This is a genomic window from Mycobacterium sp. SMC-14 (assembly GCF_046250075.1).
In the GTDB taxonomy this organism is placed as follows: Bacteria; Actinomycetota; Actinomycetes; order Mycobacteriales; family Mycobacteriaceae; genus Mycobacterium.
In genome coordinates this window covers 4,032,527-4,089,068 of sequence record NZ_CP176429.1, presented here as the reverse complement: position 1 = coordinate 4,089,068, position 56,542 = coordinate 4,032,527, and the positions used below count along the sequence as shown (strand labels likewise).

Here is a 56,542-nt window from a genome sequence, read left to right as displayed (position 1 = left end):
GGCGTCATCGAGAGTTGTTACCTTGCTCATTTCTTAGCGCCCTTCTCGGTACCGGCGAACTCGTCGCGGTGCTCGTCGGCGACACCGGAGAGGTTGAGCTCGAAGGTGAAACCCTGCTCCATCCGGTAGCTGGAGTTGACCTTCTGCACATCGATCAGGTTCAGGGCTTCCTTGGCGGCCCGGATCACCCGGGTGTCCTTCGACGCGATGTCACGGGCCACCCGCAGCGCTGCCTCGTCGAGCTCGGCGCGCGGCACCACCTCGTGCACCGAGCCGTAGTTGGCCAGGACCGAGGCGGGGACGGTGGCTGCGGTGTAGAACAGCCGGCGCATCATGTGCTGCGGCACCAGCCGGGACAGGTGGGTGGCCGCGCCCAATGCGCCGCGTTCCACCTCCGGCAGACCGAACTTGGCGTCGTCAGAGGCGACGATCACGTCGGCGTTGCCGACCAGGCCGATGCCGCCGCCGACGCAGAAGCCGTTGACCGCGGCGATCACCGGGACTGCGCACTCGTAGACGGCCTTGAACGCCGCGAAGCAGCCGCGGTTGGCGTCGATCAGGGCGGTGAAGCCCTCGGTGGCCTGCATCTCCTTGATGTCCACACCGGCGTTGAAGCCACGACCCTCGGCGCGCAGGATCACTGCGTGGGTCGACATGTCGTTCCCGGCGGCAGTGATGACCTCGCCGAGCTCGAACCAGGCCCGCGACGGCAGAGCGTTGACCGGGGGGTAGTCGACGGTGACCGCGACGATCCCCGGTTCGACGGTTTTGGATGTGATCGGCATGGGCGGACTTCCCTGTCGTATTGGGGTCTTGGATACCTAAGCAAGCACTTGCTTGGTACGCTAGCACAGTGTCTGACTCTGCGGCTGCCGCTATCAACCTCGGATTGACCGGCAAGGTGGTGCTGGTGACCGGTGGCGTCCGGGGGGTCGGTGCAGGCATCAGCGCCGTGTTCGCCGATCAGGGCGCAACGGTGGTGACCTGCGCCCGACGCCCGGTGGACGGTTCGCCGTATGAGTTCCATTCCTGCGACGTCCGCGACGACGACGCGGTGCGGGGCCTGATCGAGGCGATCGTTGCCAGGCACGGCCGGATCGACGCCGTGGTCAACAACGCCGGTGGGTCCCCGTTCGCGTTGGCCGCCGACGCGTCGGCCAACTTCAGCCGCAAGATCATCGAGCTGAACCTGCTCAGCGCCCTGTACGTGTCCACCCACGCCAACGCGGTCATGCAGAACCAAGACGGTGGGGGCGTGATCGTCAACATCACCAGCGTCAGTGGCCGCCGGCCGTCTCCGGGGACCGCCGCCTACGGCGCGGCCAAGGCTGGGGTGGATAGCTTGACCACGTCGCTGGCCGTCGAATGGGCGCCGAAGGTGCGGGTGAACTCGATCGTGGTGGGCATGGTCGAGACCGAGCAGTCCGAACTGTTCTACGGCGACGCCGAATCGGTGGCTGCCGTCGGCGCCACCGTGCCGCTGGGCCGGCTGGCCAAGCCATCCGAAATCGGTTGGACGGCCGCATTTTTGAGTTCCGAACTGGCGTCCTATGTCAGCGGTGCCAGCCTGACCGTGCACGGTGGCGGCGAGAACCCCGCTTACCTCGACGCTTCCAGCGCTAACAAATAAGGAGAGAGCACTCATGGGACTTCTTGACGGCCGCGTGGTCATCGTCACCGGAGCGGGCGGTGGAATCGGGCGGGCGCACGCGCTGGCCTTTGCCGCCGAGGGCGCCCGGGTCGTGGTCAACGACATCGGCGTCGGCCTGGACGGTTCGCCGGCCGGCGGCGGCAGCGCCGCCCAGAACGTGGTCGACGAGATCGTCGCCGCCGGTGGCGAGGCCGTCGCCAACGGCTCGAACGTCGCCGACTGGGGCCAGGCCGAGGCTCTGATCAAGCAGGCTGTCGACACTTACGGCACGCTCGACGTGCTGGTCAACAACGCCGGCATCGTCCGCGACCGGATGTTCGCCAACGCCACCGAAGAGGAATTCGACGCCGTCACCGCGGTGCACCTCAAGGGTCACTTCGCCACGATGAAGCACGCTGCCGCGTACTGGCGGGCCAAGGTCAAGGGCGGCGAGACCGTCGACGCCCGGATCATCAACACCAGCTCGGGCGCGGGCCTGCAGGGCAGCGTCGGGCAGGCCACCTACAGCGCCTCCAAGGCCGGCATCGCCGCACTGACCCTGGTCGCGGCCGCCGAGATGGGCCGCTATGGCGTCACCGCCAACGCCATCGCCCCGTCGGCACGGACCCGAATGACTGAGACGGTCTTCGCCGACATGATGGCCACCCAGGGCGACGCCTTCGACGCAATGGCGCCGGAGAACGTGAGCCCGCTGGTGGTCTGGCTTGGCAGTGTCGAGTCGCGCGACGTGACCGGCAAGGTCTTCGAGGTCGAAGGCGGCAAGATCCGGGTCGCCGAGGGTTGGGCGCACGGGCCGCAGGCTGACAAGGGCTCGCGCTGGGATCCCGCCGAGCTGGGGCCGGTCGTCACCGAGCTGCTGGGCCAGTCGCGGCCGCCGGTGCCGGTGTATGGGGCGTAGCGCCTCAAGGAGACGGAAGTCTCGATGCGCGGACCTGCGCTGTTATACGCGGGCGTCAATATTGTGATACTTACTTAGCCGGACAAGTATGCGTTGTGGCCCGGCCCTCATCGGGAAGCGACGTAACCTTTCACCTGCTCTTAGGTGACGCGCTCGTTGTTCATGTCCAGCTGCTGGAGGTCACGTGTCGGTGCTCGAGGTGGAAGACCACCGACCCGCGGCAGTACGGCGTCGGCGCCACCCACACCCCGGCGAAGGCGTACCGACTTTCTCGTGGCCCACATTCGGGCTCGGGGTGGCCGGCGTCACCGTATTCGTGCTGGTGGCCATCGGCGCGGCCCGCGGATCACTTTCGGCCTGGGTCGTCATACCGGTGAGCACCCTGGTGACGTATGTGTTGTTCTCGGTGGCGCACGAAGCCCTGCACCGTTCGTTTTGCTCGGTGCGCTGGGTCAACGCCGTGGTCGGCAGGGTGGCTTGGCTGTTGGTGGTGCTGCCGTTCTCGTTACCGGCTTTCGGTTACGTCCACGGCGAGCATCACCGCCACACCAATGATCCTGAGCGTGATCCCGACATGTTCGCCACCCACGCGCCCACCTGGCAGCTGCCGTTCCGCTGGGCGCTGATGGACCTGTTCAACGCGACCTGGTACGTCCGCAAGCTGTGGCCGCGGATACGCCATTCCTGGCGGCGTCCGGTTGCCGAGCTCGCCGAAACCTCGGTGCTGTTCACGCTGACGATCGTCATGACCGTCGCGGCGATCCTCACCGACCACTTCTGGCTGCTCGCGGAGGTGGTGTTGATCCCGCAGCGCCTCGGTCTCTTCATCATCGGCTGGGCGTTCGACTGGCTGCCGCACCACGGCATCGACGTCACCCAGCGTGAGGATCGTTATCGGGCCAGCCGACTTCGGGTGGGGATGGAATGGCTGATGGCTCCGCTGAGCCTGTCCCAGAATTACCACCTGATCCATCATCTGCACCCGTGGTTGCCGTTCTACCGCTACCTGCCGGCGTGGCGACGTAACCAGGAGCTCTACCTGGAGCACGACGCCGCCGTCACCACCTTGCTCGGCCGGGAACTGACCGCCGAGGAATACCGGCACTGGAAGCAGTGGGCGTACGTGGAGCCCGAGTCCCGCATCGCCTGATAGGTCGGGGCAACGCTGCCGGGTCAGGTATGTTGCGCCGCCACTTGGGCGAGTTGCAAGCGGGACGAGATGTTGAGCTTGGTGTAGATCCGGTTCAGATGCGAATGCACCGTTCGTGGTGAAACGCTCAGTTCGGCGGCGATGTCTTTGTCGCGGAGACCGGCACTGATGAGCCGGACGACATTGCGTTCGGCCGGCGTCAGCGATGCCCAACCGCTGGAAGGGCGTTTGGATTCGCCCTTGGCCTTTTCGTCGCCGCGGCATGCGTAGGCGATGGCCTCAGTCGTCGACATCGCCTCGCCCTGAGCCCAACGACGCTCAAAATCATTCTGCTGCATCGCTTCTCGCAACGTGTCCGCAGCGGTTTCGTAGTCCGCGTCGTAGACCTTGGCGCGGACCGCGCCGGTGCGACTACGGGCACCGGCTGCTGAGCCGAACATGCGTGCTGCGTCGTGGTGTCGCCCTGCGGTAGTGGCCAATGCTGCCAGCAATTCGATCAGATCCGGGGCGCCCAGAAATGCCTCGGTGTGCGCCGCGATCGCCAGCGCGTCGCGTGCGTCCCGCTCGGCCTGCTCGAACTCGCCTTCGGCCATGGCCACCCGGCCGCGTATCTCCAGCAGCAGTATTCGGTGGATTCCCGAACCCACGGACAGTGCCTCGTCAGCCCAACGGCGCGCCGCGACCAAGTCGCCGGATGCCAGTGCGACCCGGGCGACCGGATTGCCGTTGATGGCCAGCAGTTGGGGCAGCTCGCACGCGTCACATGCCGCCTCAGCTGCACGGATTGCGCCGGGCACATCGCCGGCGGCCAACAGCGTGTCCGCGACCGCGCCGAATCCGAACGCGCGGTGGAAGTCGATGAGTTCGGCCGCGGCCTCGACACATGCGCCCGCTGCCGCGTGCGCCCCGCGGATATCGCCTTGGCACGCAAGGGCTTCGGCCAGGACTGTCAGACTCTGGGAGCTGAACAGTGGATCGTGTGCGGCCTCGGCCTCCATGGCTACCTGTCGGGCCTGCTCGGCGGCCAATGGGAGCTCTGCGCGGTGCAGGTGCGCCAGTCCCAGGCAAAGGCGGCACAGTCGCGCAACCGACCAGTCACCGACCGCGTCGCCGAGGGTTGCTCCTTTCTCCGCGGCTTGGCGCATCGTGTCCAGATCCCCGGCCACGAACGCCGAATACGCCTGTACGCCATACAACTGGCTCAACCGCCAGTCGTCGTTCATTGCCGGGGAAAGCGCGATGGCCTGCTCAAAGTAGGGCAGCGCGAGCTCGGGGTTGTAGCTACAGGTGAAGCCGCAGGCGGCCAGCGCCCACGCGAGCAGTCCCGGTTCATCGAGATTCTGTGCTATCGAGACTGCTTCCTCTGCTCGTTCGACCTGCCCGTAGTTCCCGATCAACGCGTCGAAGATGGCCTTGTCCGCAAGCGCGCGGGCGCGCGCGCCAGGCGCCATCGCGTCGCCGACGACGAGCACGGCGTTGAACCATGCCAGCCCTTCTAAGGTCCGGCTATGGATCCACAGCGGGAGTAGTGATGAGGCGAGACGCGCGGCAAGTTCCAGCTCGCCATGCTGGCGGCTCCAGGTGAAGGCGGCCCTGAGGTTGTCGATCTCGAGTTCCGCCTGCGCGATGTGCCAGCCGTATCCGGCGGTCACCTCGGAGCCGAACAGGGCCGTGTAGTGATCACGGTGGCGCGCCCGGATGGCCTTTGATTCCCCGGCCTGTTCAAGCTTTTCCAGGGCGTACTGCTGCACGGTCTGCAACATCCGGAAGCGCGTCGACTCTCCGGTGCTGTCGGCTATCACCAGCGATTTGTCGACCAGCTGCGTGAGTTTGTCGATGATCTGTCCGCGCGGCAGGTCAGTGCCGCCGGCGACGGCGTGGGCGGCATCGATGTCGAAACCGCCACGAAATGGCGCCAAACGGCGAAACACCACGCGCTCGGGTTCGCTCAACAAGTCGTGCGACCAGTCCTCGGAAGCCCGCAGTGTCTGCTGGCGTGGGACCACCGTGCGCGCACCGCCGGTCAACAGTTGGAACCGCTCGTCCAGTCCGTCGGCGATCTCGGCCAGCGACAACGCCCGAACCCGCGTCGCGGCGAGCTCGATGGCCAATGGCACCCCGTCCAGGCGCCGACAGATCTCGGCTACTAAGGCGGCATCTCCGTCGGTGTCGGTGAATCCGGGCCGGACCAGCCGAGCGCGCTGCCGGAACAACTCGACAGCCTCGTCGACGAGCGAGAGTGAAGGGGTCTTCCAGGTCACTTCGCCGGCTACCCCGATGGGCTCGCGACTCGTCGCCAGGATGGTCAGCTCTGCACCGGCGGCCAACAGCGTCGCGGTCAACTGCGCGCACGCGTCCAGTAGATGCTCACAATTGTCGAGCACCAGCAGCAATTGGCGGTCCGCGATGAAGCGGACGAGGGTGTCGACCGGGGGGCGGTCCGGTCGGTCCGGCAGGCCCAGCATGTGCGTCACTCGCTCGGGAACCAGCTCCGGATCGGTGATGGGCGCCAGGTCCACGCACCATGCTCCATCGCGGAACCGGTCGACAAACTCCTCGGCCAGTTGCAGCGCGAGCCGTGTCTTGCCGACACCGCCGGAGCCGGTCAGCGTCACAAGGCGGTTGCCGTCAACCAGCCGCCGCAGCTCGGTCAACTCCGTATCGCGCCCGACGAAACTCGTCAGCGGCGTCGGAAAGTAGGGCTCGTGCACCGCATTTCCGGTTCGAAGCGGCGGAAAGTCGATGACAAGCTCGCGGTGGCAGAGCTGCGCCACCCGCTCCGGATACGGTATGCCGCGCAGTCGAAACACGCCCAGATCGATCAGCCAAGCCTCTGGTGGGAGTCGGTCAGCCAGCAACCGCTGGGCCGTCTCCGACAACAACGTCTGACCGCTATGGGCGAGATCGCAGAGCCGTGCGGCGCGATTCACCAGCGAATGCGGGTGCGCCCACGGCTCGGTCACCGAGATCTTGTCGGCGTGCACGGCGATCCGCGGACGGATCGGTGCCGAGGGGGCGTGCTGCAATGCAATGGCACAAGCGGCTGCGTCGCCGGCGTCGGCGAACCCGACGGCGAACTTGCCCTTGTGGTCTTGGTCCATCAGACGTTCACCACGATGGGCGGCAACAACTTCGGCGAGCGTGCTTTCCAGCCACGAGAGCCCGGTGGTCAAGGACTCTGTCGGAGGCTGCCATTGCGGCCGCGAGTCTCCGGGGCTGACCACGAGGACCGTGCGAGGTGGGGAAGGCGACGAAAGCGCCACATTCGCATTCGACATCATTTACCGTCTCTCAGAGGCAAGGACGCCCGCGCACGCGGGCAAGCCCTCCATTCCCCCCGGATGGATCAGCTGTGCATCCATGCAGTTGTGCAGTCGTAAGGCTTGCTTCCTGTCGTCTAGGTACTTTTACCGCTAAGTTACCGCCCAGTCTCGGCGCCACGATACCAGCGCGATTTCGGCAATTTTGCCGATGCTCTTGGGGGCGCACTGCCGCACAGTGACAGTGGCAGAGCTGCGCTTGCCCAGTCCGACAACGCGACTATGGCCGGCGGCGCCACCAACGGCACGACCGGCGCGAGCGGCAAGACGCCTTAAGCGTCTCGACAACGAGAGCCCCGCACACCGGGTGTGCGGGGCTCTCGTTGTCGGCTGGTCTGATTCGCAGCCCGCGCGAGGTCGCTGCTAGGGCTCGCAGATGACGATCGGGATCTCCCGATCGGTCCAGGCCCGGTAGTTGACGAAGTCCGGGTACATCTTGTCGAGCTTGGGCCAGTAGGCGGCCCGCTCGGCCTCGCTGGCGTCGCGGGCACGCAGGATGAGCACCTCGCTGCGGATCCGGAAGGACACCTGCGGATTGGTCTTCAGGTTCAGGTACCACATCGGATTGGTGGCACGCCCGCCCTGGGAGGCCACCAGGATCACTCGGTCACCTTCGCGCAGGAACAACAGTGGGGACTCGCGCGGCTGACCGGACTTGCGTCCGGTGGTGGTGAGGATGCCGACCTCGGGAACCTCACCGAAATGCTTGGTGCCCAACCGCCATTTACCGCCGACCCGGCCACCGGTCGCCTTGTAGGCCCAGGTGTTGGCTCGCGACATCCACTTGATCACCGTTCCGGTGACTGGCGAATCCAGCGACTTCGGCTTTTCTGGTGTGTCTGGGTTGCTCACGGGCTCACTCTAACGGTGGATGAACGGACGAATCCCCGCGCGGATGTGGTGGATCACGGCCGTGCCGTCCGCGCTGTCAGCAGGGATCCGGAAAACCTCGTCGACATGCGAGCAGACCCGGACCCCGAACAGCGACGGCTTGGTGATGATGTCGTAGACCGCCCGCACGTCGTCGCCGTCGATGCTGTACTTGGGCAGCGTGGCCGCCGAGATCAACCGGAACTGCGGACCGCGGTTGAGGCTGCGCCGCAAATGATTTCCGGAGAAACCGGTCTTGAGTCCGACCTCGATCCGGACACAGTCCGGGCTGAACCGAACCGCCGAGGCGTCGTGACTGACCAGGGCGTCGATGTAGGCCTGGGCCGCCGCGATGCGGTCAGCCTCCGGAACCGAGGCCACTAGATGCGCTCGATGATGGTGCCGGTGGACAGCGCTCCGCCGGCACACATGGTGATCAGCGCGGTCGACTTGTCGGTGCGCTCGAGCTCGTGCAGCGCCGTGGTGATCAGCCGGCTGCCGGTGGAACCCACCGGGTGGCCCAGCGCGATCGCCCCGCCGTTGACGTTGACCCGATCCATGTCCGGCTTGTGCACCGCGGCCCAGGACAGCACCACCGAGGCGAACGCCTCGTTGATCTCGACCAGGTCGATATCGCCGATCTTCATCCCGGCCTTCTCCAGCACCCGAGCGGTGGACTGCACCGGGCCGTCCAGGTGGTAGTAGGTCTCGGCGCCGACGTTGGCCTGGCTGATGATCCGGGCCCGCGGCCGCAGGCCCAACGCCTTGGCCTTGTCCTCGTCCATCCACAGCACCGCGGCGGCGCCGTCGGAGATCTGAGACGAGGTACCGGCGGTGTGTGAGCCGCCCTCCATGACGGGGTTGAGCGCCGCGAGGCCCTCGGCCGTGGTGTCACGCAGGCCCTGGTCGCGGCTGACGATGTTCAGCTCGGCGGTGGGTTGCTTGTTCTCGTCGATCACCGGGGCCTCGATCGGGGAGATCTCCCGGTCGAACCGGCCCTCGGCCCAGGCCTGCTTGGCCAGCTGCTGGGACCGCAGCCCCAGGGCGTCCAGGTCGGCGCGGGTGATGCCCCGGCGCTTGGCGATGCGCTCGGCCGCCTCGAACTGGTTGGGCAGGTCGATGTCCCAGGACGCCGCTCGCGCACCGCCGCCGTTCGCGCCCAGCGGGACGCGGCTCATGGCCTCGATGCCGCAGGCGATGCCGATGTCGATGGCGCCGGTGGCGATGAGGCCGGCGATCAGGTGGTTGGCCTGCTGCGCGCTGCCGCACTGGCAGTCGATGCTGGTGGCGCCGACGTGCTCGGGCAGCCCGGCCACCAGCCACGACTGCCGGGTGACGTTGTTGCCCTGCTCGCCGAACTGCGTGACGCAGCCGCCGATGACCTGCTCGACGCTTCCCGCGTCGATCCCGGCCTTCGCGACCAATGCCTTCTGGACCGCCCCGAGAAGTTCGGTGGCGTGCAGGCCGGACAACCAGCCATTACGTTTACCGATGGGGCTGCGGGTGGCTTCGACGATGACAGGATTACCCATGCGGCCAGGCTAGAACACGTTTCATTAGTCTGACAAGCGACGATGCAGCACCGCCTTTGATCTGCGGTCGGGCCGTGTTTCAATGGTCGCAATCAGGCACTAGACGGCGTTGTTCCTGCGTCGTCGAACCTACTAACAGATCACTCTAGGAGTAGACACATGGGCTGCCCCGCCATCCCCAGCGACTTCGACTTCCTCGATTCCGAGATGAGCCTGCAGGGCCTCCCGGTCAAGGAACTCGCCGAGCTGCGTAAGTCCGAACCGGTGCGTTGGGTCGACGTTCCCGGCGGAACCGGAGGCTTCGGCGACAAGGGTTACTGGCTGGTGACCAAGCACAAGGACGTCAAGGACGTCTCGCTGCGCAGCGACGTCTTCTCCAGCGCCATGAACGGCGCGATCCCGGTTTGGCCGCAGGAGATGACCCGCGAGGCGGTTGACCTGCAGCGGGCGGTCCTGCTGAACATGGACGCGCCGCACCACACCCGGCTGCGCAAGATCATCTCCCGGGGCTTCACCCCCCGGGCCCTCTCGCGGCTCGAGGACGAGCTGAAGGCGCGGGCGCAGAAGATCGCCCAGACTGCCGCGGCGTCCAACACCGGCGACTTCGTCGAGCAGGTGTCCTGCGAACTGCCGCTGCAGGCCATCGCCGAACTGCTCGGTGTGCCCCAGGACGACCGGGACAAGTTGTTCCGCTGGTCCAACGAGATGACCGCCGGCGAGGACCCGGAGTACGCCGACGTCGACCCGGCGATGTCATCGTTCGAGGTCATCACCTACGCCATGAAGATGGCCGAGGAGCGGGGCAAGAACCCCACCGACGACATCGTGACCAAGCTGATCCAGGCCGACATCGACGGCGAGAAGCTCAGCGATGACGAGTTCGGCTTCTTCGTCATCATGCTGGCGGTTGCCGGCAACGAGACCAGCCGCAACTCGATCACGCACGGCATGGTCGCGTTCTCGCAGAACCCCGACCAGTGGGAGCTGTTCAAGCGGGAACGGCCGCAGACCGCCGTGGACGAGATCATCCGTTGGGCCACCCCGGTTTCGGCATTCCAGCGCACCGCGAGCCAAGACACCGAGATCGACGGCGTCAAGATCAAGGCCGGCGACCGTGTGGTGATGTCCTACCGTTCGGCCAACTTCGACGAGGAGGTGTTCGACGACCCGTTCACCTTCAACATCCTTCGTGACCCGAACCCGCACGTCGGCTTCGGCGGCACCGGGGCGCACTACTGCATCGGTGCCAACCTGGCCCGCCTGACCATCAACCTGATCTTCAACGCGGTCGCCGACCACATGCCCGACCTGAAGCCGATGGGCGACCCCGAGCGGTTGAAGTCCGGCTGGCTCAACGGCATCAAGCACTGGCCTGTCGACTACTCGGGTGCGTGCCCGGTCGCGCACTGACCTGACTGACGGCCCAACGAATCAAGGAGGATTCGGGTGGACTTCACACCGAACCCGGAGCAGCAGGCTGTCGCCGATGTGGTGACGTCGGTGCTCGACCGAGACAACAGCTGGGATGCGCTGGTAGCCGGCGGGGTCGCAGCGCTGGGTGTGCCAGAGCGACTCGGTGGCGACGGTCTGGGCCTGTCGGAGCTGGCCACCGCGCTGACCGAGATCGGCCGTCATGGCACCATCGGTCCTGCACTGGCAACGTTGGGCCTGGGGTTGATTCCACTGCTGGAGCTGGCGTCCGATGCCCAGCAGGACCGGTATCTGTCCGGTGTGCCCGCCGGCGCGGTGCTGTCGGCCGCGCTGAACGAACCTGGCCGACAGTTGCCGGAGCACCCCGCGACCAGCTTTGCGGGCGGAAAGCTCAACGGCACCAAGACCGGTGTTCCCTATGCCCAGACGGCGACTCGGCTGATCGTCACGGCTGACAAGGCGGTGGTGGTGGTCGCCCCGGACGCCGACGGTGTCACGGTCACCAAGACCCCGACCTCCAACGGATCCGACGAATACGTGGTGACGTTCGCCGACGTCGCGATCGCGGACGCCGACGTGCTCGACGGCGCCAGCGTTGCCCGGGTCAACCAGTTGGCGCTGGCCGCCACCGGGGCGTTCGGGGCCGGGCTGGTGGCGGGCGCCCTGCGGTTGACCGCCGACTACGTCGCCACCCGCGAGCAGTTCGGCCGTCCCCTGTCGACGTTCCAGACAGTGGCCGCGCAGCTTTCCGAGGTGTACATCGCCTCGCGGACCATCGCCTTGCTGTCGACGTCATCGATTTGGCGGTTGGCCCAAGGTCTTGACGCTGGTGATGACCTCGGGATCCTGGGCTACTGGCTGACATCGCAGGCTGCGCCGGCCATGCGACTCTGCCACCATCTGCACGGCGGCATGGGCATGGACATCACGTACCCGATGGACCGCTACTACTCTTCGATCAAAGACTTGACCCGGCTGTTGGGCGGTCCCGTGCACCGCCTCGATTTGGTGGGAGCGTAAATGTTCATCGACCTGACACCCGAGCAGCGGGCACTGCAAGCCGAACTGCGCGAGTACTTCTCGACCCTCATCACGCCGCAAGAGGCGCAGGCGATGGAGTCGGATCGGCACAACGAGGCCTACCGCGCCGTGATCAAGCGGATGGGCAGTGACGGCAAGTTGGGCGTCGGCTGGCCCAAGGAGTACGGCGGCCTGGGATTCGGCCCACTCGAGCAGCAGATCTTCATCAACGAAGCCAACCGGGCCGACATCCCGTTGCCGATGGTCACCTTGCAGACTGTCGGTCCCACGCTGCAATTGCTCGGCACCGAAGAGCAGAAGAAGAAGTTCCTGCCGGGAATTCTTTCCGGCGATGTACATTTCGCGATCGGTTACTCCGAGCCCGACGCCGGCACCGACCTCGCGTCACTACGCACGACCGCGGTCAAGCACGGCGATGAATACATCGTCAACGGGCAGAAGATGTGGACCACCGGCGCCCATGACGCCGACTACATCTGGCTGGCCTGCCGAACCGACCCGACCGCTGCCAAGCACAAGGGCATCTCGATCCTCATCGTCGACACGAAGGATCCCGGATACTCCTGGACCCCGATCATCCTGTCCGACGGGGCCCATCACACCAACGCGACGTACTACAACGACGTGCACGTACCCGCCGACATGCTGGTCGGCGAGGAGAACGGTGGCTGGAAGCTCATCACCACGCAGCTCAACCACGAGCGTGTCGGTCTGGGTCCGGCCGGTCGCATCGCCGGCATCTACGACCAGGTACACCACTGGGCGTCCAAGCCCGGTTCGGACGGCGTTACGCCGATCGAGCAAGACGACGTGAAACATCTTCTGGCGCAGATCAAGTCGATCTGGCGTATCAACGAGCTGCTCAACTGGCAGGTGGCATCCTCTGGTGAGAACATCGCCGTCGCCGACGCTGCGGCCACCAAGGTGTTCTCCACCGAGCGGATCCAGGAAGTCAATCGCCTCGCTGAGGAGATCGTCGGCAGATTCGGCAACCCGGCGGACCCCGAGACCGCCGAAGTCCTCGTCTGGCTGGACAAGATGGCCAAGCGCAACCTGGTGATCACCTTCGGCGGCGGCGTCAACGAGGTCATGCGCGAGATGATCGCCGCTTCTGGGCTGAAGGTTCCGCGGGTTTCACGATGAGTCGAGGAGAGGTGATGACCGACATTTCCTCCGGGATCGAGCAGATACTGGCGTCGGGCCGCAGCAAACCACGGACCGGCCGGGATCCGGTGAACCAGCCGATGATTCGCCATTGGGTCGACGCGATCGGCGACGCCAACCCGATCTATACCGACGAGGCAGCCGCGCGGGCCGCGGGTCATCCCGGAGTCGTCGCTCCGCCGGCCATGATCCAGGTGTGGACGATGATGGGCCTGGGCGGGGAGCGTCCGGCGGACGATCCGCTCGGCAAGGTCATGGAACTGTTCGACGGCGCGGGCTATGTCGGCGTGGTGGCCACCAACTGCGAGCAGACCTACCACCGCTACCTGCGCCCCGGCGAAGAGGTCAGCGTCACCGCGGAGGTCACCGACATCGTGGGCCCCAAGAAGACCGGCCTGGGTGAGGGGTACTTCGTCACTCAAAAGATCCGCTGGTGGGTAGGCGAAGAGAACGTCGCCGACATGAATTGGCGCATCCTGAAATTCCTGCCCGCCGATAAGGAAAACGCGGGCTCCTCAACCGCGGTGCCCGAGGACCTCGACCCCGACAAGATGATGCGCCCGTCATGGTCACGGGACTCCCAGTACTTCTGGGACGGGGTGGCCGCACACGAGCTGCGCATCCAGCTCCGCCCGGACGGCAGCCTGCAGCATCCGCCGGTGCCGGCGGTCTGGAAGGACAAGACGGAGACCACCGACTATGTCGTTTCCAGCGGTAAGGGAACGGTGTTCAGCTACGTGGTGCACCACGCGCCCAAGGTCCCCGGCCGCAGCCTGCCGTTCGTGATCGCGCTGGTCGAGCTCGAGGAGGGCGTGCGCATGCTCGGTGAGCTCCGCGGCGCCGACGCGGCATCGGTAAAGATCGGAATGCCTGTCCGCGCAACCTATCTCGATTTCCCCGCCAGTGATGTCGGTCCGGCGTGGTCGCTGTACGCCTGGGAGCCTGTGGAAGGAGACGGGGCATGAGCGCTGCGACTGTCGACGTGGGCACCAAGCTGCCCGAACTGAAGATCTACGGTGACCCGACTTTCATCGTCTCCACGGCGATCGCCACTCGCGACTACCAGGACGTGCACCACGACCGGGACAAGGCGCAGGCCAAGGGCTCCAAGGACATCTTCGTCAATATCTTGACCGACACCGGCCTGGTGCAGCGCTACATCACCGACTGGGCGGGATCCAACGCGGTGATCCGTTCGATCGGGCTGCGGCTGGGTGTGCCGTGGTACGCCTATGACACCGTCACCTTCTCCGGTGAGGTGACGGCGGTGGAAGACGGCCTGGTCACCGTGAAGGTCGTGGGCAGCAACAGTCTTGGTGACCATGTGATCGCTACCGCCACTCTCACCCTCGGGGAGGAATGATGCTGTCCGGTAAGGCGGCTATCGCCGGAATCGGCGCCACCGACTTCTCCAAGGAGTCCGGGCGTAGCGAACTGCGTCTGGCGGCCGAGGCGGTGCTCGACGCCCTCGACGATGCGGGCCTGAAGCCCGCCGACGTCGACGGCCTGGTCACCTTCACCATGGACTCCAACCTGGAGACCGCCGTCGCGCGTGCCACCGGGATAGGTGAGCTGACGTTTTTCTCCCAGATCGGTTACGGCGGCGGTGCCGCCGCGGCGACCGTGCAGCAGGCCGCCCTGGCGGTGGCGACCGGAGTCGCTGAAGTCGTTGTGGCGTACCGGGCCTTCAATGAGCGCTCGGAGTTCCGGTTCGGCCAGGTGATGACCGGTTTGACGGTCAACGCTGATTCGCGCGGCGTGGAGTACAGCTGGTCCTACCCGCACGGCCTGAGCACTCCGGCGGCATCGGTGGCGATGATCGCCCAGCGCTACATGCACGAATACGGCGCCACCAGTGCGGATTTCGGTGTGGTATCGGTGGCCGACCGCAAGCACGCCGCGACCAACCCCAAGGCGCATTTCTACGGCAAGCCGATCACGATTGAGGACCACCAGAATTCGCGGTGGATCGCCGAGCCGTTGCGGTTGCTGGACTGCTGTCAGGAGACCGACGGCGGGGTGGCGATCGTCGTCACCACTCCGGAGCGGGCCCGCGACCTCAAGCACCGTCCGGCGATCATCGAGGCGGCCGCACAGGCCGCTGGGGCCGACCAGTTCACCATGTACTCCTACTACCGCGAGGAGCTCGGGCTGCCCGAGATGGGCCTGGTGGGCAAGCAGCTGTGGTCGCAGTCCGGCCTGACACCGGCAGACATCCAGACCGCGGTGCTCTACGACCACTTCACCCCGTACACGCTGATCCAGCTGGAGGAGTTGGGATTCTGCGGCAAGGGGGAGGCCAAGGACTTCATCGCCGGCGGCGCCATCGAGCTCGGCGGCCGGCTGCCGATCAACACCCATGGCGGCCAGCTCGGTGAGGCCTATGTGCACGGCATGAATGGCATCGCCGAGGGTGTGCGCCAGCTGCGCGGTACCTCGGTCAACCAGGTCGATGGCGTCGAGCACGTGCTGGTGACCGCCGGGACCGGCGTGCCGACGTCGGGCCTGATTCTGGGCTAGCCGCCGTCGCTTCCCGCCGAACGTGAAGTTGGCTTCACGCTGGGTGGGAGGGGAACCCGGCACCGCTCAATCGTTGGTGGGTTCGCCCCAGCTCTCGGGCAACAGCGGAAGGGTCGGCCCGTCGTTGAGACCGCCGCTCGCCAGCGTGGTCAAACCCGTCGCGGGCAGACCAGGCTTGGCTTGCGCCGCAGCGAATCCCAGGCGACCGGCACTGCTGTCGGAGGCGCGAGTTGCGGCGTCGGGTCCGATGTCGGGGGTGTCGTCGGCATAGACGTAGATGTGCGCGTCCGCGTGACCGCGAGCGGCTCGGCGTCGGCGGGCCCGGGACCGATCCCGTGCCGAGGCGGCGGTGGCCGCATCCTCGGCGGCCGAGTCGGGATTCGATGCCTTCTTCACGGCATGGCGGCGGGCCACGGCGCTCACCTGGCCGGCGACGCCGGGAGGCCCGATCACATACGGGGGGAAGAACGCCGGGCTACTAGCGGCGGGGGGAGCGGCAGGCGGTGCCGCAGCCGGCGCTGCGCTGGTGGTCGGCGCCGAAATGGAGCCACCCGTGGCCGGTGCCGCGGCGGTGTTGGCGACGGTGGTGGACGAACCCGCCGAGCCCCCGGCGGTCAGCGGATTGGCCGGAGGTACGGCCTCGACGGCCAGCGGAACCGGGGCAGGCTGAATTCCGGCCAGTCCGGCCAGGCCGGCCGCCCAGCCCAGGTTGCCGATCGCCAGGCCCAGCGCGGGTTGCAGCAGCGCCGGCGCGAATTGGCTCAAGGTGGCGGCGAGCTGACTGGCGTGGAAGGTGACATCGGCCATGATCATGGGGAGATCGGTCAGTAGCGCGGCCGGGTCGGTCAGCAGATCGTTGATGATGAGTTTGGCCCACTCGCCCATTTCGCCGAAGACGTCTTTCCACCATTCCGGGTCGGTCGGATCCAGATCGCCGTCGTGGATCCCGTCGTGGTCGTGGTCGTGGTCGTGATCGTGGTCGTGGTCGTGATCGTGATCGGCCTCGGCATAGCCGACGATCGGCGGTGCCACGGCGAGCTGTGGGGCTGACGCCACGGCTGCGCCGGAGACCGCCTCGTAGGTCGCCATGGTGGTGGCGGCCTGGATCCACATCCGCACATAGTCGGCTTCGTTGACCGCGATCGGGATGGTGTTGACACCAAAGAAGTTGGTGGCGACCAAGATTCCGTGGATAGCGTGGTTGGCCGCCAGTTCGGGCATCGTGGGCATGGCCGTCAACGCGCTGATGTAGGCCGCGGCCGCCGTTTCATGTCGGGATGCTCGCGCGGCGCTGTCCGCGCTGGCCGTCGCCAACCAGGCCAGGTAGGGCAGGTGTGCGGCGAGATAGCGCTCGGCGCTAGGCCCCTGCCATGACGCTGCCTGGGTGGCTCCCAGCAGGTCCCGCAACGCCTCCGCGATCGCGGTGTACTCCAAGCTCAGCGACGACCACGCGCCGGCAGCAGACAACAATGCCCCGGGCCCCGGGCCGCTGCTCAGCGCAGCCGAATGCACCTCGGGGGGCGAGGCCATCCATACCGGCGCGGTCATGCCGGACAGATTATCCGAAGATGAAAGTCATTTTCAATTAGGGTTGCCTGGGTTCAGGCGGGCGCTGCCGGGAAACCTAGGCCGAAACAAGCTCCCCATCGTTGAGGATGACGGCGTCCTTCCGTGCCCGCGCCACCACATTGCCCACCAGTCGGCCGCTGTCTTTCCACTGAATAGTTGGGGTCGTCATGGTTGGGGCCGTCGTTTCGCCTGGCCGGGAACGTGACCAAACGGCGGGAGGTGCGCCGTAACACTAGCCTCGGAAGTTCATTGCTTGGCATCAGTAACACGGCGGGGGTGGCTGATCGACTTACCGAATGGCGGGAGGGCCCCGCACGGCCGGCGTGCGGGGCCCTCCCCGAAGGACCTCAGAGGCGGTGACTTCCGCCAGCGACTACGACGTTAGTGGTCGTGGTCGTGGTCGTGGTCGTGGTCGTGGTCGTGGTCATCGTCTTCGTCGGGATTGATGGGCGGTTCTTCCCCACTGTGGTCATGGCTGGAATCGTGCTCATGCCCGGCTCCGCCAGTACCACCGATACCTCCGAATGGTCCACTGGCCGGCCCACCCGCGATACCGGCTTCGCCCAACAACTCGCCGGAATCGCCGCCATGGCCGCCATGGCCGCCGGCACCACCAGGCGCTAGGGCCTCAACGCCGTTGCCGCCGCGACCGCCGGCTCCGCCGTCGCCACCGGCGCCGTGGGTGCCGATGTTGTTGCCGCCGTCACCGCCGGCCCCGCCGTTACCCGCTGCCCCGGAGATCACAGTAGTGTCCGGCAAGGTGATGGTCGCACCGGCAGAGTTGCCGCCAGCACCCCCGGCACCGCCGGCCCCGCCATCGCGTGTCTCACTGTCGCCACCGATTCCACCGGCACCACCGGCACCACCGATATGGGTTCCGTTGCCACCGGCACCACCGGTGCCACCGGCACCGCCGTGGACTGCGCTGCCGATTCCGCCGTTACCGCCAGCACCGCCAGCACCGGCGGTAATTCCGGCGCCGCCGTCACCACCGGCGCCGCCGCCACCACCGGTACTACCGTTTCCGCCGTAACCGCCCACGCCGCCAGCGGCTCCGTCCGAGAGGACGTCGGTGCCGTCGACGGCACCGGCTCCGCCACCGCCGCCGTCACCGCCGGCGCGCCCCATCCCTGCTGCCGTAGCGGCACCCGTGGTTCCGAAGGTGGTACCGAAGAGCGTGCGAGCCAGCCCGCCCTCGCCCGCAGCGCCGCCATTGCCGCCGTTTCCGCCGGCCCCGCCAGCGGTGGCCTCATGGATGAAGAGTTCGCCGTGATCATGGTCGTGGTCATGACTGTGCGCTACGGCGTCGGCGCCCTCGCCGCCGTCACCGCCGTAGCCGCCGTTGCCTCCGCGACCGGCAGCACCGCCGTGGCCGATGACCCACCCGCCGTTGCCGCCCGTTCCACCGACACCACCAACACCGCCGTCGCCGCCAGCACCGCCGACCTGGTCTATCTGTCCGTCAGCACCCGCTGCGCCGTTGCCGCCGGCGCCGCCCCTGCCGCCCGCACCACCGGAACCGTAGAAGTAGGCGTTCCCTCCCGCGCCACCGGCGCCGCCGACACCACCGTCGAGGCCGTCGGCGATGCTGCCATTCAGACCCAGGCCACCCACGCCGCCGGCGCCGCCGTCACCGACCAGCAGGCCACCCGATCCTCCTGCCCCGCCAGCAGTCGCTGCGACCAAGGTGTCACCACCGTAGTAACCGGTGGCCAGACCGACGCCGCCGATGCCCCCGTTGCCGATCAGCCCAGCATTGCCGCCCGCGCCGGCGGCGCTCAGAACACCGTCGAGGTAGCTGGCGTCAGTGCCGGTACCACCGTCACCGAACAGGAACCCCCCGTCGCCCAGGTCGCCGATACCGGGCAGCCAACCGAACAGCGAGGTGTTGGCGCCAGCGAAGTCGTCGATTCCGTTGCCGATCAACAGCCGCCCGAATAGTGCCTCATAGAGGCCGAAGCCGTTGAGCAACTCAAGCAGCCCGGCATTGGCGGGGTCAACGAGGAATTCCTGTGCTCCAGCATGGAGATTGTCATAGGTCGCGTCAAAGACATTGGCCCAGCTAAAACCCGATTCCGCTGCCGAGCCGGGCACGTCCGTTGATAGGAAACTGGCATCGGTCAGACCGCTGACATCGGATAGCGTGCTGAAATCCGGCAGGTCGATGAGGAGATCGTCCGCGCGCACAACCGGCACTGATATCAATGGCGACATCCCAAATGCCAAAAGCGCACCAACTGTGCTACCTGCACCTATTGCGCGACGCAGCTCGTTGTTCTTCCGCCTTGTGTTGTTGTGATCACTCATCTACACACTCTCAATCTATGTTGGGACTACTGGTCAAATTGTTATGACTGCATATATGCAACGGTCCATATCTATCCGAAATCAGATATGGGTGGAGTCGCATATATACGCTTGGATATATGTATGCCTTAACACCCTGCTCTGCAAATTGTGGCGGTAATTTCACAGGCGGGCTATTAGGCATTGTCGTGCCAGCTTTCGGGTAGCAACGGGATTGTCGGCCCGCTACCGAAGTCATCACCGGACAAGGTGGTTAATCCCGCTGCAGGGGAATCCTCCTCGGTATGTGTGCCGGAGATCCCCAGCCCACCGGCGATACTGGCCGACACGCGAGTCGACAATGTGGGCTCGGGTTTAGGGAGTGCTGTGTTGTCGGCGTACACCTTGATGAATTCGTCTGCGTGCCCTGGTGCAGTTCGACGCCGCCGGCTTCTGGTCCGACTCCGTACGGCAGCGGCCGCCGTCGAGTCTTCGGTGGCCGGATCGGGATTCGATGCCTTGCTCGCGCTGCGGGAGCTGGCTTTGGCGTTGGCCCGGGTTACTGCGCCCGTAGGGCCGATAACGTACGGCGGGAAGAACCCCCCGCCTGCTGGCGGATGTGGAGCCGGTGGTGGCATCGGACTCGGTGGAGCGCTGGTGGGAACCGAAGCCGGCGAAGGCGTGCCGACAGTCGTGGACGCTGGAGCGGGTGGTGCACCCAACGACGCGCCGGTTGCAGGTGTGGTCGGGGCGATCGGTTCGGCGCCGACCGGGACGGAAGCCGGCTGAATTCCGGCTAGGCCTGCCAGGCCGGCAAGGCTCGCCGCCCAACCCAGGTTGCTGATGGACAAGGCCAGCGCCGTCTGCAGCAGCGCCGGGGCCAGCTGGCTAAGCAGCGGCGCGAGCTGGGCGGCATGGAACGTCAGGTCGGCGATGATCCAGGTGAGGTCGGTCATGAACGCGCCAGGATTGGTCAGCAGGTCGATCAGCAGCACTTCGGCGTAGTAGCCCAGTTCGCCCCATACGGCCACCCACCATCTCGGGTCAGTCGGATCCAGGCCCTCGCTGGCGTGATCGTGGTTGTGACCGCCATCCAGGTCGTCGTCGTCGTTGTGCTCGTGCTCGTGCTCGTGCTCGTGGTCGTCGTGCTCGTCGTGCTCGTGGTCGTCGTGACTGTGGTCGACGATCGTTGGCGCTACAGCCGGCTGCGGCGCCGAGGCCAATGCTGCGCCGGACACCGCTTCGTAGGTGGCCATAGTGGTCGCGGCCTGGACCCACATTCGGAGGTAGTCGGCTTCGTTGAGCGCTATCGGAATGGTGTTGATGCCGAAGAAGTTGGTCGCGACCAATACACCATGGCTGGCGTGATTAGCGGCCAGCTCTGCCAACGTCGGCATGGTCGCCAGCGCGGTGACGTAGGCCGCAGCCGCTGCTTCGTGCAGGGAGGCATGCGCGGCGCTGTCGGCACTGGCTTTGGTCAGCCACGCCAGGTACGGGAGATGCGCGGCGAGGTAGCTCGCGGCGCTGGGTCCCTGCCATGCCCCGGCCTCGGTGGCGGCCAACGATTCCCGCAGCGCTTCGGCGATCGCGGTGTACTCAAGGCTCAGCAATGACCATGCGCCGGCGGCGGACAACAGTGGGCCGGGCCCAGGGCCGCTGCTCAACGCAGCTGAATGAACCTCTGGAGGAGATGCCATCCACATAGGCGCGGTCATAGAGCTCACCATACTGAAAATGAAAATCATTATCAATAACGATAAGAGTTGTGCGCTGGCCGTGGACGCCGAGGACTCCTAGTGGACACGTGACTGGTGGTACTGCTGTTCCCGTGAGGCGGATGTCCGTATGTCGGGCAAGCGCAAGACGTACGCCCCGGCGTTTCAGGGGCAGGCGGGCCGCCTGGTAGTCGAGACCGGTCGGCCCGTGCCCATGTGGCCGCCGAGATCGGTGTGGGTGAGCAAGCGTTGGGCCGCTGGGTGCGCCCCGCCGGCGAGGTGTCCGACGCCGACAATAATGGTGTGGCGCTTAATGCTGACGAGCGTCCTGAGCGGGTGCTGTTGAGCGAAGAGAACGCTGAATTGCGTTCGGGCCGGCAGCTTTTGAAAAATCCGCAGCTTCGTCGCCTCCGAACGGAACGGTGGAAGCGTACCGGCTCATCGAAGTCGAGAAGGTCAACTTCGCCACCGTGCCGATGACCGGCGTTTCCATGACGTCTCCGGTCAGGTGTACGGCGCACCGCGATCCGGGCTGATCTGCAGATCCGAGTGAGGACGGGGAAGTCATTTCCGGTAAGACCGCGGCAGCCTCCATGTGTCGGCAGCGGCTGGCCGGAATCAGCCCACGGCGGTTCGTTCCGGTGGCCACCCTCGTCGATCTCGACGCCCACCGGCCCACCGGCTTGGTAGATCGCCCATTCGATCAGGGGCGCTCGAGGTGAGCCCTGGACATACCCACTTCCTCCCAGCGAACCCGTGCACCGCTGTCTCGGGTGTCCACTGAAACTGAAGGCTCAATCACATGACAGACTCGCTCATCCCGGCCGTGACCACTCCAAGCCACGCTCACCAGAAGCCCGTTTCAGGTCGAAGTAGCTATGCCGTAACAAGCTCCACATCATTGAGGATGGCGGCATCGTCACGCGAGGGTGCGATCACGTTGCCCACCAGTCGATCGCCGTCTTTCCACAGCCGGGCCCGCAGCGTCTCGCCGGGGAAGACCACGCCGGCGAACCGGGCGCCGAAGGAACGGACCGCGCCGGCGTCGCCGTCCAGCGCGGTGTCCGCCGCTGCCTTGCAGGTCATGCCGTAGGTGCACAGGCCGTGCAGGATCGGCCGGTCGAAGCCCGCCGCGGCCGCGAACGCCGGGTCGGAGTGCAGCGGGTTGCGGTCGCCGCAGAGCCGGTAGAGCAGTGCCTGCTGCGGGGACACAGGGATGTCGACTTCGAAATCCGGTGCCCGGTCGGGCAGTTCGCTCGACGTCGACGGCCCGCGCTCGCCGCCGAAGCCACCCTCGCCGCGAGCGAAGATGGACCGGTGCTGCGTCCACAGTGGCGTGCCGTCGGTGCTGGTCACCGAGGTCTCGAGCACCACCACGGCAGCCTTGCCCTTGTCCCACACCTCGACGATCCGGCTGATCGCGCGGGCGCTGCCCGATGGAGGCAGTGGCGCGGGCACGGTCACCTTCTCCGAGGCGTGCAGGATCTTGGCCAGGTCGATCTCAACACCGGGCCAGCTCACCTTCGGCGGGTCCACCTCGTTGAACGAGGCTGCGACGCAGCCGAAGGTCGGTAGTACCTGCGGCTTGCCGTCCACCACATAGCTCAGCTCCCGCGGATCCATCGGGTCCGATCCGGCGCCCAGGGCCAGGTTGTAGAGCTGCACATTGGTTGCGGTCCAGGAGAATTCGACCTGGCCGAACTCCGCTCCCAGTGCGACGTCGAGATCGATCGCCATATCTAGGCCTTTCCGGCGATGTCGAGGGCGGCCAGGTAGCCGAACGTCATGGCGGGTCCGATGGTGCCGCCCGGTCCGGGGTAGGTGTGGCCCATCACCGGTGCGCTCACGTTTCCGGCCGCATACAGCCCGGCGATGACGCTGTCGTCGTCGCGCAGTGCCCGGCCGTTCACGTCGGTGCGGATCCCGCCCTTGGTGCCCAGGTCGCCCGGCACCATCTTGGCCGCGTAGAACGGGCCCTGTGCGATCTGGCCCAGGTTCGGGTTCGGCTTGTTGGTCGGGTCGCCGTAGTAGCGGTCGTAGGCGCTCTCGCCGCGGTGGAAGTCCTCGTCCACACCGGTGCGGGCGAACTCGTTGAACCGCTCGACGGTCGCGGTCAATGCGGCGGCCGGAACGCCGGTCTTGGTCGCCAACTCCTCCAGGGTGTCGGCGGACACGATCACGCCGGACTCCAGCCATTTCTTCGGAATCCGTTGGCCCGGCTGCAAACCCGCGAAGATGAAGTTGTTGCGGTAGCGCTGGTCGAAGATCAGCCAGGCCGGGATGTTCTCGCCGGGCCCGGCGCCCTGGCCGTATTGGCCGCCGTACATGTGGTGGCAGGCCTCCACGTAGGGCATCGACTCGTTCATGAACCGCTTGCCGGACATGTTCACGATGATCGATCCGGGCGAGTTGCGCTCCGACAGCGCGAACCATGGCGACCCGGGCAGCGGCACCGTCGGGCCCCACCAGGAATCCTCCATGATGTCCAGTGCTGCACCGAGCTTCTCGCCGGCCAGAATGCCCTCGCCGGTGTTGGCCTTCGCGCCCACCGTCCACTCGGTGGTGATCGGGGCGCGCTGGTACTTCACCCGCATCTGCTCGTTGTGTTCGAATCCGCCGCTGGCCAGGATGACCCCACGCCGGGCGCGGATCAGCTGGGGCTCCGCCGATTCGGAGTCCTGGGCTCCGCGGACGTAGACGCCGGAGACCACGCCGTCTTCGACGTAGAGATCGGTCAGCGCGGTGTTGAGCTGCACCGGAACGCCGGCCTTACGCAGCGCGAGGCGCAGCGGTGCGATCAGGGCCCGGCCCATGCCGACCAGGTTCTTGCCGGTGGCCTGGGCCCACATGGTGCGGGCGCCGACCTTCAGGCTGCGCAGCACCCCGCGCGGGTGGCGCTTGAGCTGGTTGAGCCGGACGTAGTCCTGTTGCATGACAACCACGTTCAGCGGGACCTTGCCGTAGGCCGGCTCCAGACCGGACATGTCGGCGCCGAGTTTCTTGGCGTTGAACGGCTTGGGCTCGATCGAACGGCCGGTGGGCTTGCCGCCCGGCTGCTCGGGGTAGTAGTCGGCGTAACCGGGGACCCAGCACATCTTCAGCGGCGAGTTCTTCAGCACGAACGACAACATCTCCGGGCCGCGCTGCAGGTAGGTGTCGATCTTTTCGGCCGGAACCACGTCACCGACGATGGTGTGCAGATAGGTACGGGCGGCGTCGGCGGTGTCTTTTACGCCAGCGCGTGCAAGCACCTCGTTGTTGGGGATCCACACGCCGCCACCGGAACGAGCGGTCGAGCCGCCGTAGTGGGCGGCTTTCTCGATGACGATGGTGGACAGTCCCTGGTGGGCGGCAGTGAGGGCGGCGACCAACCCGGCGCCGCCGCTTCCGACCACGACGACGTCGTATTCCTGTTCGGCCATGTAGAACACGTTATAGAATTGCCCTGCCCGGGCGCCAGTTGGCTGGCCCTATTGCTCGGGCGCCCCCCGGGCAAGCGTTCCCTACCCTGCTGGTAACCCCGCGGTTCCGGCCAGGTCAGGCCCACTTCACGCAGCAGTAGAACGTGTTCTAGTTTTGCCCCGAATGCAGGGCCTTTCTGCCCTTTCGCCTGAGGTAAAGGCATGCTTTACTGACGCGAGAACGTATCGTTTTCTCCTGCGGATCAGTAGTGAGGAGTTGTCATCGTGGCCAGCCCTACTATCTCGTCAGCCACCGGCATTCCGGCCGGTTTCGACCTCACCGACCCGGAAATCTATGCCGAGCGACTGCCCGACGAGGAGTTCGCCGAACTGCGGCGCAGCGAGCCGATCAAGTGGATCGCGCAACCCGACGACAAGAGCGGCGGATTCAAAGACGGCGGTTACTGGGCTATCACCCGGCACGAGGACGTCAAGGAGATCTCGCGGCTCGACGACGTGTTCTCCAGCGAGCGCAACGGCGCCATCCCCAGGTTCCATGACGAGACAACCCGTGAACAGCTCGACGCGCAGCGGATCCTGATGCTCAACCAGGACGCGCCGAAGCACACCCGGCAGCGGCGCATCATTTCCCGGGGTTTCACGCCTCGGCACATCTTGCCGCTGCACGATGACCTGCAGGCGCGGGCGCAGGCGATCACCAAGGAGGCATTGGCTCGGGGGAGCGGTGACTTCGTGGTGGAAGTGGCTTCGGAGTTGCCGCTGCAGGCGATCGCGGGGCTGATGGGGGTGCCGCAGGAGGACCGCGGCAAGTTGTTCGACTGGACCAACCAGATGACGTCGTACGACGACCCGGAATTCGCGCACTACGACCCGGCGGCCTCGGCGTTGGAGATCATCACCTACGGGCTCAAGCTCGCGGAGCTCAAACGCCAGAACCCCGGTCCCGACATCGTGACAACGCTGGTTGAGGCCGATGTCGACGGCGAGAAGCTGGGTGATGACGAGTTGGGTTACTTCATCATCCTGTTGGCGGTGGCCGGCAGCGAGACCACCCGCAACTCGATCACCCAGGGGATGATGGCGTTCACCGAGCACCCTGAGCAGTGGGAGCTGTTCTGCAAGGAACGCCCGGCGACCACCGCCGATGAGGTGGTGCGCTGGGCCACGCCGGTGACGTCGTTCCAGCGCACCGCAACCCGTGATCACAACCTGAACGGCACGCTGATCAAAGAAGGTCAGCGGGTGGTGATGTTCTACCGGGCGGCCAACTTCGACGAGACTGTGTTCGACAAGCCGCAGGAGTTCAACATCTTGCGTGACCCCAACCCGCATGTCGGTTTTGGCGGCACGGGTGCGCACTACTGCATCGGTACGCACCTGGCACGGATGACCATCGGGTCGATCTTCAACGCGATCGCCGACAACATCCCGAACCTCAAGCCCCTGGAGCGCCCGCAGCGGCTGCGCTCAGGCTGGCTCAACGGCATCAAGCACTGGAACGTCGACTACACCGGCGGTCGGTGATCTACAAGCCGCCGGTGTTGCAGCGGGCGAAGTAGGGCAGGTCTGTCAGCAGCGCTGCCACGGTGGCCTCGGAGGGGCCGGTGTAGCTCCCGTCGCTGTCTTTCCGTGTCCAGCAACCGGGCGGGAAATAGACCTTCCGCGAGGTGGCGCCCTGGGTGACGACCGGGGCGACTAGGACATCGGATCCGATCATCCATTCCTGGTCGGCTGCCCATGCCCGGGGATCGTCGGGTGCGGCCAGCCACACCGGCCGGGACAGCGGCACGCCGGTGCTGGCCGCGGTGGCCCAGGTGGCGGAGATCAATGGGATGGCCCGCTGGCGCAGCTCGGCAAGCTGCCGGAAGGTGTCCAACGTCTCCTGGTCGTAATCCCACGGCATGTGGGTGCCGGAGTGCGCCCCGTGTACCCGCATGATCGGTGACAGTGCAGCCATCTGAGACCACCGCACGAACAGTTCCTTGGGGGTGGGACCGGCCAGCAGGTCCTGGTAACCGCCGATGTCGGTGCCATAGCCGTAGGCGCCGGCCAGGCCCCGGTTGAGCATGTCCGGGATGAGTGCGGCCAGGCCAGAGGCTACCGAGAAGTCGGTGCTCTCGTCGCCCGGGAAGTTCCCACCTTCGTAGCCGGTCGACCCGGTATAGCCGGCCCGGTTGTAGAACCAGATGTTGCGGCCCGGATGTGATTGCTCGAAGGACTCCACCGCTTCGCGTACGGCCCGCTGGTACAGCGCGGGGTAGGCGTTGTGCATGGTGGCGCCGGTCTGCCCGTTGGCGAAATGCATGTCAGGCAGGGTCTGCTCGCCGAAATCGCTCATGAAACCGTCCGCCCCGGTTTCGAGCTGCTCGATCACGGTGCGTTGAAACCAGGCTTTGGCGGCCGGGTTGGTGAAGTCGATGACGGCGGCCTGCCCGCCGAGCGCCTGGTTGGGGGAGCCGACGATGTAGGGCCTGCCATTGGCGTGGGTCGCCACGTAGTTGTTGGCCACCGCGTACCGGTAGTCCGCCGGGGAGGTGTTGCGCAGCGGATCCATGCTGACGAAGCTGCGGGTGTAGAGCAGCACGTGAATACCGTGCGCACCGAATTCGCTGATCAGTTGGCGTAGGACTGCCGGGTCCAGGGTCATCCAGGCCTCGGGGCGGTAGGCGGTGATCGGCAGGTTGTAGGCGACGATGTTGGCCAGGTCGCTGCGGACCACCGCCGCGTAGTCGGCCCCGGTCTGCCCAGTCACGATGCGGCGGTCCAACTGGGTGCCCAGCGCCCATGCCGGCGGTACGCGATGGCGGCCGTTGGCCGCGCTGAGCGCACTGATCACCTGTCCCGTGTCACCGACGGCGACCTCATAGTCCAGGTGGGCGGCGGCCACGTTGACGTGCCAGGCGTCGGGGCGGTCGGAGTCCAAATGCCAGTCGGCCAGCTCGGTCTGGGCCAGTAGGAAGCCGTAGCCTGCTGTGGAGGTGAACTGTGGCTGCACGTAGTAGGCGGCCCTCGGACCGCCGGGGAACAGATAGTGCGGGCCGCCGGAGCTGGCCATCAGGACATTGAACACCGGTGCCAATGGCCCGGCGCCGACGTTGGCCTCCTGCACCCAGTTGGTGAATCGGCCCCCATGCTGATCAAGTCCGTTGTGCAGGCCGCCGAAGCCGGCGAACCGCTCGCCGGTCGGCGACGCGAAACTGTCTCCCATCGAGACGATGCCCGCCGTGCTGCTGGGGATGACCGACACCCGCAGCCGCCCGGAGTCCTCGCTGAGGGTCACCCCCAGGGTGCGACCCGATGGGTCGTCGGTACTGAGCGTCAACTCCAGGCCCTGTGGCAAGGGGCGACTGGAAAGCACTCCGGTGGCCGCGTACTGCATCCCGCAGCTGGAGGCCTCCCATAGGTCACCCACCCACAACGGGCTGATAAGAAACGGGGTCGCCGAGGACGTACCCACGGTGAAGGTGAATGGCGTGTACCGGGTGGGAAACAGCCACTCGGACGGGGTTACACCCAGCGGTTTCGCGGCCTCGTTTTTGACCAGTCGCGGCCCACCGTTGCTGGGCACCTGCGTCAACACCGGTTGACCAGAGGAGTTGAGCACCTGCATGGCAAACGGTGCCTGATTGACACGCACGGTGAATCCGGAACCGGCAAAGCTCAGCTCGCCGGCGTCCGGGAGTGCTGCGGTGGGTGGGATAACCGCGATCGCTATTGCGGCCAGGGCGATACTGATCAGGATGGCCATCGACCGCACGGCGCCTCCGGGTTTCACAAAGTGGACTGTTGTCCTGACAGTTGTTCCATCGGCAGATCCTGGCGGCTACAGATCACGTCCGGGCCGCTACGGGGCTACGGCCTCGTCTCAGTTTGCGGTTTTAGAACACGTTATAGAATTGCCGCTGAACGGCTAGTTTCATCCGCTCAACACCACCCGAGGGGACCATCGAAGATGCTCAGCGCCCAGATCCGTGAGGAACTCGCTGCCGAGTTGGCGCAAGCGGAGCGGAGTCGGGTTCCGATCTCTCCGTTGACGGCGGCTCAGCCCGGCATCGACGTCGTCGACGCCTACGAGATCCAGCTGATCAACATCCGCCAGCGGATCGCCGAGGGCGCCCGCGTCGTCGGACACAAGGTCGGTCTGTCCAGCGAGGCGATGCAGCAGATGATGGGCGTCGACGAACCGGATTACGGCCACCTGCTCAACGAGATGCAGGTGTTCGAGGACAAGCCGGTCAAGGCGGCGAACTACCTCTACCCGCGGATCGAGGTCGAGGTGGCGTTCATCCTGGCCGCGGATCTGCCGGGCGCGGACTGCACCGAGGAGGACGTGCTGGCCGCCACCGAGGCGTTCGCCCCGGCCATCGAATTGATCGACAGCCGGATCAGCGACTGGAAGATCAAACTCTGCGACACCATCGCCGACAACGCCTCGTCGGCCGGATTCGTGCTGGGCACGCAGCGGGTCAAGCCGGGTGACATCGACATCAAGAACATCGATGCGGCGCTGACCAAGAACGGCGAGGTGGTCGCGCAGGGCCGCAGTGACGCGGTGCTGGGCAACCCGGTCACCGCGGTGGCCTGGCTGGCTCGCAAGGTGGAAAGCTTTGGGGTGCGGTTGAAGGCGGGCGACATCGTCTTGCCGGGCACCGCGACCCGGGCCATCGACGTACACGCCGGTGACGACTGTGTCGCCGAGTTCACCGGGCTGGGTTCAGTCCGGCTGGTTTTCGCATAGATTCCAATAGAGGAGCGTTCATGGCTGCCAAAGCCTCAGTGGCGATCGTCGGGTCGGGCAACATCAGCACCGACCTGCTGTACAAACTGCTGCGTTCGGAGTGGCTGGAGCCGCGCTGGATGATCGGCATCGACCCGGAGTCCGAGGGTCTGGCCCGGGCCCGCAAGCTCGGCCTGGAGACCTCCGCCGAGGGGGCGGACTGGCTGCTGGCCCTGGATGAGAAGCCGGACTTCGTCTTCGAGGCCACCAGCGCCTACGTGCACAAGGCGTACGCGCCCAAGTACGAGGCCGCCGGCATCCGGGCCATCGACCTGACCCCGGCCGCGGTGGGGCCGGCGGTGATCCCGCCGGCCAACCTGCACGAGCACGTGGATGCGCCCAACGTCAACATGATCACCTGCGGTGGACAGGCCACCATTCCGATCGTGTACGCGGTCACCCGCGCGGTCAAAGAGCAGGGCGGCACCGTGCCGTATGCGGAGATCGTGGCCAGCGTCGCCAGCGTGTCGGCCGGTCCGGGCACTCGCGCCAACATCGACGAGTTCACCAAGACCACTTCGGCGGGTGTGCAGACCATCGGTGGTGCCGAGCGCGGCAAGGCGATCATCATCTTGAACCCCGCCGATCCGCCGATGATCATGCGCGACACCATTTTCTGCCAGATCCCCGAGGACGCCGACCGCGACGCGATCACCGCGTCCATCAAGGACGTCGTCGCCCAGGTGCAGACCTACGTGCCGGGCTACCGGCTGCTCAACGAGCCGCAGTTCGACGAGCCGTCGCTGAACTCCGGCGGGCGCGCGGTGGTCACCACGTTCGTCGAAGTCGAGGGCGCCGGCGATTACCTCCCGCCGTATGCGGGCAACCTGGACATCATGACCGCCGCCGCCACCAAGGTCGGCGAGGAGATCGCCCGCGAGATGGCGGCGGCAAAGGCTGGAGGAGCGAAATGAGCGACCACATCTTCGATGTGCGGATCACCGACACCTCGCTGCGAGATGGCAGCCACCACAAGCGCCACCAGTTCACCGGTGAGGAGGTCTCGGCGATCGTCGCCGCGATCGACGCCGCCGGTGTGCCGGTGATCGAGGTGACCCACGGTGACGGGCTGGGCGGGTCCAGCTTCAACTACGGGTTCTCCAAGACCCCGGACCAGGAGCTGATCAAGCTCGCGGCGGCCACCGCCAAGGACGCCAAGATCGCCTTCCTGATGCTGCCCGGTGTGGCCACCAAGGAAGACATGAAGGAGGCGCAGGGCAACGGCGGCGAGATCTGCCGGATCGCCACCCACTGCACCGAGGCCGACGTCTCCATCCAGCACTTCGGCCTGGCCCGGGAGCTCGGTCTGGAGACCGTCGGGTTCTTGATGATGGCCCACACCGTCACCCCGGAGAAGCTGGCCGCCCAGGCCCGCATCATGGCCGACGCGGGCTGTCAGTGCGTGTACGTGGTGGACTCGGCCGGTGCGCTGGTGATGGAAGGTGTCCGCGACCGGGTGCAGGCGTTGGTCACCGAGCTCGGTGACGACGCGCAGGTGGGCTTTCATGGTCACGAGAACCTCGGGCTCGGCGTCGCCAACTCCCTGGAGGCGGTGCGCGCCGGTGCCAAGCAGATCGACGGCTCGGTGCGCCGGTTCGGTGCGGGCGCGGGCAACGCCCCGGTCGAGGCGCTGATCGGGGTGTTCGACAAGGTCGGGATCAAGACCGGCATCGACTTCTTCGACATCGCCGACGCCGCCGAGGAAGTGGTGCGCCCGGCCATGCCTGCCGAGTGCGTGCTGGACCGCAACGCGCTGATCATGGGCTATTCCGGGGTGTACTCCAGCTTCCTCAAGCACGCGGTGCGCCAGGGCGAGCGTTACGGCGTGCCCGCCCACGAGCTGCTGCATCGGGCCGGGCAGCGCAAGCTGATCGGCGGCCAGGAGGACCAGCTCATCGACATCGCGCTGGAGATCCAGCGGGAGCGGGCTGCGCAGCAGTGATTTCGGCGCGATCCTGCCCGCTCAACGGGCATAACCGCGCCGAAATCTGATGAGAAGTCACGCCCAGGCGATTCTGGAGCAGCTGGCCGGACCGCAGGCGCAGCTGCGCGACGACCAGTGGGCTGCGATCGAGGCACTGGTCGTTGGGCGCCGCCGCGCGCTGGTGGTGCAGCGGACCGGCTGGGGCAAGTCGGCGGTGTATTTCATCGCGGCGAAGCTGCTGCGGGCCAGCGGGCACGGGCCGACGGTGATCGTGTCGCCGCTGCTGGCGTTGATGCGCAACCAGGTCGCGGCCGCAGAACGCGCCGGTGTGCACGCGGCCACCATCAACTCGTCGAATGTGACCGAGTGGGCCGACGTGCAACGTCGGGTGACCGCGGGCGACCTGGACGTGTTGCTGGTCAGTCCGGAGCGGCTCAACAATCCGGACTTCCGCGATGAGGTGCTGCCGGCGCTGGCGGCCCGGGCCGGGCTGGTCGTGGTCGACGAAGCGCACTGCGTGTCGGATTGGGGCCACGACTTCCGGCCGGACTACCGGCGGATCCGCACCCTGATCGCCGAGCTCGGCGCCGACATCCCGGTGCTGGCGACCACGGCGACCGCCAACGACCGGGTGGTCGAGGACGTCGCCGGCCAGCTCGGAGTCGGCGGTGGCGACACACTGGTGCTGCGTGGTGATCTGGACCGCGAATCGTTGCGGATGTCGGTGGTGCAGGCCGGCGGCCCGGCTGCGCGGGCCGCCTGGATCGGCGCGCACCTGGAGAAGCTGCCCGGATCCGGGATCGTGTACACGCTCACCGTGGCCCAAGCCCACGACGTGGCCGCCGACCTGCGCGCTCAGGGGTTCGCGGTGGCCGCTTACACCGGCTCCACCGATTCTGCCGACCGGGAGCAACTCGAGGCCGACTTGCTGGCCAACCGGGTCAAAGCGCTGATCGCCACCTCCGCGCTGGGCATGGGATTCGACAAGCCAGACCTGGGCTTCGTCGTCCACCTCGGCGCACCGTCCTCGCCGATCGCCTACTACCAGCAGGTGGGTCGAGCCGGGCGCGCCACCGCCAGCGCCGAGGTCATCCTGCTGCCCGGCGCCGAGGATCAGGACATCTGGCACTACTTCGCGTCGCTGGCCTTCCCCGCGGAGTCCTTGGTGCGCAAGGTGATCGGCGAACTGTCGCCCGACCAACCGCTGTCGACACCGGCGCTGGAGGCCCGGGTGGACCTGAATCGGTCGCGGCTGGAGATGGTCCTCAAGGTCCTCGATGTCGACGGCGCGGTGCGCCGAGTCAAAGGCGGATGGCTGGGAACCGGTGCGCAGTGGAGCTACGACGAGCAGCGCTACCGCAAGCTCGATGAGCTGCGACGGGCTGAGCAGCAGGCGATGCTGGACTACCAGGGCACGCACGGCTGCCGGATGAGCTTCCTGCGTGCCCAACTCAACGACCCCCAGCTGCAGGCGGGGGAGCGTTGCGGGCGGTGCGACAACTGCGCCGGGCCGCGGTTCGACGCCGCGGTGGATCCCGCGGCCGCCACGGCCACCCGCGAGCGGCTGATGCGACCCGGGGTGGAGATCACGCCGCGTCGACAGTGGCCGTCGGGGCTGGCGAAACTCGGCGTCGAACTGTCCGGCCGGATCTCCGACGGGCCGGAGCCCGGAAGGGTCATCGGCCGGCTCACCGACCTGGGCTGGGGCGCTCGGCTGCGGCGGCTGCTCGACGAGCCCGACCGCGAGGTGCCCGACGAGGTGGTGCGGGCGGCCGTGAGCGTGCTGGCCGGCTGGGAGTGGCAGAGCAGGCCGACCGCGGTGGTGGGCATGGATTCGGCAACGCACCCGGTGCTGATCGGCTCGTTGACCGAGCGACTGGCCGGACTCGGCCGCCTGACCCGCTTGGACACGCTGCGGTACGCGCCTGGGCGGAGGGCGGCGACCGCCGCGAACTCCGCCTACCGGGTCGCCGCGCTGCAGGGTTGCTGGCTGCCGCCGGCGGAACTACCGGCGGACATCGGCCCGGTGTTGTTGGTCGACGACGTGACCGATACCGGGTGGACGTTGACGATGGCGGCGCGGGTGTTGCGCGCCGCGGGTGCACCCCAGGTCCTGCCGTTCGCCCTGGCCAGCGTGAACTAGGAACGCGGGTACCGTCGAGTGATGAGCGGTATTACTCGAGCGATAGCGGTCGGCTTGCTGAGCGTTGCCGGGGTACTGACACCGGTGGCGAACGCCGCGCCGGAGCAATGCGACCAGACCTTCGGTAACTCCATCGACTCGTACCTGAACCGGCATCCGGACGTCCGGGCCGAATTAGACGCGAAAGGACGGCAGGAGGATCCCGGCGCCCCGAACCCGGTGCTGTCCTACCTCGAACGTCACCCGCATGTACGGGAGGCGTTGATCACGCTGTCCCAGCAGTGTGTGTGACGAACGGCGACCGGAACACATAGCGGCTGGTGGGCACGGTGTCGATGTTCAGGTGTGCGCCGAACGCGCTGACGCTGGCGATCATCCGGCCCGCCCGGTCGGTGAGGTCGGCCTGGTCGGCCGCGCCGTAGAACGCGTACGGATCTGACACCGCCTCGTCGGGGAAGTTCTCCTCGACGATGGCATCGATGCGGGGTGCGTCCTCGGTGAGCGGGCGGATCACGACATTCTGGGTGTAGCCGAAGGTCGCCTGGGTGTCGATGGCGACCTGGGTGTGGTCGATGTGCCAGCGGTGCAGCCAGGTCGCCTCGTCCAAATCAGCCGGCCGGCGCAGCAACGCCACATTGGCCAGCCCCCGGGTACGGCGGCCCTCGCCGAGGTCCGGCGGCGGCATGGGCATCGATTCGGTCACCAGATACGCTGCCGCCGAATCAGATTCGGCTTCGATCAGTGCGATGGCTGCCCGGGTCGCTTCGCTGTAGTACTGCTGGGTCCACAGGCTGATGACGGCCGCCGCCGGTGGATCCAGCGTCGTCAGGGTCATCATGGAGTCGCGCACCGCCTCGTCGCGCACGTTCACCACGACGCCCGGCAGCCCCAGATCCAGCAGTTTCGCCGCGATCGGACCGCGCATATTCTGGCACCATTGGTCGCTGAAATCGGCTGTGCGCGCGATGATCATGACCTTTTCCATCGATGTCTCCCTTAACCGGTTGCGGCGCGGAACGCCTCGACGAGTTGGCCGAGCAGCTCAGTGGCCCGGCCCATTTCCTTGGGCAGCGAGCAGGTAACCCGCACGTCGGTGACCCCGGCGGCTACCAGTGCCGGCGCCGAGGCCGCGGTGGCGGCGGTGTCCAGGGAGCCGTCCGGGTTCTTGGCGGTGGTCGCGTGGCCCAGCACCTGCAGGCCAGTCGGATCGCCGCCCAGCGCGGCGATGCGGTCCTTCATCGACGCGATGGCACCCGCCGGGTCGCGCATTGCCGGGCCCCACGGGATCCAGCCGGACCCGAACCGGGCCAGCCGGCGCGCCACCGCGTCATTGACGGTGCCGCTCACCCAGATCGGAACCCCGCCGGGTGTAACGGGTTTGGGCATCTGGTGAATGTTCTCGAAGGACAACTCCGGGGACGTGTAGCTGCTGCGCTGCTGAGTCCACAGGGTCTGGCAGACCTCCAGGGTGTGGTCCAGAAGACGGCCGCGGCGCTCGAAAGACAGTCCGGCGGCCTCGTACTCCTCGCGTTGCCAGCCGACGCCCACGCCGAGGTCCAGCCGTCCTCGCGACAGCACGTCCAGCGTGGCCAGTTCCTTGGCCAGCACCGCCGGCCGGCGCAGTGCCGCCAGCAATACCGCAGTGCCCAGGCGGATGCGGGTGGTGGTTGCGGCCAGTGCGGTCAGCACGATCAGCGGATCCAGCCACTGGCCGTCGGGGCCAGTCGGCTGGCGCCCGCCGCTGATACCGCCCAGCCGCGGGTCGGCGTAGGCATCCGGGTTCTCGCCGAAAACCACGTGGTCGGAGACCACGACACGATCGACGCCCGCGGCGTCCATCGCGGTGCCCAGGGCCAAGGTGGTGGACCAATCGTGGCCGGGGTCGTCGGTGAAAGTCTTGAGCTGGAAAGAGATCTGGGGTCTGGTCATGAGCGCACCTGGCGAGCCGGCCGCGACTCGATCGCGTCGATGGTCAGCTCCCGCTGCGCGATCCGCCAGCCTTGCTCGACGCGGTGATAGGCGTCGCGGTAGCGCAGGTACCAGACGTGGTCGGTGAGCTTGCCGTCATGTTCGCGCCAATGATGTGCCACCCCGGCGATCTCTCCGGTCGCGACGCCGGCCGAGGTCGAGGCGGTGTAGAACTCGCCGACGATGCCGTGGTGGGTGCGGGTCATGCCGGCCAGTGCTGACATTGCGTCCCGCACGCCGGCGTGGCCTCGGTGGCGCACGCATGGCTCCAGGTGATCCGGCGGATTCGGCAGCACGAGTTCGGCGTCGGCGGTGAACAATTCGGCTACCTCGTCGAATCGTCGTGCGTCGACGAAGCCGGCGTAGCGGTGCACGAGCCCGGAAAGCTCGAGCCGGGAGGCAGTCGACAAGGCCGGCGCGGTCATGGCGCCGAACCTAACAGCCAGGCGGGCTTGCTTCCGCCGAGTTGCACGGTGAGCGCCTCGGCGGTCCGTAGCAGTCCACGGGCCCACTTGGTGATCTCGGCGTCGGTCAGTGCCCGCTGAGCGTGTAGCGACACCACCATCGCTTGGCGTTGATGGTGGTCGTAGACCGGCGCGGAGATCACGCTGATGTCGTGGCGCCCCCGGCTGCCGGCTTCACCGCGCAGATACACCCGCTCACCGATATCGGAGACCAGCTCACCGAGCAGGGCACGCAGCTCGTCGGGCAGATCGCTGGACAGGCCCGCCATCAACCCGTAGAGCCGTTGCCCGCCCGGTGTCAGCCGCTCGACCAGGTACCCGTCGGCACGGCATTCGTCGACGACGCGCTGCAGTCGCTCGCTCTCCGACCGCAGCGGGATGGTGGGCTGGCGGGCCAGCCAGTCCTGCAGGGCAGGGTCGTCCCAGAGCACGAACATCAGCCCGACCGGCGGTGCGAACGGATAACTCTGGCCGGCTTGAACCCCCAGATGCGCATTGGGCGCCGCCACCAGCTCCAGCACCGTGATCCGGTCGTCGACCACCGCGCTCAGCGCCGCGGAGGTGGCGAAATCCGCTGACAGCCGCCGCAGTTGCTCACGTGCCTCGGGGCCGACCCGCAACGACTGCTGGGCCGCGCGGCCGAGCGAGATCAGGCCCGGCCCGAGCCGGTAGGTCTTGTCGGGATCGTCTCGCGTCAGGTAGCCCGCGTCAGCCAGGGCGTTGGCGATGCCCAGGCAGGTCGGCTTGGACAGCTCGGTGCGGCGGGCCAGCTCGGACAGGCCGAAGCTCTGGTCGGGGTGGCGGGCCAGAAAATCCAGGATCGTCACCACCCGCTCGGTCGGCGGAGACGACCGCACGACTCGTTGGGACGCCGCTTGTTCAGGCACAGCCATTGCAGCATGCTACCGCGACCGTCTAAAGTCGGTTCGAGATATCTACCACTGCGGTCCAATATTGGACCAATTGACGATCTGTGAGGTGCTGCAGCGATGTACTCCGAACCCCTGTCGGCCGCGATCGCCGAGGCGGAGAAGCTGGTTGCCGCGGCCCCGCACATCGAGACCGAGGCCGACCTGCTCGAGGGCCTGCAATACCTGGCCGGCGGCGTCGAGGCATGTGTGCACGCCGCCTTCAACAGCGAGCGCGATCACCCGTTCTTGCTGTCGGGCACTGGGCCGTTCACCAAGATGGGCCTGGACAACCCCGACACGCTGTACTTCGGCACCGTGGTGCGTCCCGGCAACGACTACATCGTGCAGGGCACCCGGGGAACCACGACCGACCTCAGTTTCCAGCTGCTCGGTGGCGAATACACCGACGACAACGTCCCGGCCAGTGAGGCCGCCTTCGACGATCGCGAACTCGACGTTGCCGCCGACGGCACCTTCACCTGGCGGTTCCAGCCGAAGGCACCGGCGCAACTGGTGATCCGCGAGGTATACAACGACTGGGCCGCGCAGCGTGGCACGCTCTCGATCGCCCGGACCGATACCGAAGGCACCGCACCGCCGGAGTTGACCCGGCAGCTCATCGAGAAGCGTTATGCCGCAGCGGGAAAGCAGCTGATCAACCGCATCAAGACCTGGCTGGCGTTCCCGCAGTGGTTCTACCTCAACCTCCCGGTCAACACCATGGTGGCGCCGCGGCTCACGCCGGGCGGCCTGGCCACTCAGTACTCGTCGGCCGGGCACTACGAGCTCGAGCCCGGCCAGGCCTTGGTCATCACCCTGCCGGTGTCGGATGCGCCGTACCTGGGCTTCCAGTTGGGCAGCCTGTGGTACATCTCGCTGGACTACATCAACCACCAGACCTCGCTGAACGGCACTCAGGCGCAAGCCGATCCGGACGGCAAGATCCGGATCGTGGTCTCCGACACCGATCCCGGGGTCACCAACTGGGTCGAGACGCTGGGGCACCGGCGCGGCTTCCTGCAGTTCCGCTGGCAGCGGGTGTCGCGGCAGCTGACCGAGGCCGACGGCCCGACCGTCGAGCTCATTGACGTCGATGCGGTGCAGGCGGCGCTGCCCTTCTACGACCACAACAAGATTTCCCAAGACAGCTGGCGAGCGCGTATCGCGCAGCGGCAGCAGCAAATCGCTAACAGAATGCTGGGGTGAAGATGACCGGAATGCTCAACGGCAAAGTCGTTGTGATCAGTGGGGTCGGGCCGGGGCTCGGCAGCACGATGGCCAATCGGTTCGCGGCCGAGGGTGCCGACCTGGTGCTGGTCGCGCGCAGTGCGGATCGCTTGGAAGAGGTGGCCAAGCAGGTCAGGGCCGCCGGGCACCGCGCCCTGGTGGTGCCGGCCGACATCACCGATGACGACCAGGTGGCGCACCTGGTGGAGGCGGCCTCGGCCGAGTTCGACCATATCGACGTCCTGATCAACAACGCCTTCCGGGTGCCTTCGATGAAGCCGTTGGCGCAGACCACGTTTCAGCACATTCGCGACGCCATCGAGCTCAGCGGTCTCGGCGCGCTGCGCCTGACCCAGGGCTTCACACCGGCACTGGCCGCGGCAAACGGCTCGATCGTCAATCTGAACTCGATGGTGATCCGGCACTCACAGCCCAAGTACGGCGCCTACAAGATGGCCAAGGCTGCCCTGCTGGCGATGTCGCAGTCGTTGGCGTCCGAATTGGGTGAGCAGGGCATCCGGGTCAACTCCGTTGCGCCCGGATATATCTGGGGTGACACTTTGCAGAGCTACTTCGCCCACCAGGCCGGCAAGTACGGCACCACCGTCGAGCAGATCTATGCGGCCACCGCCGCCAACTCCGACCTGAGGCGGCTGCCCACCGAGGACGAGGTGGCGTCGGCGGTGCTGTTCTTGGCCAGCGATCTGGCCAGCGGCATCAGCGGCCAGGTTATCGACGTCAACTGCGGGGAGTACCACAACTGATGACGGCTCGTACCAACGTCGGCACCGTCGAGGATCTGCACGCCTCGGCCACCAAGATGGTGGGTCTGGACGACTTCGGTCCCGACGACGACAACTACCGCGAAGCGCTCGGCGTGCTGCTGGACTCGTATCAGAGCGAGGCCGACCTCACCGAGCTGGGCAGCAAGATGAACCGGTTCTTCCTGCGCGGTGCGCTGGTGGCCCGATTGCTGTCGCAGGCCGGCTGGAACGCCAACCCCGAGTACACCCAGGTCGGCATCGAGCGGCCGATCTTCGTGACCGGGCTGCCCCGCACCGGAACCACCGCGCTGCACCGGCTGCTGGGCGCCGACCCGGCGCACCAGGGTTTGGAGATGTGGCTGGCCGAGTTCCCGCAGCCGCGGCCGCCTCGCGAAACCTGGGCCAGCAACCCGGTTTTCCAGCAGATGACGGCTCAGTTCGCTCGGCACCATGACGAGAACCCGGACTACACCGGGCTGCACTTCATGACCGCCGACGGATTGGAAGAGTGCTGGCAGCTGCTGCGCCAGTCGCTGCACTCGGTGTCCTATGAGACGCTGGCGCACCTGCCGAGCTATTCGCGCTGGCTCTCCGAACGGGACTGGGTCCCGTCGTACCAGCGGCACCGCCGTAACCTGCAACTGATCGGGCTCAACGACCCCGGCAAGCGCTGGGTGCTCAAGAACCCCAGCCACCTGTTCGCGCTGGACGCGATCATGGCGGTCTACCCCGATGCGCTCATCGTGCAGTGCCACCGGCCGGCCGAGACCATCCTGGCGTCGATGTGTTCGCTGGCTCGGCACACCACCGAAGGTCAGTCGAACACCTTCGTGGGCGCGCGGATCGGCGCCGACGAGATGGAGACCTGGGCTCGCGGGTTGGAGCTGTTCAACAGCCAACGCGCGCAATACGACCAGGCTCAGTTCTGCGACATCGATTACCAGGAGTTCGTCGCCGACCCGCTGGCCACCGCCGCGAGCATCTACGAACGCTTCGGCCTGCCGCTGTCCGATGAGGCGCGCCAGGCCATGGCCGACGACTATGCCGCAAGCAAGACCGGCCCGCGCGCGCCGAAGCACGAATACTCGCTGGCGGACTATGGGTTGACCGCCGAGCAGGTCCGGGAGCGCTTCGCCGGCCTGTGAATTGCCCCGACGCGAAAGCCCCCTCCGGATGACCCGGAGGGGGCTTTCGCGTCGCTCAGTCGATACCGTCGCCGGGCGGGGGAGCGCTGGATCGCTCCTCCAGGTGGCCCTCGGCGACCGCGTGCAGGATGCTCTTCGCCAGCTTCGGGCAGCCGCGGTTGCGGCTGCTGGTGTGGCCGGCTTCGCGCTCAGCGGCGAAGTGGGCACACTGCTGCACCGCCGCCGAATTCCATTGCACCGAGGTGTATCCGGGTCCCAGCTTCTTGACCTCGACGGTGGCGGTGCAGTGCCGGCACTCCACCGGCATCAAGCCTGAATGCAGGTAGCGGTCGGTATCCCGTTCGGTCGCAGCACGAATCGCCTCGTAGCGTTCCGGGTCGACCGGAAACAGCGGCTGTCGCGAGTAGCGGGTGTCGGGCCCGTCGTCGTCGGGGTGGTCGCCGTGCTCGTCGTGGTCGTCATGCGGACCGTAGAGCACCAGCATGGACCGGGCCAGCTCGCCGGCGTCGGGAACCTCGCGGGCCATGGCGGCCGCCCTACTCGGCGTTAACGGTTTCGGAAGCCTTTGGGGCGTTGGCTTCCTCTTCCTGCACCCGCAGGTTCTCGGCGACTTCCGCGTTCCACTTCTCGTTGGCCACCGTCGCGTCGATCTCGATCTCGTAGCGATCGGTCATCTCCGAGGTGACGTCGGCAGCGTCGACGTAGAACTGCGAGTACCACCGGCGCAGCTGGTAGACCGCACCGTCTTCCTCGACCAGCAGCGGGTTCTCGATCCGGCTCTTGTGCGTCCAGATCTCGACGTCCTGCAGGAAGCCCTTGCTGACGCCGTCTGTCATGGCGTCGGCGATCTTCTCGGTGGTCGCGTCGTCGAGGCCCTTGGGTTTCTGCACGATGACGCCCCACATCAACCGGAACTGGTCCTGGCTGATCGGGTAGTGGCAGTTGATCAGGATCGACTCGGCCTTGAAACCGCCGTAGCTGTTGTGCAGCCAGTTGATCATGAACGACGGACCGAAGTAGGAGGCCTCGGAGTCCAATTCCGAACCGCCGTAGCTGGTGCCCAGGCCGGGAACGTCGGAACGCCCGACGTTGTGCAGGTACTGCGAGGCGATGTGGCCCTCGAAGACGTTCTTGAACGAGGTGGGCAGCCCGTAGTGGATGTAGAAGAAGTGCGCGAAGTCGGTGACGTTGTCGATGATGTCGCGGCAGTTGGAGTCGATCACCATGGAGTTCCAGCGCCAGTCGGTCCACTCGCCGCTGGACCACTCCTCGATCTCCGGGATCCGCACCTCGTCCGGCGGCGGGTTGCCCTCGGGGTCGTTGTACATGAACAGCAGCCCGCCGCGCACGTCGGTCGGGAAGGACTGGGTGCGCGCAACCCGCGGGGTCCGCTTGGAGTAGGGCACCAGCTTGCAGCGCCCGTCGCCGCCCCAGCGCCAGTCGTGGAACGGGCAGGCGACCGTGTCGCCCTTGATCTCACCGCGGCTCAGGTCGCCGCCCATGTGGCGGCAATAGGCGTCGAGCACGTGCAGCTCGCCCTGCGAGTCGGCGAACACCACCAGCTTGGCGCCGAACGCATGGATGGAGTGCGGCTTGCCATCCTGGAAGTCCTTCACCGGGCCCAGGCAGTGCCAGCCACGCGCGTAGCGGTCCGGCAGTGTTCCGGTATCGATGTGGCGGACGCCGACCTCGGCGTTGTCAGTGCTCACCTGTTGCCTCCAACCCTTTGCTTCTAACTAGAACACGTTACAGTTTTGACAGCTGTTTGCGCAATAAGCCCTGCTGGTTCGGGGTCTTTCGTCCCTGGTATATGTGAACGATGCAGCTGTTCTCATTCAATGGTCGCTCGCCGCGGATCGACCCCACCGCCTTCGTCGCTCCCACCGCCACGCTGATCGGTGACGTCACCATCGAAGCCGGGGCGTCGGTGTGGTTCGGCGCCATCTTGCGCGGCGACGACGCTCCCATCGTGGTGCGCGAGGGTGCCAACGTACAGGACGGCTCGGTGCTGCATGTGCCGCCGGGCGTTCCGGTGGACATCGGCCCGGGCGCGACGATCGCCCACATGTGCCTGATCCATGGCGCCAACATCGGTGCCGAGGCGCTGATCGGCAACCACGCCACCGTGCTCGACGGTGCCGTGATCGGCAGCCGCAGCCTGGTGGCGGCCGGAGCGACGGTGCTCGCCGGCACCAAGATTCCGGCCGGGGTGCTGGTGACCGGTTCGCCCGCCGTCGTCAAGGGACCGATCGCCGGCACTGGCGCCGAGATGTGGATCAACGCCAACCCGCCGTACTACCGCAACCTCGCGCAGCGCTACCGCGAAGGCCTGGAGCCGGTTGAACTGGGCGGCTGATGCAGTTCTCGCCGAGCGTGTACTCAGACCGAAAAACTGCCGGGAAACTCGGTCTGATTACACGTTCGACGCGGCTATTGGCGCCGCGCTGAACTGGCCTGTTTAAACGGGTTTGGCGGTCTTGGCGGCGCGGTCCAACTCCCAGTAGGCGCGCAGCGCCACCAGTTCACCCTTTTCGTTGGCGCGGTAGGTGAACACGCCCTCGGTGACGATCTGGTGGCCGCCCATGGTGATGGTGATGTTGCCGGTGTTGGCTTCCTCATCGCCGCACTGGAAGGTGTCGGAGAAGTTGAATTCGATCTTGTCGGTGCTCGCGATCGCGTTGTCCCAGAACTTCGAGATCGCGTCGCGACCGCGGTGCCCCTTGCCCTCGGGGTCGAAGTGCGACGGCCCGATCGGGTCTTGCACGATCGCGTCGTCGGCGAAGTTCGCCAGCCAGGCGTCCTTGTCGCGGGCCGCGACCGCGTCACGGGAGCGCTTGCCGGCGACGTGGGCGGGGTGATCTGCGTTCATGCGGATGTCCTTCTCAGTTGGCGGGCTTGTCGGCGGGCTTGTCAGAGGAGACCACCCACATCGAGTAGTACTGCGAGCCACCGCCGTAGGCGTGGCCCAATGCCTTGCGGGCATTCGGCACCTGGTGGTCGCCGGCCTTGCCCATCACCTGGATCGCCGACTCGGCGAACCGGATCATGCCCGAGGCGCCGATCGGGTTGGAGGACAGCACCCCGCCGGAGGCGTTGACCGGCAGCTTCCCGCCGATCGCCGTCTCGCCGGCCTGGGTGAGCTTCCAGCCTTCGCCGGGCGCCGCAAAGCCCAGGTTCTCCAGCCACATCGGCTCGAACCAGGAGAACGGCACGTAGATCTCCGCGGCGTCGATCTCGTCGATCGGGCTGGTGATCCCGGCTTCCTTCCACAGTGCGGCGGCGGCGTCCCGGCCGGCCTGCGGATTGACCTGGTCGCGCCCGGAGTAGGCCAACGGCTCGGTGCGCAGCGCGGTGGCGTGGACCCAGGCCACCGGCTCGCCCGCGTCGATCCGCGCCTGCGCGGCCGCTTCGTCACCGATCACGATCGCGCAAGCACCGTCTGAAGACGGGCAGGTCTCGTCGAAACGGATGGGGTCCCACAGCATCTGGGACGCCATCACCTTCTCCACGGTGATGTCGGGCTGGTGCAGGTGCGCCAGCGGGTTGCGGGCGCCGTTGAGCCGGTCCTTGACCGCGACCATCGCGCCGATGTCGTTCGGCGCTCCGGACCGGCGGATGTACGCGCGCACGTGCGGCGCGAAGTAGCCGCCGGCGCCGGCGCCGACCGGCTTGGTGAACGGCACCGGGATGCTCAGCGCCCACATCGCGTTGGACTCCGACTGCTTCTCCCAGGACATCGCCAGCACCCGGCGGTACTTGCCGGACTTGACCAGGCTGGCCGCCACGATCGCCGTCGACCCGCCCACCGAACCGGCGGTGTGCACCCGGATCAGCGGCTTGCCGGTGGCGCCAACAGCATCCGCCATGAACAACTCGGGCATCATCACGCCCTCGAAGAAGTCCGGTGCCTTACCGACCACCACCGCGTCGATGTCGTCGAACGTCGAGCCCGAATCGGCCAGCGCGCGGTCGATGGCCTCACGCACCAGGCCGTTCATCGACACGTCTTGGCGCTTGGCGACGTACTTGGTCTGCCCGGTGCCCAGCACTGCAGCGAGTTGGCCCATCAGTTGCGTCCTTCCATCACCGCGACCAGGTTCTGTTGCAGGGCAGGCCCGCTGGTGGCGTGGGCCAATACCCGGCCCGCCGAACCGTCAAAGATGTGCTGTGCGGCGAAGCCGATGCGCTCCAGACCGGCGACGAACATCGGATTGGCCGCCAGGGCGCCGCCGGACGGGTTCACCTTCGTCTTCGACGGCAACCGCATCGCCTCGGTCAGGATCAGATGCTGATGGGTGAACGGCGCGTGGATCTCGGCGACGTCCACCGCCGGCATGTCGTCGCCGGATGCGGCGCGCGTCGAGGCGGTGGTGGACGCCGACCGGGTCAGGTCCCGACTGCCCAGCACCGGAGACTCGATGCGGTGCTCGAAACCGGTGATCCAGGCCGGGTTTTCACACAGTTCGCGGGCCTTGTCACCGGCGGCGAGCACGATAGCGGCGGCGCCGTCGGTGATCGGTGCGATGTCGTGCCGGCGCAGCGGGTCGGCGAAGAACGGACGCTCCAGCAGCTCGTCAAGGCTGGCGGACGGCTCCACCGAGTCCACCCGGTCGGCGACCGCGAAGGTATCCAGTGCCACCCGCGCCATCTGCTCGGCGGTCCATTGGCCGCCGTCCAGACCGAGCCGAGCCTGCAGTGCTGCGATCGAGACCGAGTCCGGCCACAGCGGCGCGACGGTATAGGGGTCGGTCTGCAGGGCCAGGATCCGGCGGAGCTGGCCGGCCGAGGACTTGCCGAATCCGTAGGCCAATGCGGTGTCGACCTCGCCGGTCAACACCTTGATGTAGGCCTCGTACAACGCCCACGCGCCGTCCATCTCCACATGCGACTCGTTGATCGGCGGAACCGCGCCGATCGAGTCGATCGCCGAGATGAACGAGAAAGCCCGTCCGGCAAGGTAATCCGAGGAACCCGAGCACCAGAACCCGATGTCGGTCTGGGCGATGCCCAGCTCGGAGTACAACTGAGCGAAACACGGCATCAACATCTCGACGCCGTTGGTGGTGCCGTCGGTGCGGCGAACGTGCGGGGCGTGGGCGAAACCCACCACCGCGACATCGCGTTGCGTCATGCTGCCCCTCACAGGTGGTGCTTGTAGGTGTCGTAGTCGGCGTCCGGTTCGCCGGTGGGCCGGAAGTATTCGATGTTGTCGATGCCCAGGCCCCACTCCTCGCGGGGCTTCCACACCGCCTCGACGCGCATACCCATCCGCACCTCGTGTGCGTCGATGTCAGACACCAAGTGCAGGAAGGGAATATCGGCGCCGTCGAGCAACACATAGGCGGCCACGTACGGCGGCTTGATGCGCTGCCCGGCGAACGGGATGTTGATGATGGCGAACGTCGTCACCGTGCCCTTGTCGGGCAGCTCGACGAAGTTGTCCAACGGCAGGCCAGTAGCCGGGTCGGCCTCCTTGGGCGGGAAGTACAGCTTTCCGTCGGCGCCGGTGCGCGCACCGAGCAGCTTGCCTTCCTGTAGGGCGCGCAGGTACGCACTCTCCGGAAGCGAGGCGGTGTGCTGGATCTCCAGGCTGGACGGGATCACCACCATGCTCACCGGGTCGCGCTCGTCAGGGGTGTCGGCCACCGGTTCGGCGTCCTCACCGATCGCGAAGTAGGCGATGTCGGTGATCGCGCCGACGGTCTCGTCGGCCCAGTGCGCGTGCACCCGGGTGCCGACGCTGATCTCCTTGGGGCTTTCGGCCGCCACCGCGTGCAGAAGCGGCACGTCGGCGCCGTCGAGCTTGATCAGCGCCCAGGCGAACGGGCGCTGCAGCGGCTGGCCCTCCAACGGGGCCGGTTGCCAGGACCACGAGACCACGGTGCCGACACTGCCCACCGGTACGATCTCGGTGAGCGGTTCGTAGCTGACCGGGTCGTACTCGGCCGGCGGCACGTACACCCGACCGTCGGAACCACGGACGCCGACGATGCGGCGCTCACGCAGAGCGGTGAAGAACGCGCCTAGAACGGGGCCGACTGAACGTGTGTAGTCGAAGGACAACTTCAGCGGCGCAGAGAGGGGTGGCTCATGGTCATCGATCTGCGCGCGGTTGCTTTGGCTGGCAGTCACGGCATCGAGTAGAACAGGTTCTAACAATGGTGGCAAGCAGGCGAGCGAGGAGCCAAGGATGAAGCTGGGACTGCAACTCGGATATTGGGGCGCGCAGCCGCCGACCAACCACGCCGAACTGGTGACCGCGGCCGAGGACGCCGGTTTCGACTCGGTCTTCACCGCCGAGGCGTGGGGCTCCGACGCCTATACCCCGCTGGCCTGGTGGGGCTCGTCGACGTCACGGGTTCGGTTGGGCACGTCGGTGGTTCAGCTTTCGGCACGTACTCCGACCGCCTGCGCTATGGCCGCTTTGACGCTGGACCACCTCTCCGGTGGCCGCCACATCCTGGGCCTGGGCGTGTCCGGGCCGCAGGTGGTGGAGGGCTGGTACGGCCAGCGCTTCGGCAAGCCGCTGGCGCGCACCCGCGAATACATCGACATCCTGCGCCAGGTGTGGGCCCGCGAGGCCCCGGTGACCAGCGCCGGCCCGCACTACCCGCTGCCGATCAGCGGCGAGGGCAGCACCGGACTGGGCAAGGCGCTCAAGCCGATCACCCACCCGCGCCGTGCCGACATCCCGGTGATGCTCGGCGCCGAAGGCCCGAAGAACATCGCGATGGCCGCCGAGATCGCCGACGGCTGGCTGCCGATCTTCTACGCCCCGCGACTGGCCGACATGTACAACGAGTGGCTCGACGAGGGCTTTGCCCGACCGGGAGCACGGCGCACCCGCGAAGACTTCGAGATCTGCGCGACGGCCAACATCGTCATCACCGAAGACCGCGCCGCGGCGTTCGCGGCCATGAAGCCCTACCTGGCGCTCTACATGGGCGGCATGGGTTCCGAGGACACCAACTTCCACGCCGAGGTCTACCGCCGGATGGGCTACGGCGAGGTGGTCGACGACGTGACCAAGTTGTTCCGCAGCGGGCAGAAGGACAAGGCCGGCGAGATCATCCCCGACGAGCTGGTGGACGACGCCGCGATCGTGGGCGACCTCGACTACGTCCGTAAGCAGATCAAGGTCTGGGAGGCCGCCGGCGTCACCATGATGGTGGTCACCGGACGCAGCACCGAGCAGATTCAGCAGCTGGCCTCGCTGGTTTAGTCCGGTTCGGCGTGCGGCGCTGGTTCCACCTTGCGGGCAGACTAGAACGCGTTCTAGATTGGCCGAATGAGCGAAGCCGGCCTGTGGACCATTGCCCGTGACACCCCCGACGCCGCCGCAGTGGTCGACGTCCATGGGGGTCAGCTGACCTACGGGGAGCTGGCAGCCCGCGCGGACCGCTACGGACGCGGCCTACAGGCGATGGGCCTGGAGCCCGGCGACGTGCTGGTGATGGTGCTGCCGAACATCGTCGACACGCTCGCGGTGTATTTCGCCGCCATGCAGACCGGGCTCTACATCGTGGCCATCAACTGGCACCTGACCGGTCCGGAGATCGGCTACATCCTCTCCGACAGTGGCGCGAAAGTTGTTGTTGCCCACGAGCGATTCGCGGAGGCTTCCAAGATCGCCGCGGACGAGGCCGGTCTGCCCGCGGCTGGGCGTTTCGCGGTCGGCGAGATCGAGGGGTTCGCCCCGCTGTCCACGCTGGGAGCGGGCGAAGAGGGCCGGCCCGATGTGCGCACCATGGGTGCGGCGATGCTCTACACCTCCGGCACCACCGGTAAGCCCAAGGGCGTCAAGCGTCCGCTGACCGGCGCCGACCCCGACGCGGTGCCGGTTGCCTCGGCCGGCTTCTTCGCGCTGTATGACCTGTTGCCGTTCGACAATCACGTGCACATCTGTGGCTCGCCGCTGTATCACACTGCGGTGCTGAACTTCTCGTCGATCTCCATCCAACTGGGCCACAAGGTGGTGCTGATGGACAAGTGGGATCCCGAAGAGATGCTGTCGCTGATCGACCAGCACAAGGTCACCCACAGCCACATGGTGCCCACCCAGTTCCGTCGGCTGTTGGCGCTGCCCGCCGAGGTGCGCGAGCGCTACGACATGTCTTCCCTGCGCAACATGATTCACGGCGCGGCGCCGTGCCCGCCCGAGGTCAAGCGTCAGATGTTGGACTGGTGGGGTCCGGTGATCACCGAGTACTACGCCGCCACCGAGGGCGGCGGCACCAAGATCAGCGGCGCCGAGTGGCTGACCCACCCGGGCTCGGTGGGTAAGGCCTGGCCGTATTCGGTGGTCAAGGTGCTCGACGACGAAGGCAATGAGCTGCCGGCCGGCGAGGTCGGCACCGTCTACATGCAGATGGGCGGCTCCACCTTCGCCTACCACAACGACAAGAAAAAGACCGAGGAAAACCGTGCCGGTGACCTGTTCACCGTCGGTGACGTCGGCTACCTCGATGAGGACGGCTACCTGTATCTGCAGGACCGCAAGACCAACATGATCATCTCCGGCGGGGTCAACGTCTACCCTGCCGAGATCGAGAACGAGCTGATCATTCACCCGAAGGTGCTGGACGTCGCGGTGTTCGGGGTGCCCGACGAGGACTGGGGCGAGGCGATCAAGGCCGTTGTCCAGCCGGCCGAGGGTGTGGTGGGCGATGACGCGCTGACCGCCGAGCTGATGGAGTACGCGGCGGCACGGCTGGCGAAGTTCAAGCTGCCCAAGAGCATTGACTACATCGCCGAGATGCCGCGCGACCCCAACGGCAAGCTCTACAAGCGCAAGCTGCGCGACCCGTACTGGGAGGGGCGGGACGCCAAGATTTAGGGGCCCACCACCTCGGCATCGCCGAAGGTCATCTCGACGCGGCCCACGGTCGACGACATCATCGGCCGCTTGGGCAGGCCCAGGGCAGCCAGCTCACGCGCATAGGGGTGGGAGCCCAGCCGCAGCGTGGTACCGCCCAGTGACCCGCGTACCTTCGAAATCCGCATCTCCCAAGGGACTTGGCGGGTAACTCCATCGAGATGGCTGAATGCTTGCAGGACCCGTGGCCGGGACGTGAGCAGGCCTGGAACCGGCAGCCCGCGACCGAATTCCATGGTGGCGATGTGCTGGCCGTCCGCGGCGACATCGAAGCCCAATTGCCGGCCGTCGCGAACAGTGAAGTCCGCCATGATCTTCGGGAATCCCCAGATGGTGCGTCCAGCCTCGAGGGTGAACTCCTGGTCGACCGGGAGGTGGTGGATGAACGCGCCTGCGGCGCCCAGTGCGCGCCAGCCACTGGCTTCGGTGCCCGGCGGGTTGACCATCACCGCGGTGCCGAATTCCAGGTAGCGGCCCAGGTCGCCGTCGATGTAGCGGGCCAGCATCAGATTGACCACAGCGTGTCCCGGCTGCTGCTGGAAGACCTGCAGACCGCTGTAGTCGATCATCGCCTGCGCGGCATCCGCGGGCACCGAAAACATTGCGGAATGTACATCCGCATGACGGATACGGACGGGCATGGTAAGCACAGTGCCAGCGATGGTGTGCTGTGAAAGAGCCATGACTCCCACTGTAATCCGGAGGACGCAAATGACCGAGGTAATGGCCGATGCGAAGCCGGCGACCAAGCCGGACGTCGACTTGACGGACGGCACCTTCTACTCCGACGGCGGGGCGCGCGCCGCCTACAAATGGATGCGGGCACACGAACCGGTGTTCCGGGACCGCAACGGCCAGGCCGCCGCAGCCAGCTACGGCGCGGTGATCGACGCCGAGCGCAACGCGGAACTGTTCTCCAACACCGGGGGCATCCGTCCCGACCAGCCGGGCATGCCGTACATGATCGACATGGACGACCCGGAGCACCTGGTGCGACGCAAACTGGTCAACGCCGGCTTCACCCGCAAGCGGGTGCACGCCCAGTTGCCTTCCATCGGGACCCTCTGCGACACGCTGATCGACGCGGTCTGCGAGCGGGGCGAGTGCGACTTCGTCCGCGATATCGCCGCGCCGCTGCCGATGGCGGTGATCGGCGACATGCTCGGGGTACTGCCCGAGGACCGGTCGAAGTTGCTGAAATGGTCGGACGACCTGGTGGCTGGGCAGAGTTCACACCTGGACCCGGAGTCTGCGACGTTTCAGGCGGTCATGGAGGCGTTCGCCGGTTGGACCGAGTTCACCCGAGAGATCATCGTCAAACGTCGGGCCGACCCCACCGACGACCTGTTCTCCGTCCTGGTCAACGCCGAGGTGGACGGTGCCGTGATGACCGACGACGAGATCATCTTCGAGACCCTGCTGATCCTGATCGGCGGCGACGAGACCACTCGTCACACGCTATCCGGCGGAACCGGGGAGTTGATTCGCCACCGGGATCAGTGGGACATGTTGCGGGCCGACTCGAGTCTGCTTCCCGGGGCCATCGAGGAGATGCTGCGCTGGACTTCACCGGTGAAAAACATGTGCCGCACCCTGACCGCCGATACGGAGTTCTACGGCACCGAACTTAAGCAGGGCGAGAAGATCATGCTGCTGTTCGAGTCGGCGAACTTCGACGAGTCGATATTCGATGAACCGGAGCGGTTCGACGTCCAGCGCAACCCCAACAGCCATCTCGCGTTCGGCTTCGGCACCCACTTCTGCATGGGCAATCAGCTGGCCAGGCTGGAGCTTTCGCTGATGACCGAACGGGTGCTGCAGCGGTTGCCGGACCTGCGCCTGGCCGAAGGAGCCGAGGTTCCGCTGCGGCCGGCGAACTTCGTCAGCGGCCCGGAAGCGATGCCGGTGGTGTTCACCCCGAGCAAGCCGGTGCTGGCTTAGTCGTCCTCGCCGAGCGTGTAATCAGTCTGGAAAGTTCGCGGGATTCTCGGTGTCAGTGCACGTTCGGCGAGCCCAGGCATCGCTGACTCGGCCAATGATGCCGCCTTCGGTGTCCTCGCGGGTGATCCGCAGGTCGATCCAGCCAAGACCAGTGACCGTCTCGTGGCGCCGGATGTCCTTGTTGAATTGCCGTGCGCTGGTGCGATGGTGGTCGCCCTCGTAGTCGAGGCCGACTTTGATGTCCTCCCAACCCATATCCAGCACAGCCACCAGTTGTTGCCACTTATCGTAGACCGGGATCTGGGTCTGCGGCGGTGGGAAGCCCGCCCGAATCAGCAAGAGCCGCAACCAGGTTTCGCGGGGCGACTCCGCGCCGGAATCGACGAGCTCCAGCGCCATCCGGGCACGGCGGATGCCCCGGCGGCCGCGGTAGCGCTCGGCCAGTAACTCGACATCGGCAATCTTGAGGCGGGTCGCACGAGCCAGCGCATCGATGGCCGCGACTGCTTTCCCGACTGGGTAGCGGCAGGCGAGGTCTAACGCGGTGCGTGCTGGGGTGGTGACCCGCATACCCTCGATCGGTTGCACCTCGTCGTCCGCTTCCCGGTCGGACCACGTCCGCACGCCTCGGGGCGGACGCCGGCAGTCGAAGAGCAACTCGGCCGGAGCGCGGTCCTCGACCCACTTCGCGCCGTGCAGCGCGGCGGCGGATTGGCCGGCGATAACCCCGCGCCGTCGTGACCACAGCCATGCGGCGCGTGCGCGCAACGCGGCAGTGAGCTCCGTTCCGGCCGGGACGTAGACGTCGGGATGGAGCGCAGTGAATCGGCTGCTCAGCACATATTTCGTCACCTGTGCTGCGGCGACGGCCTCACTGCCCAGGAAGGGTTGGAATGGCTCACCCATGCCGGGAGTCTGCCGATGACCACCGACACAACGCCGAGCGTGCACTCAGAGGAGAAAAATCGCCCGAAAAATCGGGCTGGTTACACGTTCGGCGAGCAGGGAGGCAGAGCGGGCAGGCGACGGGAGACTGCGGGTCAGTGCGCCCGCAGTGACTCGATGATCGCCTCGATCGGTGACCGCCACGCCAGACCCAGATCGGCCAGCGTGGCCGAGTCGTCGGTCGGGGTGGCCGAGGTCAGCAGCCAGGCCGCCTCGTAGCTCAGTGACTCGGGCAGCGGCAGCAGTTTGCTGGCCAGGTCGCTGACTCGTCCGATGCCCTTGAAAACGCTGGGGGCCACCCGGATTCGGCGCACCGGCTTGCCCAGTCCCTGTTCCACCGCGGCGATCATCTCGTCGAAGCTGACCATGATTCCGCCACACAGATAGCGGTGGGGACCGCGGCCGGGCCGCATCAGCGCCTCGTGCACCCGGCCGATGTCGCGAACGTCGACCATCGCCATGCCGCCGCGCACCACCGGTGCCACCCGGTACTTGACGATCGGCGCCCAGCCCCGTTCGGTGACGCCGGGCGCGGTGTGAAACGCCGGGCCGACCACGCTGGAGGGATAGGTGACCACGACCGGTGCGCCCTCGTCCTGCAGCCGGCGGGCCACCCGCTCGCCGTAGGCCTTGGTGCGGGCGTAGGCACTGCGCCCGGGCACGGTGGGCGAGTTGGGGCCGATGACCCCGTCCGGCGGCGGGAACAGCGCGCTGTAGGAACTGACCGACACCACCGGGTCCAGACCTGCGGCCACGGCGCGGGTCAGGATCGCCTCGGTGGCGTAGGCGTTGATGTCCCACATCAACTTTTCCTGGCGGTCGTTGGTGCCGACCACCCCGGCGGCATGTAGCACCGAGTCGCAGCCGTCCAACAGCGCAGCCACCACCGCGGTGTCGCGGATGTCGCCGTCGAGCACCTCGAGCGCACCCAGTTCACGCAACTGGGGAATAACCGGCTCGTCACCGCAGCCCGGGGCGACCAGCAGCCGCACCGAATGCCCGGCTTCCAGCAGTGTCTTGACCGTGTGGGCGCCGAGGTAGCCGGTGCCGCCGGTGACTGCGACCCGCATCAGCGGTTCTTGAACTCCGGCTTGCGCTTCTCGGCGAACGCCCGCGGACCTTCCTTGGCGTCCTCGCTCAAGAACACCTTGATGCCGATCTTGGTGTCGATCTGGAAGGCGTCGTTCTCGTGCAGGCCCTCGGTCTCGTGGATGGTGCGCAGCATCGCCTGCACCGCCAGCGGGCCGTTGTTGTTGATCTGCTCGGCGATCTCCAGGGCCTTGTCCAGCGCGGAACCGTCCGGCACCACGTGGCCGATCAGGCCCATCTCCAGCGCCTCGGCGGCGGTGATGTGGCGACCGGTGAACAGCAGGTCACAGGCCATCGTGTAGGGAATCTGGCGCACCAGCCGCACCGCGGAGCCGCCCATCGGGTACAGGCTCCACTTGGCCTCGGAGATGCCGAACTTCGCGCTTTCACCGGCGATGCGGATGTCGGTGCCCTGCAGGATCTCGGTGCCCCCGGCGATGGCCGGGCCTTCCACCGCGGCGATCAACGGCTTGGTCAGCCGGCGGCCCTTGAGCAGGCCGTCGATACGCGACGGGTCGTAGCTGCCGTCTTTGAACGAGTCGCCGGGTGCCTTCTTGTTGGCTGCCTTGAGGTCCATGCCCGCACAGAAATAACCACCGGCGCCGGTCAGGATGCACGAGCGGATCTCGTCGTCGTTGTCGACGCGGTCCCACGCCTCCACCATGATCGCCAGCATTTCGCCGGAAAGAGCGTTGCGGGCCTCGGGACGGTTCAGCGTGACGATCAGCGTGTGTCCGCGCTGCTCAACGAGGGCGTGGGGCTGTTCTGACGACTCGCTCACCGGCGTCCGCCTTTCCGGGTTGGGACCTCGACTTGAAATCGAAATGTAACACGTTCTAGTTTGTGTGTTGTGGCTCTCAACATCGCCGACTTAGCCGAACACGCCATCGACGCCGTACCGGATCGGGTTGCCCTGATCTGTGGGCCTGATCAGCTGACCTACGGGCAGCTCGAGGAGAAGGCCAACCGGCTGGCTCATTACCTGATCAGTCAGGGCGTCAAGAAGGACGACAAGGTCGGCCTGTACTGCCGCAATCGCAACGAGATCGTCGTCGCGATGCTCGGCATCATCAAGGCCGGCGCCATCCTGGTCAACGTCAACTTCCGCTATGTCGAGGGCGAACTGCGCTACCTGTTCGACAACTCGGACATGGTCGCGGTGGTGCACGAGCGCCAGTACGCCGACCGGGTGGCCAACGTGCTGCCCGACACCCCGCACGTCAAGACCATCCTGGTGGTCGAGGACGGCAGCGATCTGGACTACCAGCGCTACGGCGGCGTGGAGTTCGAGGCCGCACTGGCGCAGAGCTCGCCGGAGCGGGACTTCGGACCGCGCAGCGCCGATGACATCTACCTGCTCTACACCGGCGGCACCACCGGCTTCCCCAAGGGCGTGATGTGGCGTCACGAGGACATCTACCGGGTGCTGTTCGGCGGAACCGACTTCGCCACCGGCGAACCGATCGCCGACGAGTACGACCTGGCCAAGCTGGCTGTCGCCAACCCGCCGATGGTCCGCCACCCGATCCCGCCGATGATCCACGGTGCCACCCAGTCGGCCACCTGGATGTCGCTGTTCAGCGGCCAGACCGTGGTCCTGGCACCGGAATTCGACGCCGACGCGGTATGGCGCACCATCCACGACCACAAGGTCAATCTGCTCTTCTTCACCGGCGACGCGATGGCGCGCCCGCTGCTGGATGCGCTGCTGGCCCATCAGGACGCCGGTAACGAGTACGACCTGTCGTCGCTGTTCCTGCTGGCATCCACCGCGGCACTGTTCAGCCCGAGCATCAAGGAACGCCTGCTGGAGCTGCTGCCCAACCGGATCATCACCGACTCCATCGGGTCCAGCGAGACCGGTTTCGGTGGCACCAGCATCGTCGCCAAGGGCGAAGCGCACACCGGCGGCCCGCGGGTCACGATCGACAAGACCACCGTGGTGCTCGACGACGACGGCAACGAGGTCCAGCCCGGGTCCGGTGTGCGGGGCATCATCGCCAAGCGCGGTCACATCCCGGTCGGCTACTACAAGGACGAGAAGAAGACCGCCGAGACGTTCCGCACCATCAACGGGGTGCGCTACGCGATTCCCGGCGACTTCGCGCAGGTCGAGGCCGACGGCAGCGTCACGATGCTGGGCCGCGGCTCGGTGTCGATCAACTCCGGTGGGGAGAAGATCTACCCCGAAGAGGTCGAGGCCGCCCTCAAGACCCACCCCGACGTCTTCGACGCGCTGGTGGTCGGCGTGCCCGACGCCCGCTACGGCCAGCACGTGGCCGCGGTGGTGCAGGCGCGCGGCGATGCCCGGCCTTCGCTGGATGAGATCAACGCCTGCGCCCGTACCGAGATCGCCGGGTACAAGGTTCCCCGCAGCCTGTGGTTCGTCGACGAGGTGAAGCGTTCCCCGGCCGGCAAACCCGACTACCGCTGGGCCAAAGAGCAGACCGAGGCTCGTCCCGCCGACGAGGTGCATGCCAAGCACGTGGCGGCAGAGAGCTAACTCACCGAATTTTTGGTGCAGAGCTGCCCTCGACGGAACGCTCTGCGGGCTAGTCTCTGTCGATGCAGCGACTTTCGGGCGTCGACGCGGCGTTCTGGTCTGCCGAAACGGCGGGCTGGCATATGCACATCGGTGGGTTGGCGATCTGCGACACCACCAATGCGCCGAACTACAGCTTTGAGCGGGTTCGCCAGCTGTTGATTGAGCGATTACCGCAACTGCCGCAGCTGCGCTGGCGGGTCAGCCCTTCGCCAATGGGGCTGGACCGGCCGTGGTTCGTCGAAGACGAGCACCTCGACATCGACTTCCACCTGCGGCGTATCGGCGTTCCCGCGCCGGGCGGGCGGCGTGAGGTCGAAGAGCTGGTGGGCCGGCTGATGTCCTACAAGCTGGACCGCTCCCGCCCGTTGTGGGAGATGTGGGTCATCGAAGGCGTCAGCGGCGGCCGGGTCGCGACGCTGACCAAGATGCATCACGCGATCGTCGACGGTGTCTCAGGCGCAGGACTGTTCGAGATCATGCTGGACATCACGCCGGAGCCGCGGCCGCCACTACCGGAGGCGATCGGATCGTCGAACGGAGCCGTCATCCCCAGCTACGAGCGCCGGGTCGTCGAGGAATTGGTCAACGTCGCGGTCAAGACGCCGTACCGCATCGGCCGGCTGCTGCAGCAGACCGTCCGCCAGCAGATCGCCACTGTCGGACTGGGACTTCCCCGCAAACCACCGCGCTACTTCGACGCCCCGGTGACCCGATTCAACGCCAGCGTCTCGCCGCACCGGCGGATCAGCGCCGCCCGGGTCGAGCTGGCCCGGATCAAGGCAGTCAAGGACGCCTACGGGGTCAAGCTCAATGATGTCGTGCTCGCCATGGTCGCCGGCGCGGTTCGGCAGTACCTCGGCGAGCGCGGCGAACTGCCGGACAAGCCGCTCGTCGCCCAGATCCCGGTGTCGACCCGCACCGAAGAGAGCCAGGGCGAGGTCGGCAACAAGGTCAGCTCGATGACGGTGTCGATGGCGACCGACGTCGAGGGAGCAGCCCAGCGGCTCAAATCGATTCACGCCAGCACTCAGAGTGCCAAACAGATGGCCAAGGCGTTGTCGGCGCACCAGATCATGGGTCTGACCGACACCACCCCGCCGGGGCTGTTGCAGCTGGCCGCCCGTGCCTACACCGCGACCGGGCTGTCGAACCGGCTGGCCCCGATCAACCTGGTGGTCTCCAACGTGCCGGGTCCGCCGATTCCGATCTACATGGCCGGAGCGGAACTGGAGTCACTGGTGCCGCTCGGCCCGCC

The 56,542-nt window shown here is 66.7% G+C and carries 50 protein-coding genes (2 of these 50 cut by a window edge); 24 read left to right on the top strand and 26 right to left on the bottom strand.

From position 1 onward, the window contains the following. Positions 1-30: the 5' end (the start) of a cholesterol ring-cleaving hydrolase subunit IpdA gene (ipdA, locus tag ACKY0W_RS19455; RefSeq protein ID WP_409435420.1), read on the bottom strand. The gene continues 861 nt to the left of window position 1, outside the view; the window shows 30 of its 891 coding nt (coding positions 1-30); the start codon lies at positions 28-30; its stop codon lies off the left edge, out of view. Then, complete coding sequence (echA20, locus tag ACKY0W_RS19450) at positions 27-785, bottom strand: (7aS)-7a-methyl-1,5-dioxo-2,3,5,6,7,7a-hexahydro-1H-indene-carboxyl-CoA hydrolase (RefSeq protein WP_406759742.1); 759 nt, start codon at positions 783-785, stop codon at positions 27-29. The genes ipdA and echA20 overlap by 4 nt, the downstream gene beginning before the upstream one ends. A gap of 68 nt (positions 786-853) precedes the next feature. Here echA20 and ACKY0W_RS19445 point away from each other — a divergent pair, with 68 nt between their 5' ends. The 3 genes from ACKY0W_RS19445 (at position 854) to ACKY0W_RS19435 (ending at position 3,699) form a co-directional block, all read left to right on the top strand. Then, positions 854-1,630 (top strand): SDR family oxidoreductase, encoded by a 777-nt coding sequence (locus ACKY0W_RS19445; protein ID WP_409435419.1) that lies wholly within the window; start codon positions 854-856, stop codon positions 1,628-1,630. A gap of 13 nt (positions 1,631-1,643) precedes the next feature. After that, complete coding sequence (locus ACKY0W_RS19440; protein ID WP_409435418.1) at positions 1,644-2,549, top strand: SDR family oxidoreductase; 906 nt, start codon at positions 1,644-1,646, stop codon at positions 2,547-2,549. Between the two features lie 184 nt (positions 2,550-2,733). After that, complete coding sequence (locus ACKY0W_RS19435; RefSeq protein WP_406759745.1) at positions 2,734-3,699, top strand: fatty acid desaturase; 966 nt, start codon at positions 2,734-2,736, stop codon at positions 3,697-3,699. A 23-nt stretch (positions 3,700-3,722) separates the two neighbouring features. Here ACKY0W_RS19435 and ACKY0W_RS19430 read toward each other — a convergent pair whose 3' ends face one another. The 4 genes from ACKY0W_RS19430 to ACKY0W_RS19415 form a co-directional block, all read right to left on the bottom strand. Beyond that, entirely contained in the window at positions 3,723-6,962 is a 3,240-nt protein-coding gene (locus ACKY0W_RS19430; RefSeq protein WP_409435417.1) for a helix-turn-helix transcriptional regulator, read from the bottom strand. 420 nt (positions 6,963-7,382) lie between these two features. Then, positions 7,383-7,799, bottom strand: coding sequence for a nitroreductase family deazaflavin-dependent oxidoreductase (locus ACKY0W_RS19425; RefSeq protein ID WP_409437858.1), 417 nt, complete (start codon positions 7,797-7,799; stop codon positions 7,383-7,385). An 81-nt stretch (positions 7,800-7,880) separates the two neighbouring features. Continuing rightward, a complete protein-coding gene (locus ACKY0W_RS19420; protein WP_409435416.1) occupies positions 7,881-8,270 on the bottom strand; it encodes a hypothetical protein in 390 nt (129 codons plus the stop codon). Next, positions 8,270-9,421, bottom strand: a complete 1,152-nt coding sequence (locus ACKY0W_RS19415; RefSeq protein WP_406759749.1) for a steroid 3-ketoacyl-CoA thiolase — start codon at positions 9,419-9,421, stop codon at positions 8,270-8,272. The genes ACKY0W_RS19420 and ACKY0W_RS19415 overlap by 1 nt, the downstream gene beginning before the upstream one ends. Positions 9,422-9,580: 159 nt before the next feature. Between ACKY0W_RS19415 and ACKY0W_RS19410 the strand changes: the two genes are divergently transcribed. Genes ACKY0W_RS19410 through ACKY0W_RS19385 form a run of 6 tightly spaced genes read left to right on the top strand, consistent with a single transcriptional unit; the run spans position 9,581 to position 15,577 of the window. Next, positions 9,581-10,831 (top strand): cytochrome P450, encoded by a 1,251-nt coding sequence (locus ACKY0W_RS19410; RefSeq protein ID WP_409435415.1) that lies wholly within the window; start codon positions 9,581-9,583, stop codon positions 10,829-10,831. A gap of 36 nt (positions 10,832-10,867) precedes the next feature. Further along, the gene (locus tag ACKY0W_RS19405; protein ID WP_409435414.1) at positions 10,868-11,872 is read left to right on the top strand and encodes an acyl-CoA dehydrogenase family protein; all 1,005 of its coding nucleotides are present in this window, start codon (positions 10,868-10,870) and stop codon (positions 11,870-11,872) included. Beyond that, positions 11,873-13,036, top strand: a complete 1,164-nt coding sequence (gene fadE29 / locus ACKY0W_RS19400; RefSeq protein WP_409435413.1) for an acyl-CoA dehydrogenase FadE29 — start codon at positions 11,873-11,875, stop codon at positions 13,034-13,036. A gap of 14 nt (positions 13,037-13,050) precedes the next feature. After that, positions 13,051-14,022: a bifunctional MaoC family dehydratase N-terminal/OB-fold nucleic acid binding domain-containing protein gene (locus ACKY0W_RS19395; RefSeq protein WP_409435412.1), complete on the top strand. Its 972-nt coding sequence runs from the start codon at positions 13,051-13,053 to the stop codon at positions 14,020-14,022. Next, positions 14,019-14,420: a MaoC family dehydratase gene (locus ACKY0W_RS19390; protein ID WP_409435411.1), complete on the top strand. Its 402-nt coding sequence runs from the start codon at positions 14,019-14,021 to the stop codon at positions 14,418-14,420. The genes ACKY0W_RS19395 and ACKY0W_RS19390 overlap by 4 nt, the downstream gene beginning before the upstream one ends. Then, positions 14,420-15,577: a lipid-transfer protein gene (locus ACKY0W_RS19385; protein WP_409435410.1), complete on the top strand. Its 1,158-nt coding sequence runs from the start codon at positions 14,420-14,422 to the stop codon at positions 15,575-15,577. Before ACKY0W_RS19390 ends, ACKY0W_RS19385 begins: the two co-directional genes overlap by 1 nt. Positions 15,578-15,643: 66 nt before the next feature. Here the strand turns inward: ACKY0W_RS19385 and ACKY0W_RS19380 are convergent, their stop codons facing one another. The 5 genes from ACKY0W_RS19380 to kstD all read right to left on the bottom strand — a co-directional run bounded on the left by ACKY0W_RS19380 (position 15,644) and on the right by kstD (position 24,569). Next, entirely contained in the window at positions 15,644-17,125 is a 1,482-nt protein-coding gene (locus ACKY0W_RS19380; protein WP_409435409.1) for a PPE domain-containing protein, read from the bottom strand. Between the two features lie 402 nt (positions 17,126-17,527). Next, positions 17,528-19,333, bottom strand: coding sequence for a PE family protein (locus ACKY0W_RS19375; RefSeq protein WP_409435408.1), 1,806 nt, complete (start codon positions 19,331-19,333; stop codon positions 17,528-17,530). Between the two features lie 296 nt (positions 19,334-19,629). Then, positions 19,630-21,147: a PPE domain-containing protein gene (locus ACKY0W_RS19370; protein WP_409435407.1), complete on the bottom strand. Its 1,518-nt coding sequence runs from the start codon at positions 21,145-21,147 to the stop codon at positions 19,630-19,632. A gap of 876 nt (positions 21,148-22,023) precedes the next feature. Next, positions 22,024-22,884: a MaoC/PaaZ C-terminal domain-containing protein gene (locus tag ACKY0W_RS19365; RefSeq protein ID WP_409435406.1), complete on the bottom strand. Its 861-nt coding sequence runs from the start codon at positions 22,882-22,884 to the stop codon at positions 22,024-22,026. A 2-nt stretch (positions 22,885-22,886) separates the two neighbouring features. Further along, positions 22,887-24,569, bottom strand: coding sequence for a 3-oxosteroid 1-dehydrogenase (kstD, locus tag ACKY0W_RS19360; protein ID WP_409435405.1), 1,683 nt, complete (start codon positions 24,567-24,569; stop codon positions 22,887-22,889). A gap of 264 nt (positions 24,570-24,833) precedes the next feature. On the opposite strand from kstD, the gene ACKY0W_RS19355 reads away from it, so the two are divergent. After that, positions 24,834-26,093 (top strand): cytochrome P450, encoded by a 1,260-nt coding sequence (locus ACKY0W_RS19355; RefSeq protein WP_409435404.1) that lies wholly within the window; start codon positions 24,834-24,836, stop codon positions 26,091-26,093. A 1-nt stretch (position 26,094) separates the two neighbouring features. Here the strand turns inward: ACKY0W_RS19355 and ACKY0W_RS19350 are convergent, their stop codons facing one another. Beyond that, positions 26,095-28,344: a TIM-barrel domain-containing protein gene (locus tag ACKY0W_RS19350; protein WP_409435403.1), complete on the bottom strand. Its 2,250-nt coding sequence runs from the start codon at positions 28,342-28,344 to the stop codon at positions 26,095-26,097. Between the two features lie 177 nt (positions 28,345-28,521). On the opposite strand from ACKY0W_RS19350, the gene ACKY0W_RS19345 reads away from it, so the two are divergent. The 5 genes from ACKY0W_RS19345 to ACKY0W_RS19325 are packed head-to-tail and all read left to right on the top strand — an operon-like array spanning position 28,522 to position 33,704. Then, positions 28,522-29,307 (top strand): 2-keto-4-pentenoate hydratase, encoded by a 786-nt coding sequence (locus tag ACKY0W_RS19345; RefSeq protein WP_409435402.1) that lies wholly within the window; start codon positions 28,522-28,524, stop codon positions 29,305-29,307. A 20-nt stretch (positions 29,308-29,327) separates the two neighbouring features. Continuing rightward, positions 29,328-30,260: an acetaldehyde dehydrogenase (acetylating) gene (locus ACKY0W_RS19340; RefSeq protein WP_409435401.1), complete on the top strand. Its 933-nt coding sequence runs from the start codon at positions 29,328-29,330 to the stop codon at positions 30,258-30,260. Further along, on the top strand, positions 30,257-31,288 hold the full coding sequence (gene dmpG / locus ACKY0W_RS19335) for a 4-hydroxy-2-oxovalerate aldolase (RefSeq protein WP_409435400.1): 1,032 nt from the start codon (positions 30,257-30,259) through the stop codon (positions 31,286-31,288). Before ACKY0W_RS19340 ends, dmpG begins: the two co-directional genes overlap by 4 nt. Positions 31,289-31,337: 49 nt before the next feature. Then, complete coding sequence (locus tag ACKY0W_RS19330) at positions 31,338-33,413, top strand: RecQ family ATP-dependent DNA helicase (protein WP_409435399.1); 2,076 nt, start codon at positions 31,338-31,340, stop codon at positions 33,411-33,413. A 21-nt stretch (positions 33,414-33,434) separates the two neighbouring features. Further along, positions 33,435-33,704, top strand: coding sequence for a hypothetical protein (locus ACKY0W_RS19325; RefSeq protein ID WP_406759767.1), 270 nt, complete (start codon positions 33,435-33,437; stop codon positions 33,702-33,704). Here the strand turns inward: ACKY0W_RS19325 and ACKY0W_RS19320 are convergent. Genes ACKY0W_RS19320 through ACKY0W_RS19305 form a run of 4 tightly spaced genes read right to left on the bottom strand, consistent with a single transcriptional unit; the run spans position 33,679 to position 36,738 of the window. After that, positions 33,679-34,398, bottom strand: a complete 720-nt coding sequence (locus ACKY0W_RS19320) for a hypothetical protein (RefSeq protein WP_409435398.1) — start codon at positions 34,396-34,398, stop codon at positions 33,679-33,681. The two genes, ACKY0W_RS19325 and ACKY0W_RS19320, sit on opposite strands and share 26 nt — an antisense overlap. Positions 34,399-34,409: 11 nt before the next feature. Then, positions 34,410-35,342, bottom strand: coding sequence for a TIGR03619 family F420-dependent LLM class oxidoreductase (locus tag ACKY0W_RS19315; RefSeq protein ID WP_409435397.1), 933 nt, complete (start codon positions 35,340-35,342; stop codon positions 34,410-34,412). After that, positions 35,339-35,806, bottom strand: coding sequence for a nuclear transport factor 2 family protein (locus tag ACKY0W_RS19310; protein WP_409435396.1), 468 nt, complete (start codon positions 35,804-35,806; stop codon positions 35,339-35,341). The genes ACKY0W_RS19315 and ACKY0W_RS19310 overlap by 4 nt, the downstream gene beginning before the upstream one ends. Beyond that, a complete protein-coding gene (locus ACKY0W_RS19305) occupies positions 35,803-36,738 on the bottom strand; it encodes an IclR family transcriptional regulator (protein ID WP_409435395.1) in 936 nt (311 codons plus the stop codon). Before ACKY0W_RS19305 ends, ACKY0W_RS19310 begins: the two co-directional genes overlap by 4 nt. A 96-nt stretch (positions 36,739-36,834) precedes the next feature. Here ACKY0W_RS19305 and ACKY0W_RS19300 point away from each other — a divergent pair, with 96 nt between their 5' ends. The 3 genes from ACKY0W_RS19300 to ACKY0W_RS19290 are packed head-to-tail and all read left to right on the top strand — an operon-like array spanning position 36,835 to position 39,892. Next, positions 36,835-37,962 carry a hypothetical protein gene (locus tag ACKY0W_RS19300; RefSeq protein WP_409435394.1) on the top strand — a complete coding sequence of 376 codons (1,128 nt, stop codon included), beginning with the start codon at positions 36,835-36,837 and terminating at the stop codon, positions 37,960-37,962. A 2-nt stretch (positions 37,963-37,964) separates the two neighbouring features. Continuing rightward, positions 37,965-38,747 carry an SDR family oxidoreductase gene (locus ACKY0W_RS19295; RefSeq protein WP_409437857.1) on the top strand — a complete coding sequence of 261 codons (783 nt, stop codon included), beginning with the start codon at positions 37,965-37,967 and terminating at the stop codon, positions 38,745-38,747. Beyond that, on the top strand, positions 38,747-39,892 hold the full coding sequence (locus tag ACKY0W_RS19290) for a sulfotransferase family protein (RefSeq protein WP_409435393.1): 1,146 nt from the start codon (positions 38,747-38,749) through the stop codon (positions 39,890-39,892). Before ACKY0W_RS19295 ends, ACKY0W_RS19290 begins: the two co-directional genes overlap by 1 nt. 55 nt (positions 39,893-39,947) lie before the next feature. Here the strand turns inward: ACKY0W_RS19290 and ACKY0W_RS19285 are convergent, their stop codons facing one another. Beyond that, positions 39,948-40,418, bottom strand: coding sequence for a hypothetical protein (locus ACKY0W_RS19285; RefSeq protein ID WP_409435392.1), 471 nt, complete (start codon positions 40,416-40,418; stop codon positions 39,948-39,950). Between the two features lie 10 nt (positions 40,419-40,428). Beyond that, on the bottom strand, positions 40,429-41,601 hold the full coding sequence (locus ACKY0W_RS19280; protein WP_409435391.1) for a Rieske 2Fe-2S domain-containing protein: 1,173 nt from the start codon (positions 41,599-41,601) through the stop codon (positions 40,429-40,431). Between the two features lie 110 nt (positions 41,602-41,711). Here ACKY0W_RS19280 and ACKY0W_RS19275 point away from each other — a divergent pair, with 110 nt between their 5' ends. Further along, complete coding sequence (locus ACKY0W_RS19275) at positions 41,712-42,248, top strand: gamma carbonic anhydrase family protein (protein WP_409435390.1); 537 nt, start codon at positions 41,712-41,714, stop codon at positions 42,246-42,248. Positions 42,249-42,350: 102 nt separating this feature from the next. Here the strand turns inward: ACKY0W_RS19275 and ACKY0W_RS19270 are convergent, their stop codons facing one another. The 4 genes from ACKY0W_RS19270 to ACKY0W_RS19255 are packed head-to-tail and all read right to left on the bottom strand — an operon-like array spanning position 42,351 to position 46,024. Continuing rightward, entirely contained in the window at positions 42,351-42,761 is a 411-nt protein-coding gene (locus ACKY0W_RS19270; RefSeq protein WP_406759776.1) for a nuclear transport factor 2 family protein, read from the bottom strand. 13 nt (positions 42,762-42,774) lie between these two features. Continuing rightward, a complete protein-coding gene (locus tag ACKY0W_RS19265) occupies positions 42,775-43,962 on the bottom strand; it encodes a thiolase domain-containing protein (RefSeq protein WP_409437856.1) in 1,188 nt (395 codons plus the stop codon). After that, on the bottom strand, positions 43,959-45,023 hold the full coding sequence (locus ACKY0W_RS19260; RefSeq protein WP_406759777.1) for a thiolase domain-containing protein: 1,065 nt from the start codon (positions 45,021-45,023) through the stop codon (positions 43,959-43,961). The genes ACKY0W_RS19265 and ACKY0W_RS19260 overlap by 4 nt, the downstream gene beginning before the upstream one ends. Positions 45,024-45,031: 8 nt before the next feature. After that, positions 45,032-46,024, bottom strand: coding sequence for a Zn-ribbon domain-containing OB-fold protein (locus tag ACKY0W_RS19255; protein WP_409435389.1), 993 nt, complete (start codon positions 46,022-46,024; stop codon positions 45,032-45,034). Between the two features lie 58 nt (positions 46,025-46,082). On the opposite strand from ACKY0W_RS19255, the gene ACKY0W_RS19250 reads away from it, so the two are divergent. Both ACKY0W_RS19250 and ACKY0W_RS19245 read left to right on the top strand, forming a co-directional pair. Further along, positions 46,083-47,114 (top strand): LLM class F420-dependent oxidoreductase, encoded by a 1,032-nt coding sequence (locus ACKY0W_RS19250; RefSeq protein WP_409435388.1) that lies wholly within the window; start codon positions 46,083-46,085, stop codon positions 47,112-47,114. A gap of 66 nt (positions 47,115-47,180) precedes the next feature. Further along, entirely contained in the window at positions 47,181-48,728 is a 1,548-nt protein-coding gene (locus tag ACKY0W_RS19245) for an acyl-CoA synthetase (protein ID WP_409435387.1), read from the top strand. On the opposite strand, the gene ACKY0W_RS19240 is transcribed toward ACKY0W_RS19245, so the two are convergent. Then, positions 48,725-49,450, bottom strand: coding sequence for an acetoacetate decarboxylase family protein (locus tag ACKY0W_RS19240; protein WP_409435386.1), 726 nt, complete (start codon positions 49,448-49,450; stop codon positions 48,725-48,727). The genes ACKY0W_RS19245 and ACKY0W_RS19240 overlap by 4 nt on opposite strands. A gap of 40 nt (positions 49,451-49,490) precedes the next feature. Between ACKY0W_RS19240 and ACKY0W_RS19235 the strand changes: the two genes are divergently transcribed. Next, complete coding sequence (locus tag ACKY0W_RS19235) at positions 49,491-50,708, top strand: cytochrome P450 (protein WP_409437855.1); 1,218 nt, start codon at positions 49,491-49,493, stop codon at positions 50,706-50,708. A gap of 21 nt (positions 50,709-50,729) precedes the next feature. Here the strand turns inward: ACKY0W_RS19235 and ACKY0W_RS19230 are convergent, their stop codons facing one another. From ACKY0W_RS19230 to ACKY0W_RS19220, 3 genes are all read right to left on the bottom strand, one after another. Then, positions 50,730-51,614: a hypothetical protein gene (locus ACKY0W_RS19230; RefSeq protein ID WP_409435385.1), complete on the bottom strand. Its 885-nt coding sequence runs from the start codon at positions 51,612-51,614 to the stop codon at positions 50,730-50,732. 134 nt (positions 51,615-51,748) lie between these two features. Further along, positions 51,749-52,723 (bottom strand): NAD-dependent epimerase/dehydratase family protein, encoded by a 975-nt coding sequence (locus ACKY0W_RS19225; protein WP_409435384.1) that lies wholly within the window; start codon positions 52,721-52,723, stop codon positions 51,749-51,751. Then, positions 52,723-53,523: a crotonase/enoyl-CoA hydratase family protein gene (locus tag ACKY0W_RS19220; RefSeq protein WP_406759661.1), complete on the bottom strand. Its 801-nt coding sequence runs from the start codon at positions 53,521-53,523 to the stop codon at positions 52,723-52,725. Before ACKY0W_RS19220 ends, ACKY0W_RS19225 begins: the two co-directional genes overlap by 1 nt. A gap of 69 nt (positions 53,524-53,592) precedes the next feature. On the opposite strand from ACKY0W_RS19220, the gene ACKY0W_RS19215 reads away from it, so the two are divergent. Then, positions 53,593-55,245: an acyl-CoA synthetase gene (locus ACKY0W_RS19215; RefSeq protein WP_409435383.1), complete on the top strand. Its 1,653-nt coding sequence runs from the start codon at positions 53,593-53,595 to the stop codon at positions 55,243-55,245. Between the two features lie 62 nt (positions 55,246-55,307). Continuing rightward, positions 55,308-56,542 carry the 5' portion of a WS/DGAT/MGAT family O-acyltransferase gene (locus tag ACKY0W_RS19210; protein ID WP_409435382.1) on the top strand. It continues 181 nt past the right edge of the window, so only the first 1,235 of its 1,416 coding nucleotides appear in the window; it begins with the start codon at positions 55,308-55,310; the stop codon falls past the right edge of the window.

What these genes read in the sequence shown, in the direction of transcription:
- ACKY0W_RS19425 (WP_409437858.1), bottom strand. Translation starts at nt 7,799, where the DNA reads ATGTCGCGAGCCAACACCTGGGCCTACAAGGCGACCGGTGGCCGGGTC.
- ACKY0W_RS19240 (WP_409435386.1), bottom strand. Translation starts at nt 49,450, where the DNA reads ATGGCTCTTTCACAGCACACCATCGCTGGCACTGTGCTTACCATGCCC.
- ACKY0W_RS19370 (WP_409435407.1), bottom strand. Translation starts at nt 21,147, where the DNA reads ATGACCGCGCCTATGTGGATGGCATCTCCTCCAGAGGTTCATTCAGCT.
- ACKY0W_RS19270 (WP_406759776.1), bottom strand. Translation starts at nt 42,761, where the DNA reads ATGAACGCAGATCACCCCGCCCACGTCGCCGGCAAGCGCTCCCGTGAC.
- ACKY0W_RS19235 (WP_409437855.1), top strand. Translation starts at nt 49,491, where the DNA reads ATGGCCGATGCGAAGCCGGCGACCAAGCCGGACGTCGACTTGACGGAC.
- ACKY0W_RS19325 (WP_406759767.1), top strand. Translation starts at nt 33,435, where the DNA reads ATGAGCGGTATTACTCGAGCGATAGCGGTCGGCTTGCTGAGCGTTGCC.
- echA20 (WP_406759742.1), bottom strand. Translation starts at nt 785, where the DNA reads ATGCCGATCACATCCAAAACCGTCGAACCGGGGATCGTCGCGGTCACC.
- ACKY0W_RS19295 (WP_409437857.1), top strand. Translation starts at nt 37,965, where the DNA reads ATGACCGGAATGCTCAACGGCAAAGTCGTTGTGATCAGTGGGGTCGGG.
- ACKY0W_RS19415 (WP_406759749.1), bottom strand. Translation starts at nt 9,421, where the DNA reads ATGGGTAATCCTGTCATCGTCGAAGCCACCCGCAGCCCCATCGGTAAA.
- ACKY0W_RS19285 (WP_409435392.1), bottom strand. Translation starts at nt 40,418, where the DNA reads ATGGCCCGCGAGGTTCCCGACGCCGGCGAGCTGGCCCGGTCCATGCTG.
- ACKY0W_RS19340 (WP_409435401.1), top strand. Translation starts at nt 29,328, where the DNA reads ATGGCTGCCAAAGCCTCAGTGGCGATCGTCGGGTCGGGCAACATCAGC.
- kstD (WP_409435405.1), bottom strand. Translation starts at nt 24,569, where the DNA reads ATGGCCGAACAGGAATACGACGTCGTCGTGGTCGGAAGCGGCGGCGCC.
- ACKY0W_RS19290 (WP_409435393.1), top strand. Translation starts at nt 38,747, where the DNA reads ATGACGGCTCGTACCAACGTCGGCACCGTCGAGGATCTGCACGCCTCG.
- ACKY0W_RS19390 (WP_409435411.1), top strand. Translation starts at nt 14,019, where the DNA reads ATGAGCGCTGCGACTGTCGACGTGGGCACCAAGCTGCCCGAACTGAAG.
- ACKY0W_RS19320 (WP_409435398.1), bottom strand. Translation starts at nt 34,398, where the DNA reads ATGGAAAAGGTCATGATCATCGCGCGCACAGCCGATTTCAGCGACCAA.
- ACKY0W_RS19310 (WP_409435396.1), bottom strand. Translation starts at nt 35,806, where the DNA reads ATGACCGCGCCGGCCTTGTCGACTGCCTCCCGGCTCGAGCTTTCCGGG.
- ACKY0W_RS19260 (WP_406759777.1), bottom strand. Translation starts at nt 45,023, where the DNA reads ATGACGCAACGCGATGTCGCGGTGGTGGGTTTCGCCCACGCCCCGCAC.
- ACKY0W_RS19225 (WP_409435384.1), bottom strand. Translation starts at nt 52,723, where the DNA reads ATGCGGGTCGCAGTCACCGGCGGCACCGGCTACCTCGGCGCCCACACG.
- ACKY0W_RS19250 (WP_409435388.1), top strand. Translation starts at nt 46,083, where the DNA reads ATGAAGCTGGGACTGCAACTCGGATATTGGGGCGCGCAGCCGCCGACC.
- ACKY0W_RS19440 (WP_409435418.1), top strand. Translation starts at nt 1,644, where the DNA reads ATGGGACTTCTTGACGGCCGCGTGGTCATCGTCACCGGAGCGGGCGGT.
- ACKY0W_RS19410 (WP_409435415.1), top strand. Translation starts at nt 9,581, where the DNA reads ATGGGCTGCCCCGCCATCCCCAGCGACTTCGACTTCCTCGATTCCGAG.
- ACKY0W_RS19315 (WP_409435397.1), bottom strand. Translation starts at nt 35,342, where the DNA reads ATGACCAGACCCCAGATCTCTTTCCAGCTCAAGACTTTCACCGACGAC.
- ACKY0W_RS19385 (WP_409435410.1), top strand. Translation starts at nt 14,420, where the DNA reads ATGCTGTCCGGTAAGGCGGCTATCGCCGGAATCGGCGCCACCGACTTC.
- ACKY0W_RS19300 (WP_409435394.1), top strand. Translation starts at nt 36,835, where the DNA reads ATGTACTCCGAACCCCTGTCGGCCGCGATCGCCGAGGCGGAGAAGCTG.
- ACKY0W_RS19380 (WP_409435409.1), bottom strand. Translation starts at nt 17,125, where the DNA reads ATGACCGCGCCGGTATGGATGGCCTCGCCCCCCGAGGTGCATTCGGCT.
- ACKY0W_RS19365 (WP_409435406.1), bottom strand. Translation starts at nt 22,884, where the DNA reads ATGGCGATCGATCTCGACGTCGCACTGGGAGCGGAGTTCGGCCAGGTC.
- dmpG (WP_409435400.1), top strand. Translation starts at nt 30,257, where the DNA reads ATGAGCGACCACATCTTCGATGTGCGGATCACCGACACCTCGCTGCGA.
- ACKY0W_RS19395 (WP_409435412.1), top strand. Translation starts at nt 13,051, where the DNA reads ATGACCGACATTTCCTCCGGGATCGAGCAGATACTGGCGTCGGGCCGC.
- ACKY0W_RS19230 (WP_409435385.1), bottom strand. Translation starts at nt 51,614, where the DNA reads ATGGGTGAGCCATTCCAACCCTTCCTGGGCAGTGAGGCCGTCGCCGCA.
- ACKY0W_RS19275 (WP_409435390.1), top strand. Translation starts at nt 41,712, where the DNA reads ATGCAGCTGTTCTCATTCAATGGTCGCTCGCCGCGGATCGACCCCACC.
- ACKY0W_RS19245 (WP_409435387.1), top strand. Translation starts at nt 47,181, where the DNA reads ATGAGCGAAGCCGGCCTGTGGACCATTGCCCGTGACACCCCCGACGCC.
- ACKY0W_RS19305 (WP_409435395.1), bottom strand. Translation starts at nt 36,738, where the DNA reads ATGGCTGTGCCTGAACAAGCGGCGTCCCAACGAGTCGTGCGGTCGTCT.
- ACKY0W_RS19345 (WP_409435402.1), top strand. Translation starts at nt 28,522, where the DNA reads ATGCTCAGCGCCCAGATCCGTGAGGAACTCGCTGCCGAGTTGGCGCAA.
- fadE29 (WP_409435413.1), top strand. Translation starts at nt 11,873, where the DNA reads ATGTTCATCGACCTGACACCCGAGCAGCGGGCACTGCAAGCCGAACTG.
- ACKY0W_RS19330 (WP_409435399.1), top strand. Translation starts at nt 31,338, where the DNA reads ATGAGAAGTCACGCCCAGGCGATTCTGGAGCAGCTGGCCGGACCGCAG.